Origin of the sequence: Kosakonia sp. YIM B13588, assembly GCF_042788165.1 — a bacterium.
Classification (GTDB): Bacteria; Pseudomonadota; Gammaproteobacteria; order Enterobacterales; family Enterobacteriaceae; genus Kosakonia; species Kosakonia sacchari.
The window spans coordinates 1-57,671 of record NZ_JBHZPO010000005.1; the positions used below are offsets into that span (position 1 = coordinate 1).

Here is a 57,671-nt window from a genome sequence, read left to right on the forward strand (position 1 = left end):
GCGTTGAGCTAACCGGTACTAATGAACCGTGAGGCTTAACCTTACAACGCCGAAGATGTTTTGGCGTGAGAGAAAGATTTTCAGCCTGATACAGATTAATGTTAAGTCCGAAGGATTTTACGCAGCAGCAAGGCGGCAACTGAGACGAGACGACAGGAGCATACTGGAGTATGTGACTGTTGCGAGCGAAGGCAGCCAACGCAGAAGCGGTGTAAAAGACACAGGACAGAGCACAAAGAATTTGCCTGGCGGCAACAGCGCGGTGGTCCCACCTGACCCCATGCCGAACTCAGAAGTGAAACGCCGTAGCGCCGATGGTAGTGTGGGGTCTCCCCATGCGAGAGTAGGGAACTGCCAGGCATCAAATTAGCAGTGAACCGGGGCAACAAACCGGTGGTTGTAAAGAAATTCGGTGGAGCGGTAGTTCAGTCGGTTAGAATACCTGCCTGTCACGCAGGGGGTCGCGGGTTCGAGTCCCGTCCGTTCCGCCACTCATTTAAGAGCCGCATCTCTAACGAGATGCGGTTTTTTTTCGCCTGTTATTTCGATAAAAAGGGCAATCGCGCCCTTTCATCGTATGTCACTCCCAGCGTTTCAGCAGCAGGCTGGCGTTAACGCCACCAAATCCAAAGCCATTTGATAAGGCATAACGCATCTCCAGCGGCTGCGAAGTCAGCGCAACTAAATGCAATCCTTCAGCTTCGGCGTCAGGGTGATGCAAATTAAGCGTTGGCGGTACAACCTGATCACGTAAAGCCAGGATAGTGAAAATAGCTTCTATACCGCCTGCCGCGCCCAACAAGTGTCCCGTTGCGGATTTTGTTGAGGTAATTGCAACCGGAGTTTCACCAAAAAGCCCCTTAATCGCCGCCAGTTCTCCTTTATCTCCGACCTGTGTTGAGGTGGCATGTGCATTAATATGCTGAATGTCCGCGGTGGTAATATCTGCCTGGCGAATGGCTGCTTCCATGGCGCGACGCGCACCGTTACCATCTTCCGGGCCTGCCGTCAGATGGTACGCATCCGCGCTGGTTCCGTATCCCACCAGTTCTGCCAGCGGTGTAGCACCGCGTGCCTGGGCATGTTCCAGCGATTCGATAACCAGCAATCCGGCACCTTCACCCATCACAAAACCATCACGATCGCGATCAAATGGCCGCGATGCTGTCGTTGGATCGTCGTTAAAACTGCTTGATAGTGCTCGTGCAGCCGCAAAACCGGCAAGACTCACCCGGTGTATTGCTGCCTCACTGCCACCACACAGCGCAATATCCGCTTCACCGCTGCGGATCATGCGTGCGGCGTCACCGATTGCCTGTGCTCCTGCGGCACAGGCGGTTACCGGTGCGCCAATCGGTCCGCGAAAACCATGCGCAATTGAAACATGCCCGGCAGCAAGATTGGCGAGGAAAGAAGGGATGGTAAAAGGGGAGAGTCGACGTGGCCCGCGATCGTCCGTTGTGCGCACAGCATTGGCGATTTCGTTAAACCCACCGATCCCGGTCGCAATTACTGTGGCCGTGCGATCTTTTTCTGCTTGATCCTGTGGAAACCAGTTCGCCTGCGTCAGCGCTTCTTTTGCTGCCACCAGCGCAAACTCAATGAAACGATCCATTTTTTTGCGCTCTTTGGCTGGAATAGCCACCAGAGGATCAAAACCGTATTGCGGATCCTCTTCAATAGAAGGAACCTGTCCTGCCACTTTGCAGGGAATATCGTCGACAACCTCATCTGCAAGCTGGCTAATCCCTGATTTACCTTGTAATAGCGATTGCCATACATGCGCGACACCACAACCCAGCGGGCTGACAATTCCCATACCTGTTACCACGATGCGTTTTGTTGAAACGCTCATCATCACTTCTCCTGAAATATCATGCCGTTTGCGGTTTTTTCATTAAGGGAACCAGCAGCGCAGCGATTAAAAAACCTAACATGATCAGATAGAAAGCATCTGAAAACGCTTGTGTCCGGGCCTCACGCAACGTGATGGCCGAAAGATTCTTTAGCGCAGCACTACCGGCGATATCGGGTGAAATTCCCTGACTAACCAATCTGCTGACGTTGCTCTGAACGAATTCCGTGACGGAAAGAGAGGCGTTATTGAGATGATCCGCGAGGCGGCTGTAGTGCAAATTGGTGCGGTCATTAATCACGGTGCCGCACAGGGCGATGCCAATCGCGCCGCCCAGATTGCGCATCAAATTGAACAGACCTGATGCCAGCTTCAGCCGCGTCGGCGGCAGGCTGCCAAGCGTCAACGTGACCGTCGGGGCAACCGCAAATTGTTGCGCCAGGCCGCGAAATGCTTGCGGTAACAGAAGTTCTTGCGCTCCCCACTCATGGGTGAGCGGAATAAAACTGTACATCGACAACGCAAATCCGAGCAGCCCTGCCATCAGCAGCCAGCGTAAATCGACCCGATTCGCAAGCCACGCATAGAACGGGATCGACAGCACCTGGAAAAGCCCAGTGGAAAACACCGCCAGACCAATTTCCAGAGCGCTAAAGCCGCGCACGGTGCCAAGAAATAAGGGCGTTAAATAGATCGTAGCAAAAATGCCAACCCCCGCCATAAACGAGAAGTAGCAGCCCAGCGCGAACGTTCTGTCCTTAAGCGCACGAAGATCCATCACCGGTTGCGTATGGCGTAACGTGCGAACAACAAAAAAGACGCCGCACAGCAACGCCACCCAGCCAGTGAGCGCTAAGGTGTTGTCATCAAACCAGCCCCAACGTGGGCCTTCTTCGAGGGTATATTCCAGACACCCCAGCGATACCGCGAGCAGCAGGATGCTCAGATAGTCCGCGCCGCGTAATAGCGACGGGTTTGGCGTATCAATTTTTACCAGCAGTGGCACGGCGAGGGTGATGTAAATCCCCGGTACGATGTTGATATAAAACAGCCAGTGCCAGCTGAAATTCTCGGTTATCCAGCCACCGACTGTTGGGCCGAGCGTGGGTGCCAGCGATGCCAGCCCGCCAATCGTTGCAGCAGCGATGACGCGTTGTTTTCCCTGGAAAAAAGCAAAGGCGGTAGTGAAAACCAGTGGGATCATCGAGCCGCCCGCCAGCCCTTGTAACGCGCGAAAAGCGATCATACTTTGGATATTCCACGCCCAGCCGCAGAGCAGACTCATCACCGTAAACCCGGCGGCGGAGGCGGCAAACAGCCAGCGCGTGGACATCACCCGCGCCAGCCAGCCGGAGAGAGGAATAATGATGATTTCGGCGATCAAATAGCTGGTTTGTACCCATACTGTTTCATCATCACCGGCAGAAAGCCCCCCACCGATATCACGTAGCGAGGCCGACACAATCTGGATATCAATCAGGGCGATAAACATGCCTACACACATCGTCGCGAAGGCAAACACTTTCTGACTCACCGGCATTGAAACGCCCGGTTGCAGCGGCACAGCATCGGTGCTGCTCATTGCGCGCTCTTTTCGTCAACGGTAACGATGACAGAAAACCCTGGGCGCAATAGGCCGAGTTTTGCCGCTTCGCCCTCCAGCGCGATACGCACGGGCACGCGCTGGACAATCTTGGTGAAATTTCCGGTGGCATTTTCTGCCGGGAGAAGACTAAATCGTGAACCGGTTGCCGGGGAAACGCTGAGAACATGGCCGTAGAACGTTCGACCCGGCATGACATCCGCCACAATAGTCGCGCGTTGCCCTGGGCGCATATGAGCTAGCTGGCTCTCTTTGAAATTAGCGTCGACCCACAAGCCTTCTGCGGGAACCAGTGAAAGCAGCTGTGTGCCGCCGACAACGAAGGAGCCGGACCAGGCCCGACGATTCCCTGTCACGCCATCGAACGGGGCGCGGATCTCGGTATAACTCAGGTTTAATTTCGCGATTTCAAGATTCGCCTGAGCTTGCTGCAGTGCGGCTTGCGTCTGTTTTTCCCGTGCATCAAGTACAGCCAGCTGGCGCATGGCAACAGCGTTATCCGCCTGCGCTTTGCTCTCCTGCGCACGTGCCTGGCGATAATCCGCAGCCGCATTTTCCCGCACCTGCGCAGAAACGGCACTGGACATCACCAGCGCGCCGTAACGGCGGTTGTCATTGGCTGACTTATCACTCACCGCTTTGGCCGCAGCCAGCGATGCTGTTGCGCCTTCAATGGTCGCCAGTTGCAACTGGCGCGTCGCGGCGATATCAGCCAGCGCCGCCTGCTGCGCGGCGACTTCACCGACGGCTTTCGCCAGTGCAGCCTGGTAATCCCGGTCATCAAGGCGGACTAAAAGGTCGCCTTTTTTGACCAGCATATTGTCCTGAACGGCAATCTGTTGGACATAACCGGACACTTTACTGGAGATGGCGCTGATATCGCCACCCACGTAGGCATCGTCGGTCGACTGTATAAATCGCCCGCTTTGCCACCAGTACGCGCCGTAACCCGCAACGGCTAATAGCGCTGCGGCTAACAGCATCAGAGTGAGTGCCTTTTTCTTTTTACTGAGCGTCATCATCGCGGCTCACAGGGTGAAGTGGGGCGAATTTTTGCGTGTTATCGCCCGCGCGTTTACGTTGCAAATAATCGTGGCGGTACTGGATAACCGGTGCAGCCGCAGGGCCGGGCACCAGGGCATATTTCTCCGGAGTGATGGGTTCGCCAGTCGCTTTATCAATGAGGATGGTCTCAACCGGGCGCTGTGTTTCACGCTCGACTAACTCTATTTGCGCGCCTTCTGGCGAGAAGTGACGGTTTCCCCATTCCACCAGGGCGAGGATCACCGGGCGAAAATCACGCCCGAGAGCCGTGAGGTGATATTCATAGCGTGGCGGTGTTGTGCTGTAGCTCACTTTTTCCAGCAGCCCGTCATCAACCAACTCTTTCAGACGACGTGAGAGAATGTTGGGAGCAACATTGGCGCTTTTCTGGAACTCATCAAAACGTGTGAAACCGGCAAAAGCGTCACGCAGGATGATTATGCTCCAGCTGTCACCTATGCGGCCTAAGCTCCGGGCAATAGGGCAGGGGGCGTTGCAAAGCGGTTCATTTTTCATGGTCTGACCCGGTTACTGAGTAGATTCTGCGCTCACGGTGACATAGTGACTTTCAAAATGCAAGTCACTATCTTTGCGCGCTGAATTCCTCACTTTTGCTTCTCTGGCAAAAAACCTCTGCGTTTTCGCCTCTTTTTCCCCTTACTGAAGCGGGGAATAATCAGCGCAACGAAACATTACGAAATCAGAAAGAGGAATTCTTATGGCTATCCCTGCATTCGGTCTTGGTACCTTCCGTTTAACTGACGAAGCGGTTATCGCTTCTGTGAAAAATGCCCTGGAGCTGGGCTACCGCGTGATTGATACCGCGCAGATCTACGGTAACGAAGCTGCCATTGGCGAAGCGCTGGCTCAGAGCGGCGTTGCGCGTGAAGAGCTGTTTATCACCACCAAAATCTGGACCGAAAACCTGGGCGCAGACAAGCTGATCCCTAGCCTTAAAGAGAGCCTGAAAAAATTAGGCACGGATTATGTTGATCTGACCCTGATCCACTGGCCGTCTCCGGGCGCAGCTGTGGCAGTTGATGTCTCTATGCAAGAGCTGATGAAGGCAAAAGCGCAGGGGCTGACCCGCCAGATTGGTGTGTCTAACTTCACCATTCCACTGATGGAGCAGGCCATTGCCGCTGTGGGCGCAGAAAATATCGCCACTAACCAGATTGAATTGTCGCCGTATCTGCAAAACCGCAAAGTCGTTGACTGGGCGAAACAGCACGGTATCCATATCACCTCTTACATGACGCTGGCCTACGGTAAGGCGCTGAAAGACGAAGTGATTGGGCGTATCGCACAGAAACATAACGCCACACCGGCGCAGGTAATCCTGGCATGGGCTATGAGCGAAGGTTATGCGGTTATCCCGTCTTCGACCAAGCGTGAGAACCTGGCAAGCAACCTGCTGGCACAGTCGCTGAAACTGGATGCGGAAGATAAAGCGGAAATCGCGAAGCTTGATTGCAATGACCGTCTGGTCAGCCCGGAAGGCCTGGCGCCGAAGTGGGATTAATCGAGAATTCAACGGGAGCGTAATGCTCCCGTTGTTGCTATTGCGACAGATGTTCGCTGATAAAATCAATAAAGGCGCGAATACGCGTGCTTACCGCCCGGTCGCTGTAATAGACCGCACTAAAAGGCATCTCTACCGGCAGGCGCTTATCCGCCAGCAAATCCACCAGTTCCCCACTTGCCAGCTCTTTATCAATCATATAGTCCGATAAACTGGCGATACCGTTGCCGCTCAGACACAAATGTTTAAGCGTTTCTCCGCTATTTGAGGAGATATCCGGCGTCGCTTCAAACGGTTGACCATCGGCAGAAGCAATCGGCCAGGTGTTAAGGGAGACCGGTTCGGTAAACCCGAGTAACACATGATTACGCAACTCTTCGACGGTTTCAGGCTTGCCATGGCGAGCGATGTAATCCGGTGAGGCGATAATTTTTCGATAGCTCTTGAACAGCGGACGGGCGCGCAGGCTGGAGTCAGTCAGTTTCCCCACGCGGATAGCCACATCCACCTTACGCTCAATCAAATTGATAAATGTTTCGCTTGAGACCAGAGAAAGGTTGATTTCCGGGTAGCGTTCACGAAACGGTTTAATCAGCGGCATCAGGAAATGCAGTACGACCGGCGTTGCCGCATCAATGCGCAGCGTGCCGCGCGGCGTGGATTTCGTTTCCATCACCTCTGTTTCTGCGGCCGCCATCTCCTGCAATACGCTTTGCACGCGGCGGAAATAGCGTTCGCCTTCTTCGGTTAAACTGAGCTGGCGCGTGGTGCGATTAAGCAAATTTACGCCCAGCTTGTTCTCCAGTTTTTTAACTGCACGGCTGATTGCCGAGTTCGCCTGGCCCAGGCGTTCCGCTGCCCGGCTGAAGCTGCCGCTTTCGACAACAGCGACAAAAATCGCGAGTTCTTCTGAGGTGGTTTTCATTATTGCCTCTGTAGCAACACTGCAACGATATTATTCATCCATAAGCTATTTAACCATGTTGAAGCCTGCGATGCCACGCACGTGCGGCGCTGGCGGCATTAATAAGCGCTCACTAACCATAACCGGTGTTTTTTCTGCCGATTGTGCGTTGAAAGTGTGCGCTAAAATCCCTATAACTGAATGACCGCCCGGGAACCGGGTGTGGAAATCAATGAGGTTTGAAGCCGAAAGTGCCAAAGAATACCTACGCCATGCGATATGTTGCCGGACAGCCAGCGGAGCGAATTTTGCCGCCGGGATCCTTCGCGAGCATCGGCAAAGCGTTGCCTGCGGGTGTGCCTTTAAGCAGCGACGAAAAAATCCGTGTGCTGGTATGGAATATCTTTAAGCAGCAGCGCGCCGAATGGTTATCAGTGCTGCAGAGTTTTGGCAAAGACGCGCATCTCGTGCTGTTACAGGAAGCGCAAACCACACCGGAACTGGTCAGGTTTGCGACCACTAACTATCTTGCTGCCGATCAGGTTCCCGCGTTTGTGCTGCCGCAACATCCCTCTGGCGTCATGACGCTTTCGTCCGCTCATCCTGTCTATTGCTGCCCGCTGCGTGAGCGGGAACCGATTTTGCGGCTGGCGAAATCAGCACTGGTCACGGTGTACCCACTGCCTGATTTACGTAACCTGATGGTGGTGAATGTCCATGCGGTGAATTTCAGCCTGGGCGTGGACGTCTACAGCAAGCAGTTGCTGCCGATCGGCGATCAGATTATGCGCCACGCCGGGCCTGTTATTATGGCGGGGGATTTCAACGCCTGGAGCCGACCGCGCATGAATGCGCTCTATCGCTTTACGCGCGATATGTCGTTGCGACAGGTTCGTTTCACCGATGACAATCGCCGCCGCGCCTTTGGTCGTCCGCTGGATTTTGTTTTCTATCGTGGTTTGAATGTGCAGGAAGCGTCGGTGCTGGTGACGCGCGCATCGGATCACAACCCGTTGCTGGTGGAGTTTACCCCAGGCAAACCGGCTTGAGGGGTGACAAACGGGCAAAAAAAAGCACCGCGGGGAAACGGTGCTTTTTTATTGGTTTGTATCAGGAGTCCGGTGTGGCGCTGTTCTTAACAAACAGTGTCAGCTGATCGCCTGGCTGCAGATTATCGGTATCGTTATTCCAGCGCATGACATCCTGGATATTCACGCCGTGACGTTTCGCAATACTCGATAACGAATCACCTTTGCGTACGCGATAGGTAATGCTATCGCTGTTGCTGGCGAGACGCTGCGCGCTGCTACCTGCGCCTACCGTCAGACTCTGGCCTACTTTCAGGTTCGAACCGCGCAGGTTATTCCACTGCTGGATGTCCTTTGCGCTCACGCCGAGACGCGCCGCGATGGCGGAAAGCGTATCGCCTGAGCGAACCTTGTAACTCCGGCCTGGCAGCGGGGTATCATCCGCAAGCTGGGTCGGCTGTACGGCGGCGATTTCGCCGGATGCCAGCGATTCACGCAGTTGATCGGCGTGTTTCTTCGGCACCATCACGTACTGCGGACCCGCTGAACCTAACGTCGAACCTTTAACGCCTGCGTTAAACGTTTTCAGTTTGTTCACCGAAATCCCGGCCATTTCAGCCAACTGATCGACCTCAACCGGGCTGCTCAGTCTGACTCGCGCCAGCGCACGGCTTTCGTCTGGTGTTGGCAGACTCACGCCATAACGCTTACTGTTTTTGAGAATATCGCTCAAAGCCAGCATTTTAGGCACGTAAATTTTGGTTTCCTGCGGCAGTGAAAGCGACCAGAAATCGGTGGGCTTACCCCGCGATTTATTGGCTTTCATCGCCTTCAACACGCGACCTTCACCACTGTTATAAGCAGCGACTGTCAGTAACCAGTCGCCGTCAAACATGCGGTTAAGACGCTGCATCATGTCAAGCGCGGCCGTGGTAGAGGCCACAATGTCACGACGCGCATCGTAGCTGCGAGTCTGCTTTAAACCATAATTTCGCCCGGTGCTCGGTATGATCTGCCAAATGCCTGCGGCATTGGCGCCAGACGTCGCGTGTGGGTCAAAAGCGCTCTCCACTATGGGTAGTAGTACCAGTTCCATGGGCATGTTACGTTTTTTAACTTGCCCTGCTATCCAGTACATATACGGCTCTGCCCGTAAAGTTACATCGTGGAGATAGCTCTTATTGCTTAAATACTTGAGTTTTTGTTCGCGAATCCGGGTATTTTCCGGAATTCCCATCTTTAGCTCGTCGCTAATGGAGGTCCACAAGTCACTGTTATTCTGGGCGGCGAATGTTCCATCGTCCATCCACCGCGCCTGACTAGTAAACTTCCCTGCTTCCCCTTGACCAGCTGCAGAAAGGCTCTGTGCATGCTGTTGTACCGTACCGTCATGGTTAGACGCCTGGCACCCAGCAAGCAAGACAGAGGCGAATAAGATCGCTTTTGCCTTCATGTGTGTGTCAATAGTAGTTGCTTAAAAGACGAGCGATGATAACGGCGTCGTCTTTAAAAGGCAACCCGGAAATATCAGAAGTTATCTTTCTTTGACCTTAACCATGCGAAACGCTCCTCTGGGTGTTGCAATTTTGCCTCTTGGTTAATTACATCAATCAAATCAGCATCTTCCGTGCGTAAAAATAAATTAATTCGCCGTTCATTTTTCAGAATCACGGGGAGTGTTTTTTGATTTTTCGCACGTAACTCATTAACTTTTCGATAATATTCGTTAAGTGCAGGATCCTGCGGTAAGATGCTGATCGCAAACTTCATATTCCCTAAAGTATATTCGTGTGCGCAGCAAATCACCGTATCATCCGGAAGCGCATTAATCTTACAAAAGGATTGATACATCTGGCTTGCCGTCCCTTCAAACAATCTGCCGCAGCCACCAGAAAATAGCGTGTCACCGCAAAATAGATAAGGGGAACTGAAGAAACAGATATGTCCTAAAGTGTGACCTGGCGTGGCAAAGACGGAAAAATCATGTCCCAAAACGGAGATCACATCCCCCTCTTTAACGATCTGTGTGGTTCCCTTATCTTGCGTTTCCTCTGGACCATAAACCACCACATCAGGGAAATGTTGACGCAACGCTTCCACACCGCCAACGTGGTCGTTGTGATGGTGAGTGAGCAAGATAGCTTCCGGTTGCCACTGGTTTTCTTCTAATGCGCGTAATACCGGTGCGGCTTCGCCCGGATCGACAATCAGGCAGCGGCCGTCATCATTGTTCAGCACCCAGATGTAGTTATCCTGGAACGCCGGAATACTGTTAAGATTCATAAATTACCTCTCAAAGCGTAGCGGAAGGTTGTGATGAAACCGGCAAGGACTCCTAAGACATTGGTCGCCCCTGCAAGCTGGAGCGATGTACCTAAAGGCGCGTATTACCGCGAAGCGCTGGAAGGAGAACTTAAGCCGTGGTTTGCAAAAATGTATGGTTTTCATTTGCTTAAAATCGGCAATCTGAGCGCGGAAATCAATGCCGAAAGCTGCGCTATTTCCCACCAGGTCAATGTTTCCCTCAGCGGCGAACCGGCACAGGTCAGAGCCGATCCGCTGCATTTACCGTTTGCAGAGAAATCGGCGGATGCCTGCCTGCTGGCGCATACGCTTCCATGGTGTACCGATCCGCATCGGTTATTGCAGGAAGTGGATCGCGTGTTAATTGACGACGGCTGGCTGGTGATGAGCGGTTTTAACCCGATTAGCCTGCTTGGGCTTTGCAAAACAGTCCCTTTTGTGCGCCGCTCACCTGCAGTCAAAAGCCGGATGTTCACCCTGATGCGCCAGTTTGACTGGCTATCGTTGCTCAATTTCGAGGTGTTACATTATAGTCGCTTTCGCGTGCTTCCCTGGACGAAACAAGGCGGGAAACTGCTTAGCACGCATTTACCGGCGCTGGGGTGTATGCAACTCATCGTCGCACGCAAACGCACCATTCCGTTGACGCTCAATCCGATGAAGCAGAGTCGCAGCAAGCCCCGCGTTCGCCAGACCGTTGGCGCGACCCGCCAGTCTTAACTTTCCAGCTGATAGCCCACATCTTCCTGCGTTGGGTTCATCGCGGCGGCGCGTGCCAGTTCATCGCAGCGTTCGTTTTCCGGATGACCTGCGTGGCCTTTTACCCATTCCCAGCGGATTTGATGTTGGCTCAGCGCCGCATCGAGCCGCTTCCAGAGATCGACATTCTTGACCGGTTTTTTTTCCGCTGTTTTCCAGCCACGTTTTTTCCAGTTGTGGATCCACTGCGTGATCCCCTGGCGCACATACTGGCTGTCGGTACTGAGCACCACTTCGCAATGCTCCTTTAACGCTTCCAGTGCCACAATAGCCGCCATCAGTTCCATACGGTTATTGGTAGTAAGACGGTAGCCTTCGCTAAACAATCTTTCATGCTGGCGATAGCGTAAAATCGCCCCGTAACCGCCCGGACCTGGGTTGCCAAGACAAGATCCGTCGGTGAAAATTTCTACCTGTTTAAGCATCTCTGGTAGACTTCCTGTGTTTAAAACGACAAGTCTGACATAAATGGCCGCTATGAGCACAGCAATTACACGACAGATCGTCCTCGATACCGAAACCACTGGTATGAACCAGATTGGTGCCCACTATGAAGGGCACAAGATTATTGAAATCGGTGCGGTGGAGGTGATCAACCGCCGCCTGACCGGTAATAACTACCATATTTATCTCAAGCCCGACCGGCTGGTGGATCCGGAAGCGTTTGGCGTTCACGGTATCGCCGACGAATTCCTGCTTGATAAGCCGACGTTCGCCGACATCGCCGATGAGTTTATTGAGTATATTCGCGGTGCGGAACTGGTCATTCACAACGCGTCGTTTGATATCGGCTTTATGGATTACGAGTTCAGCAAGCTGAACCGTGGGATTCCAAAAACCGAAACGTTTTGCAAAATCACCGACAGCCTGGCGCTGGCGCGTAAAATGTTCCCCGGCAAGCGCAACAGCCTTGATGCGCTCTGCTCGCGTTATGAAATAGATAACAGCAAACGTACGCTGCACGGCGCATTACTCGACTCCCAAATCCTTGCTGATGTCTATCTGATGATGACCGGCGGCCAGACATCGATGAAATTTTCGATGGAAGGCGAAGGGCAAACGCAAACAGGCGATGCGGAGATCCAGCGTGTTGTTCGCCAGGCAAGCCGCTTGCGCGTGGTTTTAGCCAGTGATGAGGAGCTAATGGCCCATGAATCACGGCTCGATTTAGTGCAGAAGAAGGGCGGAAGCTGCCTGTGGCGTGGGTAAAATCGTTTTGTTAATACGGGAAAATCACCTCGCGGGTGATTTTTGCAGCAAACAATTCAAAACGATGGAAAAAGCGTTGACGGCACCAGGCGCAATCCGTAATATGCGCCTCGTTCCCTAACAGGAACACAACGCGGAGCGGTAGTTCAGTCGGTTAGAATACCTGCCTGTCACGCAGGGGGTCGCGGGTTCGAGTCCCGTCCGTTCCGCCACTATTCAGAAGGCCTGAATCAGCAATGATTCAGGCCTTCGTCGTTTCTACTCCTTTGCCGCCACGCGTTGTGCGGTAAATGATGTGCTGCTCACACCTTCGCGTTCGTTACGCGCCAGAAAGCGGTAGCAACCTGCACCGAGGAACGCGCCAATAAACCAGCTAAAATTGGCCACTTCATGCAGCGCCGGAATAAAGCTAATAATCAGCCCGACCGCCACCGACGGCACCAGCGCAGCAATTGCTTTCGGGTTAAAGCCATTTTTGTACCAGTAACGCCCGTTTGGTGAGTCGGTAAACAGATCGTCGACAAACACGTTTCCGCGTTTAATCAGATAAAAATCGGTCAGTAAAATACCGAACAACGGGCCAATAAACGCGCCGAGCACATCCAGCGTGTAGTGGATCAACTCCGGAGACTGGAACAAATTCCACGGTGTCAGCAGTACCGAGCCGACCGCCGCGATCATCCCACCGGTACGGAAACTGATTTTCTGCGGCGAACAGTTAGAAAAATCGAAGGCCGGGGAGACGAAGTTCGCCACAATATTGATGCCGATGGTGGCGGTGATCATCGTCAGCAGCCCAATTGCCATCGCCAGACTGTTGCCAACATGGCTTACTGTTTCGATAGGATCGGTGATCATCTTGCCAAACAGCGATTGTGTGCCGGAAACAATCACCACTGTGACAATGGAAAACAGCAGGAAGTTAAACGGCAGTCCCCAGCGGTTGCCGCGGCGGATCTCCTGCATGCTTTTACCGTAGCGGGAAAAATCGCCAAAATTGAGCAGCGGGCCGGAGAAGTATGAAACCACTAACGCCGTCGCGGTGATCATTTGCCAGGTTTGCTCACCTGCCGTCAGTTGTTTGCTGGCTAGGGTAAAAGAGATGCCGTCGAAACCCGTTTGCCAGAGGATCCATCCCGCCAGCGCCATCATCACCACGTATACCGCCGGGCCGGCGATATCGATAAAACGTTTAATCGCGCTCATCCCGTGCCAGAACACCAGCGCTTGCAACACCCACATAATGCCGAAACAGAGCCAGCCCAAATGCGACAGGCCCAGAAAGTGACCATTGGTCAGGGGCGTAAGGGCAGGCCAAAATTTCAGGATCACCAGCATCAACGCGTTGGCAGCCAGATAGGTCTGAATGCCGTACCACGCAAACGCAATCAGCCCGCGGATCACCGCCGGGATATTCGCGCCGAATACGCCAAATGCCTGACGGCAGATCACGGCATACGGCACACCGGCCATTTGGCTCGGTTTCGCCACCAGGTTTGCGCACAGCTGCACAATACAGATCCCCAACAGCAGGCAAAGTAGCACCTGCCAGCTGGCAAGCCCTAAAGCGAAGAAGCTGGCGGCAACAACATAGCCGCCCATGCTATGCACATCGGACATCCAGAAAGAGAAAATATTGTACCAGCTCCAGGTCTGATGGCGGGTCGGCGCCAAATCTTCATTGGTCAGGCGTGGGCTGTAGCGAGCATCGTAATTTGGTTCAAGGTTTGGCATGGATTCTGCTCCTCTGAATACAGATAGTGACATGTTGTCTGCTATCCCTCGTTGCATTAACCAGGCCAGGTTTTAATTTTTTGTATACAAAATAAATTAACGGTGTATACAAAAATAGATGAATTGAGTAACAAAGGAACGGCGTTATGAACCAGCAAATAGGGCTGCGAACCCCTGCAGATCTGGAAGATAAAGAGCATCTCATTTGGCAATCTTTAATGACCGCCATCGTTGAACATCAATTGCCGCCGGGGAGTAAATTGCCGGAAGAAGCGCTGGCGGAGGTTTTTGGCGTCAGCCGTACCGGCATCCGCAAGGTATTAACCCGCCTTGCGACGGTGCAAATGATCACCATGACGCCCAGACGTGGTGCATTTGTCGCCAATCCCGGCGTTGAAGAGTCAAAAGCAATCTTCACTACCCGGAAAATGATCGAATGCGCCAATCTGCCGCTGGTGCTGGAACATCTGCAGCCGCCGCACCTTGCGGGGCTGGAAAACATCATCGCGCAGGAAGAAGAGGCGCATCAAAATCATGATGGCGCGGCGGCTATTCGCCATTCTGCGGCGTTTCATATCCAGTTGCAGGCCATTTCCGGTAATGCGGTGGTGACCGACATTATTACCACGTTGGCGCAGCGTTCGTCGCTGGTGATAGCCGCCTGGGGTGCGCCCTGGCAGCGCGGCTGCCGCTGTGACGATCATGACCAACTGATTACGCTGCTGCGTAAAAAGGATCTATCAGGGCTTAGTGAGGCGATGGCTCACCACTTTGATCATATTCTTTCCAGTCTGCGCTTTGAGCGCAGCGGCGAGACATTACCGGATTTTGCCCGCCTGTTTGGTGCGCCAGGAGAACACTGATGAGCCAGTTTTGTATACAAGTTATCAATCCTAATACCAGCCCTGAAATGACCGACACCATCGCCAGAGCGGCGCGCAGTGTGGCGTCGCCCGGCACCACCATTCTCGCCAGTTGCCCCTCGCAGGGAGTTGAATCCATCGAAGGGCATTTTGATGAAGCCATTGCGGCGATTGGCGTGCTGGAGCAAATCAAACAGGGCAAAAACCAGGGTGCACAAGGGCACGTGATTGCCTGTTTTGGTGACCCCGGATTACTGGCGGCGCGCGAGCTGGCGAGCGGGCCGGTGATCGGTATTGCCGAAGCGGCTATGCACGTGGCAACGCTGGTGGCGACGCGGTTTTCAATTGTAACCACGCTGCCGCGTACGGTGATTATCGCCCGTCATTTACTGCGCCAGTATGGCTTCGAACACCACTGCGCCGCGCTGCATGCCATCGATTTACCAGTGCTGGCGCTGGAAGATGGCACGGGTCTTGCTCAGCAAAAGGTACGCGAGCGTTGTATACAAGCCAAACGGGAAGATCACAGCGGTGCCATTGTGCTGGGCTGCGGCGGTATGGCGAACCTTGCCAGCGAGTTGACGCAAGAGCTGGGCATGCCGGTGATCGACGGCGTTACGGCCGCGGTGAAGATGGTGGAATCTCTTCTCGCGCTGGGGCTTGGCACCAGCAAATACGGCGATCTCGCGTATCCCAATAAAAAGCCGCTTTCAGGATGTTTCGAACAGCTTTGCTGAAAGCGGCCCCGTAAAGAGGTCGAATCAGCATGCAATCAGCAACGGACAAACCTTTATGGCATTTCACCGCCGACTACCCCCGCGATATGGCAGGCTATGCGGGAAAACCGCCGCATGCCCGCTGGCCGGGCGACGCGCGCATTGCCGTCCAGTTTGTCCTTAATTTTGAAGAGGGTGGTGAGAACCATGTGCTACATGGTGATGCGGGTTCAGAGCAATTTTTGTCGGATATTATTGGCGCTGCCAGCTATCCCGCGCGGCATATGTCGATGGACTCGTTGTACGAGTATGGATCGCGCGCTGGGTTCTGGCGTATTCATCAGACTTTTCAGCAACGTGGCCTGCCGTTGACTGTTTTTGGCGTAGCAATGGCGCTGGCGCGTAACCCGGAAATCGTCGCGGCGATCAAAGCGGCAGACTACGACGTGGTAAGCCACGGCTGGCGCTGGATCCATTATCAGGATCTTGATATTCAAACAGAACGCCAGCACATGCAGCAGGCGATCGAAATCCTGCAAACGCTGTTTGGTAAAAAGCCCCTTGGCTGGTACACCGGGCGCGACAGCCCCAACACCCGCAAGCTGGTGGTCGAGCAGGGCGATTTTCTCTACGACAGCGATTACTACGGCGATGATTTACCCTTCTGGACTACGGTGGAAGGGAAACCGCACCTGATTGTGCCGTATACGCTTGATGCCAATGATATGCGCTTTGCCACCGCTCAGGGTTTTAACACCGCCGAACAGTTTTATACCTACCTGAAAGACAGCTTCGATGTGCTGTATGAAGAAGGTGAGCATGCGCCAAAGATGATGTCGATTGGCATGCACTGCCGCCTGCTCGGGCGGCCTGGCCGCTTTCGCGCACTGCAGCGTTTTCTTGATTACGTGCAAAGCCACAATGATGTCTGGATCTGCCGTCGCCAGGATATCGCTGAACATTGGCTAAAGCACCATCCGTATAAGGGCTGAAGCAAGGCGAACAGCCCGCCACCGTGTGGGCTTTTCTCAGCGTGTCAGCCGTAGCTGCTGTAAGTTGCCATCCAGTTGCAGATCCGTTTGCAGACGTGCCACATCGCGGCAGGTAAAGGCCATTGCTTTATGCGCTTCCAGTTTTTGCCGCCACTTTTCCGGCACGTCCTCGAGGTTCTCGTACAACGCTTCCAGCGTCGGAAAGGTGTTTAACAACTGGGTGGCGCTTTTCGGGCCAATACCGGCAACGCCTGGCACTTTAGAACTGCTGATCCCCGCCAGCCCCCAGTAATCCGGCAATTGTTGCGGCGTGACACCATATTCCTGCGCGATAAAGGGCGCATCCAGCCAGCGTTTCTGAAAATAGTCGCGGATACGAATGGTCGGGGAAAGCAACTGGCAATAGCCTTTGTCCGTGGAAACAATTGTCGCCTGCTGCCCGGCCTGCGCCATTTTCACCGCCAGCGTCGCGGCGAGATCGTCCGCTTCGTTACCCGGCGTTGCCCAGCAACGAATGCCGCGCTGTTTAAAAGCGCTGCGCAAAGCGGGCATCTCGGCATGCAGCGTCTCCGGCATGGGAGGTCGTCCGGCTTTATAGTCGGGTAATAACTGGTGACGCCAGCCCTGGCTGCGGGCCTCATCATCGAACACCGCCACGGCGTGCGTCGGCTGGCTGTGAACCACAAGCTGTTCCAGCGCGTGAAGACAGGTGTCTACACAGGGCGATCCCTGCACCGCGTGGATCCGGCGGATAAGATTAAGCGCGTCGACAATTAACAGATGAGCCACAGATACCCTCCTTGAAATCGTGCCTAAGGGTAACATCGCGTGCGGCGTGAGGCTATGAAGCGGGGGATAATCAGGAAGATGCCTCGCAAAACGAGGCATCTTCCTGGGCTTAATCGCAGGTTACGATCTTCATCGCCAGCCCGCCGCGTGAGGTTTCGCGGTACTTGGCGTTCATATCTTTCCCGGTTTCGTACATGGTTTCGATGACTTTATCCAGGCAGACGCGCGGCTCGCTGGTACGGCGCAGCGCCATACGCGCGGCGTTCACCGCTTTCACCGACGCAATGGCGTTGCGCTCGATGCACGGCACCTGTACCTGGCCTGCGACCGGATCGCAGGTCAGACCGAGGTTGTGTTCCATACCGATTTCCGCCGCGATGCAGACCTGCGCCGGGCTTGCGCCGAGCAGTTCCGCAAGGCCTGCGGCAGCCATCGAACAGGCAACACCCACTTCGCCCTGGCAGCCCACTTCCGCACCGGAAATGGAGGCGTTCATTTTATAGAGCGAGCCAATCGCGCTGGCGACCAGCAGGTAGCGCGCCAGTGAATTAGTGTTCACCTGACGAATAAACTTATCGTAATAAGCCAGTACTGCCGGAACAATGCCGCACGCGCCGTTGGTTGGCGCAGTCACCACGCGACCACCGGCGGCGTTCTCTTCGTTAACCGCCAGTGCGAACATGTTGATCCAGTCGACGACCTGCATCGGATCTTTACTGGTGTTATCGCTGCTGACCAGCATGCGACGCAGCGCGGCAGCGCGGCGCGGAACGCGTAATTTTCCCGGCAACACGCCTTCGGTGGTAATTCCACGCTCAATACCGCCCTGCATCACTTCCCAGACGCGCGCGAGGTGCTGTTCCAGCTCCTCTTTGCTGTGCAGCGCCAGTTCGTTCTTCATCATCAGACCAGAGAGCGAAAGCCCGCTTTCCTGGCAGTGACGTTGCAGATCTGCCGCATTTTTGTACGGGTAAGGTACGGCGACAGGCGCGTTGTTGGTCTGGCCAAAATGTTCTTCGTCGACAATAAAACCACCGCCGATCGAGTAATAGGTCTGGCTATAGAGAACTTTGTCGCCCGCGAGCGCGGTAATACGCATGCCGTTTTCATGCAGCGAGAGGTTATCGGCATGGAAGTTCATGCATTGATCGACTGGAAACTCAACTTCGTGCTCGCCGTTAGCCAGCAGCAGACGACCGTGCGTGTTTACGTCCTGAATAAATCCCGGAATGGCATCGATATCGACGCTATCCGGCAAGTTACCCGCCAGACCCATAATGATAGCGATATCGGTGTGGTGCCCTTTACCGGTCAGAGAGAGGGAACCGTAAACGTCTACCACCACACGGGTCACGTCGTGCAGCATGCTGCGAGCAATCAGATCGTCAGTGAATTGTTTACCGGCTTTCATTGGGCCAACGGTATGCGAGCTGGAAGGGCCAATGCCGATTTTGAAAATATCGAATACGCTGATCATGACGCATTTTCCATTGCAATGAGAGTCGCGCCGCCCGTGGCGAGCGGCGCGAAAGAGATTAGCTGAACAGAGAGAAGAAGATCGCGGAGATAGCGATAAGGCCCATGATAACAATGAAGATATTGCTGATTTTACCGCTGTATTTGCGCATTGCCGGTACTTTGGCGATAGCGTACATCGGCATCAGGAACAGGATCATCGCGATAATCGGGCCGCCCAGGGTTTCAATCATTCCCAGGATGCTCGGGTTCCAGGTCGCCACAGCCCAGGTGGTCAGCAGCATAAACAGCGCGGTAATGCGGTTCAGCTTGTTGATTTCGATGCTTTTGCCTTTACTACGCAGAGACTTAATAACCATACCGTTGAAACCTTCACGCGCACCCAGATAGTGGCCGAGGAAGGATTTGGTGATGGCGATCATCGCGATGATCGGTGCCATCCAGGCGATGATCGGTGCGTTAAAGTGGTTTGCCAGGTAAGAGAGAATCGAGATGTTCTGCTGTTTCGCCGACGCCAGGTCAGCCGGAGCGAGGCTCAGCACGCAGCTGAATACGAAGAACATTACCGTCAGCACCATCATGATGTGTGCGAACGCCAGAATACGTGAACATTTGCTCTCTGCTTCGTTGCCGTACTCTTCACGTTTTGCAACCGCAAACGAGGAGATGATCGGCGAGTGGTTAAAGGAGAACACCATTACCGGAATGGCCAGCCACAGGGTCATCCACAGGCCGTTGCCGGTCGCAGACGTGCTGCTTAAAGACAGGGTATCGAGTACCGCACCGTTCCACTGCGGGATCAGGTAAACCGCCAGCAGCATCAGCGCGATAACAAACGGGAACACCAGAATACTCATCGCTTTTACGATCATCTGCTCGCCAAAACGCACGATAGTCATCATGCCGACAATCAGGATCAGCGACAGAATGGCGCGCGGCGGCGGCGTCATACCCAGCTGGTGGGTCATAAAACTGTCAACGGTGTTGGTGATCGCCACGCTGTACACCAGCAGGATCGGGTAGATAGCGAAGAAGTAGAGCAGGGTAATCAGCTTACCCGCGCCGATACCAAAGTGCTCTTCAACCACTTCGGTGATGTCTTCGCCAGGGTTTTTACCCGACAGCACAAAGCGAGTCAGGCCGCGGTGTGCAAAATAGGTCATTGGAAAAGCGAGGATGGCCATGATGATCAGCGGAATTAAACCGCCAACACCGGCGTTAATTGGCAGGAACAGTACACCAGCGCCGATGGCAGTACCGTACAGGCCCAGCATCCACATGGTATCCGTTTTGCGCCATGAACTTCGTGTAGCCGATGTGGCCAGCGTACTGGTTTGAGTGGTTTCCATTTATAAATCTCCTGGGAAAAGCAAAATGCTGGCATGACGGGCGAATACAATGCCTGGCAGGCTGGCGGTAATATTAAATTCGGTCAATCACGGTTTTTTTATAATTTCTTTCCGTAATTATTTGCGGCGGAAAGATACATTTATGTTATGACTCTATCAGTGATCGGGATCGCAATTGCAATAAATCACTTTTTATGTGGATATATTTAGACCATATCTCTACTTAATGATCGAGAGATGAAATTTATGGGCGCGAAGGCTATCACCAGCAAGATTTGCGATCAAACGCACACCGTTTAAAGACGATAAATGCCCTGCAAAAAACCGCTATCGCAGTGATTTATCGACGTTTAAGGGCAACTGAAACGTATGAATATGCTGGGGATATGGGGGAGCTGTGCGGGAAAAAAATCCGAGGTATAAGGGCGACTTATAGGTCGCCCTGGGAGATCAGGCGCAGATTTCGTAGCAAGGAATGTACGCGCTGCCTGGCAGTTTCATACGATGCTGGGCGACAAAGCCCTGCAGTAAGTCATCCATCCGGCGCATCATGTCGCTATCGCCATGAATTTTATACGGTCCGAACTCCTCAATCGCCCGAATGCCGTGCTCTTTCACGTTACCCGCCACAATGCCCGAGAACGCCCGGCGCAGATCCGCCGCTAACGTTTCCACCGGCTGATCCGGATAAAGTTTCAGGTTAGCCATATTTTCGTGCGTTGGTTCAAACGGCACCTGCAGATCCGGCGCGATACGGATAGACCAGTTGAAACTATAGGCATCCCCGGTTTCACGACGGTTCTCTTTCACCCGCGGCATCGCTTTTTTCATCTGACGCGCCACTTCAGCGGCATCATTGATGATGATGGTGTAGTGGTTGCGTGCGGCTTCACCCAGCGTGTTGACGATAAATTCGTCCAGCACGCGGAAATAATCGGCACTCTCTTTTGGCCCGGTCAGAATCAGTGGCAATACCTGGTTTTTGTTGGCCGGGTTCATCAAAATCCCCAGCAGATACAACAGCTCTTCTGCCGTGCCTACGCCACCCGGGAAGATAATGATCCCGTGGGCGATACGGACAAACGCTTCCAGACGTTTTTCAATATCCGGCATGATGATCAGTTCGTTGACCAGCGGATTTGGCGGCTCAGCGGCAATGATCGACGGCTCGGTCATGCCGATAAAACGACCCTCTTTATAGCGTTGCTGCGCGTGCCCGACCGCAGCGCCTTTCATGGGCGCTTCCATCGCACCTGGGCCGCAGCCCGTGCAGATGTTCAGCTCACGCAAGCCAAGCTGGGTTCCCACGCGGCGAGCGTAAAGGTACTCAGTTTCGTTAATCGAGTGGCCGCCCCAGCAGACCACCATGCTCGGCGCTTCGCCGACATGCAGCGCGCGGGCGTTACGCAAAATGGAAAAGACCAGGTTGGTGATATGAATGGAGCTTTCCAGATTTAAATGCTGGACGCGTCCGGCGTTATGAATCTGCCCATTAACGAAGAGAATATCGCGCAGAACAGCAAACAGGTTGGCCTGCAGCGAGCGAATAATGCGTCCGTCGACAAAGGCCTCTTCCGGTGGGTTGATCAACTCCAGCTTTACGCCGCGTTCACGGCGTAACACGTTGATATCAAAACTTTCGTTACGGGAGAGCAGCTCTTTGCTGCTGTCGGTCTGGCTCCCTGAGTTCAGTACAGCGAGCGAGCAGTTGCGAAACAGTTGATACAGGTCGCTGCTGGCCGTGCGTTTAAGCATATCGACTTCCAGCTGCGACAGCATATCCATTGAGCCAAGCGGGCTAATATGTGTAATCAAGTGAACTCCTTACGGGACGAAAATTTTATCTTTCCCGTGATTACAATAGCCCTGGCTTATGACGTTTAACAACCTGTCGCGTGGGATCTTCCGCGCAGAGTCGTAAAATGTTGGGTTTTACTGGCGTACTAACCGTCCGGTGGCTGGAACAAAATCGGTGTTGGTGCGCCATGGGTTGATATCCAGCCCGCCGCGTCGGGTATAGCGCGCATAAACGCTCAGTTTTTCCGGCTGGCAGAAACGTTGAATGTCCGTGAAAATGCGCTCCACACATTGTTCATGAAACTCATTGTGATGGCGGAAAGAGACCAGGTAGCGCAGCAATTTTTCACGGTCGATTTGCGCGCCGCGATACTGGATTTGCACCGAGCCCCAATCCGGCTGGTGGGTGATCAGGCAGTTCGATTTTAATAAATGGCTGACCAGCGTCTCTTCTACAACCTTTCCGCTGGCGGCACCGGTTAACAGCGCGGCGTCAAAGTCGTAGCTCTCGATTGCAATATCCTGGTCGTCGATACAGGTGCCATGAAAATGGGCGACAGGCTGACCTTCCAGTTCATCAATACGGTACAGCACCACGCTGACATCACCCTGAGCGCAGGCACTTAAATCGCGTTGCAACGTATCGTGCACCTCTTGCCAGCTGGCAAAACGTGTCTGGTTAAAACTGTTGAGATAGAGCTTAAAGCTTTTCGATTCCACCAGATTGATGCTGGCGTGATCCAGCTCAACGTGGCCAACTGCCACCTGCGGCAAACCTTTCGCGTTGAGCCAGGAGAGTTCATACAACGTCCAGATATCCGCGCCGCGAAAAGGCAGGTTCTCCGCTTTTAAGCCTAACGGATCGCGGTTTAACGAACGGGGAACGCCCTGCAGCAAGCTGGCGTCGTAGGTGTCGCGGTAATCGGTGGTTTTGCCAAGCGTCAGGCCAGCCAGCGCCTGGTGGTTATCATAAGAGGACATGTTTCATCGCCATTTTGCAGGTAAACTATGACGCAGAGTTTATCCTGGCTTATGTGAAGAGAGAAATCGGTGGAAAAAGAGACGGCGCATGCCCTGAAAGCCTTTACGGAACGTTACTGTAATGCGTGGCACGAACAGCGAGACAGCTGGCCGCAAAGCGAAGAACTTTACGGTATTCCCTCACCGTGCATTATTTCTTCCACCGACAAGTACGTTATCTGGCAGCCAAAACCGTTCGTACCGGAACGAAATGTAAACCCAATTGAACAGGCCATGGAAATTGTGGTACAAACGCCGCTCCATACCTTTTACACCACACAATTTGCCGGTGATATGGCCGCGCGTTTTGGCGAACTGACGCTGACGCTGCTGCAAACGTGGAGTGAGGATGACTTCGTGCGTATGCAGGAAAATCTGATTGGTCACCTGGTTACGCAGAAAAGACTGAAGTTATCACCTACACTTTTTATTGCTACGCTCGACAGCGAACTGGATGTGATTTCGCTGAGTAACCTCAGCGGCGAAGTGGTGAAAGAGACACTGGGTACGCGTCAGCGCACTATTCTTGCCCCAAGCCTCGCCGCATTCCTCGACCAGCTCGAACCCGTTGTGTAATCCTCTATACTACTCATCTTGTGAGAGATCTCTTACACGACCTGTAAGAGATCGCCAGGTCTTTTTCCATACTTCTGATGCGCCTTCTCATTCATAATTAATATAAATCATGAGGTTAATCTAAAACCTTTCATATTTTATGGCTTCATTCAAAGGCGAATTTGCGTTAAGTATCCTTGTAAGACGTCACGTAATGGGTAATTCTATTTGAGTCGACACGGAGTCTGACAACGAAGCGTACATCAGGATGATGTTGTTTCGAGGACTCACCAGGACGGTGCTGCAAGGAAAGGCTTCAGGACGAAGTAAGGGGACATCGCTGGAATGCGTTAACGGACACCTCCAGGACGGAGAATGAGAGCCGGTAAGGATACCCGGCAGATCAGGAAGATCCAGGACACGCTTTACGGATGAGGCCATGTCACATCGGGGTGGTGTGAGCAAGATGCGCTGTTTAAGGATGAACGGGTCAGGAGACCGCAGGAAAAGTTTTCATGGATGAGCAGGGAGCACACGAGTAGCGGGACTGCTGCGAAACGAACCGGGAGCACTGTTTTTACAGTGCTCCCTTTTTTTATTTGTTCCGCTCTTTGGTATGCTGCGCGCCAGTCTGATTATTCCGGGGGTTTATATGACTCAACATCAACGCGTGCGCGAGCAACTTCATCTTCTCGAAGCGCAACTGCGCGAACAGAATCTTTGGCAAACCAGCGCACCCGCAGCAAGCGCCTTCGAAAGCACACAGCCTTTTTGCATGGATACCCTTGAGCCGTTCGAATGGCTGCAATGGGTGCTCATTCCTCGCATGCATGCTTTGTTGGATGGTCAGCAGCCATTACCGCAGGCGTTTGCCATCGCGCCGTACTATGAAATCGCCCTGGATGCGACCCATCCGTCCCGTGATGTGATGCTGGTGCATTTACAGCAACTTGATGCGCTGTTCAGCGACGAAAGCGCCTGATGCTGGAGATTATTTACCAGGATGAGTGGCTGGTAGCGGTGAATAAACCGTCCGGCTGGCTTGTACATCGCAGCTGGTTGGATCGCGATGAAAAAGTGGTGGTCATGCAAACTGTGCGCGACCAAATCGGCCAGCACGTTTTTACCGCCCATCGCCTCGACAGACCCACTTCCGGCGTGTTGTTAATGGGCTTATCCAGCGAGGCCGGTCGCCGCTTATCGCAGCAATTTGAGCAACATCAGATTCAAAAACGCTATCACGCGATTGTGCGCGGCTGGCTGATGGAAGAGGCGCTACTTGATTATCCGCTGGTCGAAGAGCTGGATAAAGTGGCCGACAAGTTTGCCCGCGCCGATAAAGAGGCTCAGCCTGCCGTAACGCACTATCGCGGGCTGGCAACGTGCGAAATGCCGGTGGCGACGAGCAAATTTCCCACCACGCGCTATGGTCTGGTCGAACTGGAACCGAAAACGGGCCGCAAGCATCAATTGCGTCGCCATCTGGCGCATTTGCGCCATCCGATCATTGGCGACAGTAAACACGGCGATTTGCGGCAAAATCGTAGCGCGGCGGAACACTTTGGCTGTAACCGCCTGATGCTGCATGCCAGCCAGTTAACGCTCACGCATCCGTTTACCGGCGAGCCGTTAACGATTCGCGCCGGGCTGGATGAAACCTGGATGGGCGCGCTGTCGCACTTTGGCTGGCGCGGGCTTCTCCCTGAAAATGAAAGGGTTGAGTTCTTGCCAGTGAGCCGCCAGGATGAGGGCAATCAGGAATCACGCAAGGAGTGATGAGCATGGCGAAGGTCGGAATTTTTGTTGGCACCATGTACGGCAATTCGCTGCTGGTGGCGGAAGAAGCGCAGGAGATCTTACAGGCGCAGGGCCACAAGGCGACGGTATTTGAAGATCCCGAAGCCAGCGACTGGGAAAACAACAACGGCAATTACGCGCTGATAGTCACCTCCACGACCGGTCAGGGCGATTTGCCGGAAAGCATTGCGCCGCTGTTCCATTATCTGCGCGACACCGTGGGTTATCAGCCCGATCTACACTATGGCGTCATTGCCCTGGGCGATAGCACATATGCCCATTTCTGCGGCGGGGGTAAGCAGTTTGATGCCTTGCTGCAAGAACAAGGTGCGCAGCGTATCGGTGAAATGTTGCTGATTGACGCCAGCGAAGATCCGGAACCGGAAAGCGTTTCTAATCCGTGGGTTGAGCACTGGGCGACCCTGCTGAAATAACCTGTCTTCCTCTCCGTACGCGGGGAGGAAACCTCTCTTTTTGCCGCGTCAAGCGACACATTTCACACTCTTTAACGCTGCCTCTCTTTTGACCGCCTTCGGTCATGCTCCATTTTCATTTCCGTGAAGTACTCCCCATCCGCCTGGGCTAATGCCTTAAAGGGCATAGCCGCGCCCGGCGAATGTTGTGTTGTTGCACGGTGAGAGTTCAAAAGGCGCTCCATATACTTTTTCTTGCCAGTTAAAAAACGCGGCCCGCCAGGTGTGGCAAACCCGGCAGGAGCAGCAAAAACACAATGACATCATCCTGTCTTCCCCTACAGGTTGCGCCGTACAGGATGAATGGACAAAAGAACATTTATGCTTCGGGAGTACAACCATGAGTACATTTAGCCAGGCGGCGAGCGGCGCTGAAAAGCGTACCAACGCCCGCTACTGGATAGTGGTGATGCTGTTTATCGTCACATCCTTCAACTATGGCGATCGCGCCACGTTGTCGATTGCCGGTTCGGAGATGTCCAAAGCGATAGGTTTGGATCCGGTCGGTATGGGTTATGTTTTCTCCGCGTTTTCCTGGGCTTATGTGATTGGCCAGATACCGGGCGGCTGGTTGCTTGACCGCTTCGGATCAAAACGCGTCTATTTCTGGTCTATCTTCACCTGGTCGCTGTTTACCTTGCTGCAAGGCTTCGTCGACATCTTTAGTGGCTTTGGCATCATCGTGGCGCTCTTCACCCTGCGTTTTATGGTCGGTCTGGCCGAATCCCCTTCCTTCCCTGGCAACAGTCGCATCGTTGCGGCCTGGTTCCCGGCGCAGGAGAGGGGCACGGCGGTGGCGATTTTTAACTCCGCACAATACTTCGCGACGGTGATCTTCGCGCCGATCATGGGGTGGCTGACGCACGCTGTGGGCTGGTCACATGTGTTCTTCTTTATGGGCGGTCTCGGCATTTTCATCAGCTTCCTGTGGCAGAAAATGATCCACGAGCCGAACCAGCATCCTGGCGTTAACAAAAAAGAGCTGGAATATATTGCTGAAGGTGGCGCGCTGATCAACATGGATCAGGCGAAAAATGCTGAGCATGTTCCGTTCTCAGAAAAATGGGGGCAGATCAAACAGCTGCTGGGTTCCCGCATGATGATCGGCGTCTATCTGGGCCAGTACTGCATTAACGCCCTGACCTATTTCTTTATCACCTGGTTCCCGGTTTACCTGGTGCAGGCGCGCGGCATGTCGATTTTGAAAGCGGGTTTTGTTGCCTCGATTCCGGCGATCTGCGGCTTTGTGGGGGGCGTACTGGGGGGGATTATTTCCGACTGGTTAATGCGCCGCTACGGCTCGCTGAACGTGGCGCGTAAAACGCCAATCGTATTGGGAATGCTGCTCTCCATGAGCATGGTGTTCTGCAACTACACCGACTCCGAAACGCTGATTATCGCTTTCATGGCGCTGGCTTTCTTCGGTAAAGGTATCGGTGCGCTGGGCTGGGCGGTGATGGCAGATACCGCGCCGAAAGAGATCAGCGGCCTGAGCGGCGGTCTGTTCAATATGTTCGGTAACATCTCCGGCATCGTGACGCCGATTGCCATTGGCTACATCGTCGGTACGACTGGCTCATTTAACGGCGCGCTGATTTATGTCGGTATCCATGCGCTGGTGGCGATACTGAGTTACCTGGTGCTGGTGGGTGATATCAAGCGTATCGTGCTGAAACCTGTGACAGGACGTGAATGATGAACACACAAGCAAGCCCGATTATCACCGAGATGAAAGTCATCCCTGTGGCCGGGCATGACAGCATGCTGATGAATATCGGCGGCGCGCATAACGCTTACTTCACCCGCAACATCGTGGTGCTCACCGACAACGCCGGTAACACCGGCGTTGGTGAAGCGCCGGGCGGTGAAGTGATCTACAAAACGCTGGTAGACGCCACGCCGATGGTGGTGGGGCAGGAAGTGGCGCGGTTGAATAAAGTGGTGCAGCGCGTACACAAAGGCAACCAGGCGGCGGATTTCGACACCTTCGGTAAAGGCGCCTGGACCTTTGAGCTGCGCGTGAATGCGGTCGCGGCACTGGAAGCCGCTCTGCTGGATCTGTTAGGCAAAGCGCTGAACGTCCCGGTGTGCGAACTGCTTGGTCCCGGCAAACAGCGTGATGCGGTGACGGTGCTGGGTTATCTGTTTTATGTTGGCGATCGTACCAAAACCGATCTGCCCTATCTGGAATCGACGCCTGGCAGCCATGAGTGGTATCACCTGCGTCATCAGGAAGCGATGAACAGCGATGCGGTCGTTCGCCTGGCGGAAGTGTCGCAGGATCGCTACGGCTTTAAAGATTTCAAACTCAAGGGCGGCGTACTGCCAGGCGAAAAAGAGATCGACACCGTGCGGGCGCTGAAAAAACGCTTTCCGGATGCACGCATCACTGTCGATCCCAACGGTGCCTGGCTGCTCGACGAAGCCATCAGCCTGTGCAAAGGCCTCAATGATGTGCTGACCTACGCGGAAGATCCGTGCGGCGCGGAACAGGGCTTCTCCGGGCGTGAAGTGATGGCGGAGTTCCGTCGCGCCACCGGCTTGCCGGTTGCCACCAATATGATTGCCACCAACTGGCGTGAAATGGGCCATGCGGTGATGTTAAACGCGGTGGATATCCCGCTGGCAGATCCGCACTTCTGGACGCTTTCCGGCGCGGTACGCGTGGCGCAACTCTGCGACGACTGGGGATTAACCTGGGGTTGCCACTCCAACAACCATTTCGATATCTCGCTGGCGATGTTCACTCACGTTGGCGCGGCAGCACCGGGAACGCCAACCGCCATCGACACCCACTGGATCTGGCAGGAGGGCGACGCGCGCCTGACCAAACAGCCGCTGGAGATCCGCCAGGGAAAAATCGCCGTACCCGATGCGCCAGGCCTTGGCGTAGAGATCGACTGGACGCAAATCGAAAAAGCGCACGCGGCATACAAGAAGCTGCCCGGCGGCGCGCGCAATGACGCAGGCCCGATGCAGTACCTCATCCCTGGCTGGACGTTTGACAAAAAACGCCCCGTTTTTGGACGTCATTGATAGACCAAAAGGATTAAAAAATGAGCACATACAGTTCGACACCCGTTGTCTCCTCCATGCAGGTCATCCCGGTTGCGGGCCACGACAGCATGCTGATGAACCTGAGCGGCGCGCACGCCCCGTTCTTCACCCGCAATATCGTGGTGATTAAAGACAATGCCGGTCACACCGGTGTCGGTGAAATCCCCGGCGGCGAGAAAATCCGTAAAACGCTGGAAGATGCTATTCCGCTGGTGGTTGGTAAGACGCTGGGTGAGTACAAAAATGTCCTCAACACCGTGCGCAGTAACTTTGCCGACCGTGACGCCGGCGGCCGTGGCCTGCAAACTTTCGATCTGCGTACTACGATCCACGTGGTAACCGGTATTGAAGCGGCGATGCTTGATCTGCTCGGCCAGCACCTCGGTGTGAACGTTGCGTCGCTGCTTGGCGAAGGTCAACAGCGCAGCGAAGTGGAGATGCTCGGTTATTTGTTCTTCGTTGGCGACAGCAAAAAAACGCCGCTGCCGTACCAGAGCCAACCGGATGACAAATGCGACTGGTATCGCGTGCGCCACGAAGAGGCGATGACGCCAGATCGCGTGGTGCGCCTGGCGGAAGCTGCGTATGAGAAATACGGTTTTAACGATTTCAAACTGAAAGGCGGCGTGCTGGCGGGAATGGAAGAAGCCGAAGCGATTTCCGCGCTGGCAAAACGCTTCCCGCAGGCGCGCGTGACGCTCGATCCAAACGGTGCCTGGTCGCTGGATGAAGCGATCAAAATCGGTAAGCATCTGAAAGGCGTGCTGGCGTACGCGGAAGATCCGTGCGGCGCGGAACAGGGCTTCTCCGGTCGTGAAGTGATGGCGGAGTTCCGCCGCGCGACCGGCCTGCCGACCGCCACCAATATGATCGCCACCGACTGGCGTCAAATGGGCCATACGCTGTCACTGCAATCAGTGGATATCCCGCTGGCGGACCCGCACTTCTGGACCATGCAGGGTTCGGTACGTGTGGCGCAGATGTGCCACGAGTTCGGTCTGACCTGGGGCTCGCACTCTAATAACCACTTTGATATTTCGCTGGCCATGTTCACCCATGTTGCCGCTGCGGCACCGGGCAATATCACAGCTATCGATACACACTGGATCTGGCAGGAGGGCAACCAGCGCCTGACTAAACAGCCGTTCGAAATCAAAGGCGGGATGGTGCATGTACCAAACAAACCGGGTCTTGGCGTGGAACTGGATATGGACCAGGTGATGAAAGCTAACGAGCTGTATCAAAAACACGGCCTCGGTGCGCGTGACGATGCAATGGGAATGCAATACCTGATCCCGGACTGGAAATTTGATAACAAACGTCCGTGCATGGTGCGTTGATGAAATTGCCAGTCCTTGCGGGGGCTGGCATTTCCTCATCTTTGCTGGGTGTATGCTTAAAGCCGTGAATATGCGTAAGGATGGCTTATGAAAATTGTGATCGCACCAGACTCTTACAAAGAAAGTTTAAGTGCCCTGGATGTGGCGACCGCGATTGAGAGCGGTTTTCGTGAAATTTTCCCCACGGCGGAATACGTCAAAATACCGGTGGCGGACGGTGGCGAAGGGACGGTTGAAGCCATGGTCGCCGCTACCGACGGGCGTATTGTTAAGGTCGCGGTAAAAGGCCCGCTCGGCGAGCAGGCGGAAGGGTTCTACGGGATTTCTGGCGACGAACAATCCGCTTTTATCGAAATGGCCGCCGCCAGCGGGCTGGAAATGGTGCCCCCGGCCAAACGCGATCCGCTCATCACCACGTCCTGGGGCACCGGCGAGTTGATTCGCCATGCGCTGGACGCGGGGGTAAAACATATCATCATTGGCATTGGCGGCAGTGCGACCAATGACGGTGGCGCGGGCATGGTGCAGGCGCTGGGCGCAAAGCTGCTGGATGAGAACGGCCAGCAGATTGCGCTAGGTGGTGCAGCGCTGGAAACGCTGGCGCGAATTGATACCGCGCAACTGGATAAACGCCTTGCCGAGTGCCGTATCGAAGTGGCCTGCGATGTGACCAATCCACTCACCGGAAAAGAGGGGGCGTCGGCGGTATTTGGCCCGCAGAAAGGGGCGACGCCGGAGATGATCGACAGGCTCGATAAAGCGCTCGGACATTATGCGCGGATCATTGCCCGCGACCTGGATTTGGACGTGCTGCACCTGGCGGGCGGCGGTGCGGCAGGGGGAATGGGCGCTGCGCTGTATGCGTTTTGTGGCGCAGAGTTGCGCCAGGGTATAGAGATTGTCACCGATGCGCTGGCGCTGGATGAGTATGTGATTGGCGCTGACCTGGTGATCACTGGCGAAGGGCGTATCGATAGCCAGACGGTGCACGGCAAAGTGCCCGTGGGCGTGGCGAAAGTAGCGAAGCGACATAATATTCCGGTGATCGGCATTGCCGGCAGCCTGACCGCCGATGTCGGCGTGGTGCACCATCACGGTATCGATGCGGTGTTCAGTGTGATCTACAAGGTCTGTTCGCTGGAAGACGCGCTGGAAAATGCCGGAGAAAATGTCCGCATGACCGCGCGCAACGTGGCGGCAGTGCTGAAAGCAGGGCAAAAGCTGTAACCGCAAACCGCCCGGTAGCATGCAGGCTTACCGGGCTTGTTCTAACGCGTTCTCACTGACCTGGTGGTGGCGTGTAGAGTGGATAATCAATGTGTTGTTTATCCACTCGCGGATAAACAATCTGTCTGACCTCAATTCCCGTCAGCGGTTATGCACCTGACTACCCCAGCAATTTGTGTGCTTCGCGGGTGACGTTATCCATCTCATCGAGCAGTTCCAGAAACTCCGGCTCCAGCTCTTCGGCCGCAACGCCACTGCGTAACTGCTGTTCAATCAACTGGCAGAGGTTTTTCAGCCGCGGTACGCCGCTGTAACCGCAACTGCCGTGCAACTTATGGATCCCTTCAGAAAGCCCTTGCGGCGCTTCGCCAACCAGCTGTTCTTCCACCATATTGCGGATCTCCGGCAGGAACTCGACCAGCATATGCAGCATCTCGCGCGCCAGATCCGTTTTCCCTGCCGCCTGGCGCAGCGCCAGTTGCCAGTCGAGCGTGGTATCGGCGTCAACCACGATATCCGCAGGTGCTACTGCCTGTTGCGGTGGCGTCAGCCAACTGCCGATATCCGGGCCGGGCTTATAGCGGCGCAGCAGACTGCGCAGCTTGTCCTCTTCAATGGGCTTCGCCAGATAGTCGTTCATTCCGGCGCTGAGCAGTTTCTCTTTTTGCCCGGCCATCGCATGGGCCGTAACGGCGATGACCGGCGTTTGCTGCTGGTGCGGCAACTGGCGAATTAGCTCGCAGGCGCGAATGCCATCCATGTCCGGCATCTGAATGTCCATCAGGATCAGATCGAACTGTAGCTGCCGGGCGCGCTCAATGGCCTGTATACCGCTTTCGCACAGCTCGACATGCTGTACCTGATCTTCCAGCAACGCGCCGATGAGCTTCAGGTTAGCCGGGTTATCATCCACCGCCATTACCGCCATTGGCAGTTTTGTTTCGTCCACTGGCTGAGCCTGCGTAATGCGGGTCGCCCGGCAATATTCCGTGAGCGCGGGCAGCAGGCGGGTGGTGGTCAGGGGTTTCAGCAGGCAGGCCGCCGCGCCGTCTTGTTTCAGCTCCTCGGCGTTCACCTGCGCATGGCAAGGCAGCGCTAATAACAAGTAGTCAGTCATGGCGGCGGCTCGTGCGAGGCGGTCGTGCTGCATGTTGAGCGGCTCACGCACCGTCACCGGGATCGCCATCAGCAGAATATCGTAATGCGCCTGCGGCAGCGCCGAGAATGACGGACTGTAAATCACCTCCAGCGGCGTTTCGTGCAACACGTCCAGCGTGCTTTGCGCAGCCGTCGCATTGGGCTCGACATAGGCAAGGCGTTTGCCCGCCAGACAGCCGGTGGCTGGCGCTTCGCTGATGGCGTTTGGATTGAGATCGAGATTAATGTGGAACCAGAAGGTGGAGCCGCGATTCGGCTGGCTATGGAAGGATATATCGCCGCCCATTTCATTGACCAGCCTTTGGGTTATCACCAGCCCCAGCCCGGTACCGCCGTGACGGCGAGAGATGCTGGCGTCGGCCTGACGAAACGCCTGGAACAGCCGCGACTGATCGCGCTCGGGGATGCCGATGCCGGTATCGCGGATCTGCATCTCAACCTGCACTTTGTTGTTACTGATGGCGCGCTTCTCAACCACAATGTCGATATTGCCATGTTCGGTGAATTTAATAGCGTTACCGACAAGATTGGTGATCACCTGTTGCAGACGCAGCGGGTCGCCAATCACGTTATCCGGCACATCGTTTTTGATGTTCAGCGTCAGTTCCAGCCCCTTGTCGTGCGCCGAGTGTGCCAGCAGGATAACCACTTCATCGAGCGTATTGCGCAGCGGGAACGGGATGCTTTCCAGAATTAACTTGCCCGCTTCGAGCTTGGAGAAATCCAGCACGTCGTTAATGATCGCCAGCAGGTTGTTCGCCGAACGTTCAATCGTCAGCAGGTGATCGCGCTGCGTAGGGTTAAGCTCAGATTTCAGCGTCAGGCGGGTAAAGCCAATCACGCCGTTCAGCGGCGTGCGCAGCTCATGGGACATATTGGCGAGGAACTCAGACTTGATGCGCGCCGCTTCCTGGGCGCGTTTTTTCGCCAGATCTAATTCGACGTTCTGGATCTCCATCTGCTCCAGCGTTTCGCGCAGATCGGAAGTGGACTGGTCAATGTTGTGCTGCATCTCTTCGTGGTAGGCCGCCAGCGACATCGCCATTGAGTTGATGCCGTTTTTCAGCATATCCAGCTCACCAAGCATAAAACCTTCCACGCGGCTGTCGAGCTGCCCGCGTCGAATGCGGTCAACGGTATTCACCATATTACGAATCGGGCTGGTCACGTCGCGCATTAAGCGCCAGCCGAAAATCAGCGCAATACCAATACAGAACAAAATCATCAGGCTGGAGATAAAAATCTCTTTGTACTGCTGCAAACGGACCGATTTGAGATCCAGCTCCAGCGCCACATAGCCGAGCATGTTGCCGGTAATTTTATCCGCCGGTAGCGCCGTGTTGGTTTGCGTAAACCCTTCGGAAAGGATGGGCGTGCGCAGGATCATCACATCGCCGCGCCGGGAGACGCTGAGCCTGCGCGGAAAAGGTTGCCCTTCCGCCAGCCGGAGATTATCGCCATCAAGCTGGAAATTAGAGGAAACGAATACGTTATTCTGCCCATCGTAAATGGAAATTGCCCGCACAATATCGGAATGACGGCGATGTAAAACGCTCACCAATTGGCCAATCGCGTCTTTGTCCTGCAACGTCATGCTGTATTCGCTGGAGACCGCCAGCGGCTCAATGATGCTGGCACCGGCGTCTTCCAGTTGACGCTGCAAATCGTTATAGCGGTGAACGACAAAGAAGATGCTGAGCAACACACCGATAAGCACGGTGGGCGCCAGAATCAGAATCATCATGCGTGCGCGCAAGCTGTAGTTGGTCATGGAGTTCCGTTATGGGAGAATTAGGCCATTAATCTGTAAATGAGATAAATCCCTGCAATGGCGCAATTCTACTCTGCAAAACGACGTGTGACGACTAGTCAAAAAGTAACCGTAACCGTAACTGATCTTGATCCCTTTGGGCAGGGGGTTGCGCGCCATAGCGGGAAAGCGCTGTTTATCCCTGGGCTGTTACCCGGCGAAACGGCGGACATTGTGCTGAAAGAGGATAAGCGACAGTTTTCACGCGGTGAGGTGAAGCGCCGCCTGAATGATAGCGACGAGCGCGTTACCCCGCAGTGTCCGCATTTTGGCGTCTGCGGTGGTTGCCAGCAGCAGCATGCCAGTATTGCCCTGCAACAGAGCAGCAAAAGGGCGGCGTTGGCGCGTTTGATGAAACGGGACGTTGATGAAGTGATTGCGGGTGAACCCTGGGGGTATCGCCGCCGCGCGCGGCTCAGCCTGAGCTGGCAGCCCAAAAACCAGTGTCTGGAGATGGGGTTTCGTAAAGCGGGCGGCAACGACATTATTAATGTCACCCGCTGCCCGGTGTTGGTGCCCCGTCTTGAGGCATTACTGGCGCCGCTGCGCGAATGCCTGAGCGGGTTGCAGGCAGTGCGTCAGCTTGGCCATGTAGAGCTGGTGGAGGCCGATAATGGCCCATTAATGGTTTTGCGTCACACTGTTGCATTAAGTGCAACAGACAGAGAAAAACTGGAACAGTTTTCGCATTCTCAGGAACTCTCTCTGTATCTCGCGCCACAAAGCGAGATACTAGAACAGGTTAGCGGAGAATCTCCCTGGTACAGCTCTGACGGGCTACGCTTAACGTTCAGCCCGCGGGACTTTATTCAGGTTAACGATGGGGTTAACCAGCAAATGGTGGCGCGAGCGCTGGAGTGGCTCGATGTGCAGCCCGGCGACCGGGTGCTGGACCTGTTCTGCGGCATGGGCAATTTCACGCTACCGCTGGCAAAACGCGCGGCCAGTGTGGTTGGTGTGGAAGGCGTCGCCGATTTGGTGGCGAAAGCGCAGGATAACGCGCAACAGAATGGCTTGCAGAATGTGACATTCTTTCATGAAAATCTGGAGGAAGATGTCACGAAACAGCCCTGGGCAAGCCGTGGTTTTGACAAAGTTTTACTCGATCCGGCACGTGCAGGCGCTGCCGGAGTGATGAAACATATTCTAAAATTGTCGCCGGGCAGAGTGGTGTACGTTTCCTGTAACCCTGCCACCCTTGCCCGCGACAGTGAAGCGCTATTGGATGCGGGTTACCAGATCCAGCGGCTGGCGATGCTGGACATGTTCCCGCACACTGGCCACCTGGAATCGATGGTGTTGTTTGTGAATCACAAATGATTAATTTCGGCTTGTCGAGTTCGACAGGCCCGGTCCCTGAAAGGAGAGGACAATGGTTGCGGTACGCAGTGCGCATTTGAACAAAGCGGGTGAATTCGATCCGGCCAAATGGATCGCGAGTCTGGGGATCACCAGTCAGCCGTCGTGTGAACGCTTAACCGAAACCTGGGCATATTGTCTGCGACAAACACAGGGACACCCGAACGCGGAATTACTGCTGTGGCGCGGTGTGGAGATGGTCGAGATCCTCTCCATGCTGAGCATGGATACCGACACGCTGCGTGCGGCGCTGCTGTTCCCGCTGGCCGATGCGGAAGTGGTCAGCGAAGAGGTGCTGCGCGAAAGCGTCGGCACGTCGGTGGTCAACCTGATCCATGGCGTACGCGATATGGCGGCTATCCGCCAGTTGAAAGCTACCCACACTGATTCCGTCTCCTCCGAACAAGTCGATAACGTCCGTCGTATGCTGCTGGCGATGGTGGACGATTTCCGCTGCGTGGTTATCAAGCTGGCGGAACGTATCGCCCATCTGCGCGAAGTGAAAGATGCGCCGGAAGATGAGCGTGTACTGGCGGCGAAAGAGTGTACTAATATCTACGCGCCGCTGGCGAACCGGCTGGGCATCGGGCAGCTCAAATGGGAGCTGGAGGATTACTGCTTCCGTTACCTGCATCCGGCGGAGTACAAACGCATCGCCAAGCTGCTGCACGAACGCCGTATCGATCGCGAACACTACATTGACGAATTTGTTGGGCATTTGCGTGCCGAAATGAAGACCGAAGGCGTCAAAGCGGAAGTGTATGGCCGCCCGAAACACATCTACAGCATCTGGCGCAAAATGCAGAAAAAACACCTCGCCTTTGATGAGCTGTTTGATGTGCGCGCCGTGCGTATCGTCGCTGAGCGTTTACAGGACTGCTACGCTGCGCTCGGGATCGTACACACCCATTACCGCCATTTACCGGATGAGTTTGACGACTACGTCGCGAACCCAAAGCCGAACGGTTACCAGTCTATCCACACCGTTGTGCTTGGGCCGGGCGGGAAAACCGTTGAAATCCAGATTCGTACCCGCCAGATGCATGAAGATGCAGAGCTTGGCGTCGCTGCACACTGGAAATACAAAGAGGGTACAGCTACCGTTGGCAGCCCGCGTTCGGCGCACGAAGACCGCATTGCATGGCTGCGTAAACTGATCGCCTGGCAGGAAGAGATGGCCGATTCCGGCGAGATGCTCGACGAAGTTCGCAGCCAGGTGTTCGACGACCGCGTGTATGTCTTTACCCCGAAAGGCGATGTGGTGGACTTGCCTGCAGGTTCGACGCCGCTGGATTTTGCGTACCATATTCACAGCGATGTCGGACACCGCTGCATCGGCGCCAAGATCGGCGGGCGCATCGTGCCGTTCACTTATCAGTTGCAAATGGGCGATCAGATCGAAATTATCACCCAGAAGCAACCGAACCCAAGCCGCGACTGGCTGAACCCTAACCTGGGGTACGTGACCACCAGCCGTGGGCGCTCGAAGATCCACGCCTGGTTCCGGAAACAGGATCGCGACAAAAATATTCTTGCGGGGCGTCAGATCCTCGACGATGAGCTGGCGCATCTTGGCATCAGCCTGAAAGAGGCAGAAAAATTCCTGCTGCCGCGCTACAACTTTAACGAGCTGGACGAGTTGCTGGCGGCGATTGGCGGCGGGGATATCCGTCTCAATCAGATGGTGAATTTCCTGCAATCGCAGTTCAATAAACCGAGCGCAGAGGAGCAGGACGCCGCCGCGCTGAAGCAACTGCAACAGAAAACGTACACGCCGCAAAGCCGCAGCAAAGACAACGGCCGCGTCGTTGTCGAAGGGGTTGGTAATCTAATGCACCATATCGCGCGGTGCTGCCAGCCGATCCCGGGTGATGAGATCGTCGGTTTTATCACTCAGGGGCGTGGGATCTCTATTCACCGCGCCGACTGTGATCAGCTGGAAGAGTTGCGTAACGTGGCACCGGAACGTATCGTCGACGCCGTCTGGGGCGAAAGCTACTCGGCGGGTTACTCGTTGGTGGTGCGCGTCACGGCGAACGACCGTAGCGGATTGCTGCGCGACATCACCACTATTCTCGCCAATGAGAAGGTGAACGTGCTCGGCGTCGCCAGCCGCAGCGATACCAAAGAACAACTGGCCACCATCGATATGAATATCGAGATCTACAACCTGCAAGTGCTGGGCCGCGTGCTCGGCAAACTCAACCAGGTGCCGGACGTCATCGACGCTCGTCGCCTGCACGGCGGCTGATTTTCTCTTCATCCGAGCCTCGTCCTGATGGGCGAGGCTCAACACTCATTACCAGGGATTTATCATGACTCAAATCGATCGTCTGCTCGGGATTATGCAACGCCTGCGCGATCCAAAAACCGGCTGCCCGTGGGACAAGGAGCAGACTTACGCCACCATTGCGCCTTACACGCTGGAAGAAACCTACGAAGTGCTGGACGCTATTTCGCGCGAAGATTTTGACGACTTACGCGGCGAACTGGGTGACCTGCTGTTCCAGGTGGTTTTTTATGCGCAGATGGCGCAGGAAGAAGGGCGTTTCGATTTCAACGACATTTGCGCTGCTATCAGCGACAAGCTGGAGCGTCGCCACCCGCACATTTTCGGTGACGCGCATGCGGGAAACAGCACGGAAGTGCTGGCACGTTGGGAGCAAATTAAAAGCGAAGAGCGCGCGGAAAAATCTCAGCACTCGGCGCTGGACGATATTCCCCACAGCCTGCCTGCGCTGATGCGTGCGCACAAAATTCAGAAACGTTGCTCAACCGTCGGCTTTGACTGGACGTCGCTCGGCCCGGTGCTCGACAAAGTGTACGAAGAGATCGACGAAGTCATGGACGAAGCCAAACAAGCGGTGGTAGACGAAGCGAAACTGGAAGAAGAGGTCGGCGATTTGTTGTTCGCGACCGTCAACCTTTCGCGTCATCTTGGCGTCAAAGCGGAAGTGGCATTGCAAAAAGCCAACCTGAAATTTGAGCGGCGTTTCCGCGAAGTTGAGCGCATTGTGCGCGAACGCGGTCTGGAAATGACCGGTGTAGATCTGGAAACAATGGAAAATGTCTGGCAACAAGTAAAACGCCAGGAACATGATCTTTAAAGCATTTGTTCCAGTAAGCGCGATTTGTGTGATTTTTAAAATAACAAGCGCTTGATTTGCGTCAAAAACATTTACCCAAAAGTGGCTATTTTCACACTCCTTAAGTTTGTTGAAATGCCTTGAGAATCGCCTCTTCGAGTAATTCGGGTCGCAGCAAGGCGGCAACCGAGCGAATCTTCAGACGCAGCGAAATGCGCCGCGCCTGGGGTAAGCGAAAGAAGCCAATGCAGATGCGGCCTGAAGAACAGAGGAGAGGGGCAATGAAAGTTTGTGGCGTAGACCATCATCGGGTATACTGCTTTCCCGTCCTGGTTATTCCATCGTCTTTTAAACCTAACTTCTCAGGTTCAGCATGACAACGAACTATATTTTTGTGACCGGCGGGGTCGTATCCTCTCTGGGTAAAGGCATTGCCGCAGCCTCCCTGGCAGCCATTCTTGAAGCCCGTGGCCTCAACGTCACCATGATGAAATTGGATCCGTACATTAACGTCGATCCAGGGACCATGAGTCCAATCCAGCATGGTGAAGTGTTCGTTACCGAAGACGGCGCTGAAACCGATCTGGATTTGGGTCACTACGAGCGTTTTATCCGCACCAAAATGACCCGTCGCAACAACTTCACCACTGGTCGTATCTACTCCGAGGTTCTGCGTAAAGAGCGTCGTGGCGACTATCTGGGCGCAACCGTACAGGTTATTCCGCACATCACCAACGCGATTAAAGAACGCATTATTGCTGGTGGCGAAGGCCATGACGTTGCGCTGGTTGAAATCGGCGGTACGGTGGGTGACATCGAATCCCTGCCGTTCCTTGAAGCTATCCGTCAGATGGCGGTAGAAGTGGGCCGTGAGCGCACTCTCTACATGCACCTGACGCTGGTGCCTTATATGGCGGCTTCCGGTGAAGTGAAAACTAAGCCGACGCAGCACTCTGTTAAAGAGCTGCTCTCTATCGGTATTCAGCCAGATATTCTGATTTGCCGTTCCGATCGCGCGGTTCCTGCTAATGAACGCGCAAAAATTGCTTTGTTCTGTAACGTTCCAGAAAAAGCTGTGATTTCTCTGAAAGACGTCGATTCCATTTATAAAATCCCGGGCCTGTTGAAATCCCAGGGGCTGGACGATTATATTTGTAAACGATTCAGCTTGAACTGTCCGGAAGCAAACCTGGCCGAATGGGAACAGGTTATTTACGAAGAAGCGAATCCGTCAGGCGAAGTCACTATTGGTATGGTCGGTAAGTACATTGAACTTCCGGACGCATACAAATCGGTTATTGAAGCACTGAAACACGGTGGTCTGAAAAACCGCGTCACCGTCAACATCAAGCTGATTGATTCGCAGGATGTTGAGACGCGCGGCGTAGAGATCTTAAAAGGTCTCGATGCGATTCTTATCCCTGGCGGCTTCGGCTACCGTGGTGTGGAAGGCAAGATCGCCACCGCGCGCTATGCGCGTGAAAACAATATTCCTTACCTGGGTATTTGCCTGGGTATGCAGGTTGCGTTGATTGAGTTCGCACGTAACGTGGTCGGAATGGAGCACGCCAACTCCACGGAATTTGTGCCAGACTGTAAATACCCGGTTGTGGCGCTTATTACCGAATGGCGTGACGAAGACGGCAACGTTGAGCAGCGTTCGGAGAAGAGCGATCTCGGTGGCACCATGCGCCTCGGCGCACAGCAGTGCCAGCTTGGTGATGACAGCCTGGTTCGCCAGCTGTATGGCGCGCCAACCATTATCGAACGCCATCGCCATCGTTACGAAGTCAACAATATGCTGTTGAAACAAATCGAAGCTGCGGGTCTGCGTGTTGCGGGCCGTTCCGGGGATGATCAGTTGGTCGAGATCATCGAAGTGCCGAATCATCCGTGGTTCGTCGCTTGTCAGTTCCACCCGGAATTTACTTCTACGCCGCGTGATGGACATCCGCTGTTTGCCGGTTTTGTAAAAGCCGCCAGCGAGTATCAGAAGCGCCAGGCGAAGTAAAAAAGTTACAACAGCAACGCGTACCATCGGTACGCGTTGTTTGTCTGGAGTTTTAGTTTAACTTGTACTGAGGAAAACCTAATGTCCAAAATCGTTAAAGTCATCGGTCGTGAAATCATCGACTCCCGTGGTAACCCGACTGTTGAAGCCGAAGTACACCTGGAAGGTGGTTTCGTAGGTCTGGCTGCTGCGCCGTCAGGTGCTTCCACGGGTTCCCGCGAAGCGCTGGAACTGCGCGATGGCGACAAATCCCGCTTCATGGGTAAAGGCGTACTGAAAGCGGTTGGCGCGGTTAACGGCCCGATCGCTCAGGCAATCCTGGGCAAAGACGCGAAAGACCAGGCCGGCATCGACAAAATCATGATCGATCTGGATGGTACCGAAAACAAATCCAACTTCGGTGCGAACGCAATCCTGGCTGTTTCTCTGGCTACCGCTAAAGCTGCTGCCGCTTCTAAAGGCCTGCCGCTGTACGCACACATCGCTGAACTGAACGGCACCCCGGGTAAATACTCTATGCCGGTTCCGATGATGAACATCATCAACGGTGGTGAGCACGCTGATAACAACGTCGACATTCAGGAATTCATGATTCAGCCGGTTGGCGCGAAAACCCTGAAAGAAGCTGTACGTATGGGTTCAGAAGTGTTCCATAACCTGGCGAAAGTCCTGAAATCCAAAGGCATGAACACCGCTGTGGGTGACGAAGGTGGCTACGCGCCGAACCTGGGTTCCAACGCAGAAGCACTGGCTGTTATCGCTGAAGCGGTTAAAGCTGCGGGCTACGAGCTGGGCAAAGACATCACTCTGGCGATGGACTGTGCAGCATCTGAGTTCTACAAAGACGGTAAATACGTTCTGGCTGGCGAAGGCAACAAAGCGTTCACCTCTGAAGAGTTCACTCACTTCCTGGAAGATCTGACCAAACAGTATCCGATCGTTTCCATCGAAGATGGTCTGGACGAATCTGACTGGGCTGGCTTTGCTTACCAGACCAAAGTGCTGGGCGACAAAATCCAGCTGGTGGGCGACGACCTGTTCGTAACCAACACCAAGATCCTGAAAGAAGGCATCGAAAAAGGCATCGTTAACTCCATCCTGATCAAATTCAACCAGATCGGTTCTCTGACCGAAACGCTGGCTGCGATCAAAATGGCGAAAGACGCTGGCTACACCGCTGTCATCTCTCACCGTTCTGGCGAAACTGAAGACGCTACCATCGCTGACCTGGCTGTTGGTACCGCTGCAGGCCAGATCAAAACTGGTTCTATGAGCCGTTCTGACCGCGTTGCTAAATACAACCAGCTGATTCGTATCGAAGAAGCGCTGGGTGAACAAGCACCGTTCAACGGTCGTAAAGAGATCAAAGGCCAGGCGTAATCGCTAAGCGTTGATCAAATAAAAATGCCAGTCAGTTGACTGGCATTTTTTTTGGCCTTTTGACTATTTAAAATCGACTTCCATCTGCTGCGGTATCGTCAGGCCGCGCGTTGTCTGCACGCAGCGAGCGATATAGTCGGTAAATCGCGGCGGCTTCGGCATGCCCATGCTGAGCAGCTTATCATTGCTGAAACGCACGTTAAGCGTGGCAAACGCTCCGTAAAGACGCATCGCTTTCAGCATCAGGCGCTCGTTGCACGGCCCGAAGATATCCTTCAGCTCGCGGCGCATTTTCACCAGTGTTTCATAGCTAACCTGTGCGTATTTATCGCCAACTGGCGCTTTTTCCAGCGCCTTCGCCATTGCCCTGTCGATATCGGCAAAGCGGACGCTATTCTCTTCGCCAGCCGAGATATGCACCACTTCACCCTGTGCAATCTCTCCGCTAAGCAGCATCAGCAGCGCATCGGCGCAGTAATCCACCGGGATCACATCCACGCGATCTTCCAGCGAACACATAAATTTTTGCAGCATCAGCCCCATGCTGAACACCCAGAAGATGCTGGTAGACGGAGTGCAACCGTGGCTGGTGTGGCCGACGACAATCGATGGACGTGCGATCACCAGCGGCAGCTGCGGGCACTCTTTGCGCATCAGTTGTTCGATGGTGGATTTGGAGTGCGTATAGGTCACCAGGTGCTCGGCATTCTCGCGAAACTCGCTGCTTTCCGGTACCAGTGAATCCGGCTCCGGGGTACACGACATCGCGGTGCCAACGTGCAGAAAACGCTGTAACCCGGCAACTTGCGACATCCGGCGTGCAAACGTCAGCGTGCCTTCCACGTTGACTTTCCACACCAGCGGATTGTTACCAAAAGAGGCCACGGCTGCGCAGTTCAGCACGTGGGTGACATTTTCCAGACGCGGATCGGCAGTAAAACCTTCTGGTTCGCCCAAATCGCCGAGCAGGATCTGCGAAGTCGAAAGTGAGTTCAGCACCTCATCACTGAGGTTGAATTTGCGCATATTGCTTTTAACGCGCGCAAGCCCGGCTTCGCTATCTTCGGCGCGAACCAGCAGCAATAAATTCATCGGTAGATTGTCGTGAAGAATTTTTTCTAATACCGCCCCGCCAAGAAACCCAGTGACACCCGTAATCAATAATGTATTCATCAACGCTTTCTCATCATGGTTGTTGTGGCGGATTGTAGGCACAGAAAGCTAAACGCTATATCAATAAAATGACGTACAAAACGGGGTTTCTTAAGCTGGTTTTAAGGGAGAAAACGCGGGGGATTTGTCTACGACAACCAATAAAATAAAAAGATTCCGCCACGTTTCGGAAAATATTTATATCGATGATATTTAATAGATTATTTTTAGTTTATTAGCCTGCGTATTATTCATGGATATAATTCAAAACGTAAAACAAATAACATCTTGTTACATTTTTGTTTGCGCTTTACGGCTCACCAGTTCCCCGAAGATCCGCCGCCGTCACTTGAACCGCCACCACCGCTGGAACTGTCGCTATTGCTATGACCGGAACTTTCGCTGCTGGTGTAATGAGTTGTGTCGGTACTGGCCTCGCCTCCACGTGAATAATTGAGCTGCCTGCTCTCACGATATTTTTGCCGGCCTGCGGCGGTAAGCCGCTGCGGATAAATCAGCCATACGCTCAAAATTATCAGCAAAATAAAAGCGGGCACGGCAGCGCAGAATATCGTAAAAGGCAGCAGCAAAGGGTTTTGTTCACTGTACGCGAACAAAATCACGGCCAGAGGACAGGCGATAAGAAACAGTCCTGCCAGCGTGCGGATTTTGCCTTTGATCGTCAGGGTAATGATGACCACCGCCAACACAATCAAACTCTTCCACAGGGAAAACCAGTCGGCCATTTGCTGGAAAAATGACGGGGGTTGAGCTTTAGGTAGCGGCTGGCTGGCAAGCACGGTGCTGATCCCCTCAACGCCGCGCACAATACCGGTATTCAGGTCATTCTGCCGGAAGGACGGAAGCATATATTCATCAATAATTTGCTTTGCCAGCGCGTTGGTTAACATGTCCTCAAGGCCGCTTCCCACCTCAATACGAACTTTTCGGTCCTGCCACGCGATCAGCACCAACACGCCGTCATTACGCCGGGCATCGCCAAGCTGCCAGCGGTTAAAAACCTCGTTGGCAAAGTGTTCGATGGTTTCGCCATTTGTCGTGTCTATCAGCAGTACGGCGGTTTGTGTCCCTGTACGGGCATTCAGATCGCTTACCTGCAGGATAAGCGCTTTACGCTGCCAGAGGCTTAACTGATTTTCAGGATCGTTAACCACGCCATTCATCGGTGGAACAGGCACAGCCAGCGCCGGAAGGGTAAAAGTCAGCACCAGCAGCAGTGCCAATATGCGCGCCATTTGCATCATCCTTGCGAGGCAAATCAGGGAAGAACCGTCACAGGATAGCGGCTGAAAGCCGGTAATGGCAATTTGCCATAACTGATAGTTTTCATTATCAGGAAGTTAAATCGCCCGCCGTGCGCGGCGCAAATGGCACATGATCCCCTGCGGGTTATCTGCAATAATGGCGTTTTTCCCTGGTAATAAGAGCGACGATGCAGTACCCGATTAACGAAATGTTCCAGACCCTGCAAGGCGAGGGTTACTTCACCGGCGTTCCCGCCATTTTTATTCGTTTACAGGGATGCCCGGTTGGTTGCGCCTGGTGCGATACCAAACACACCTGGGATAAGCTCGCGGATCGGGAGGTGTCGCTGTATAGCATTCTCGCGAAGACCAAAGAGAGCGACAAATGGGGCGCGGCAAGCAGTGAAGATCTGCTCGCCATTATCCAGCGCCAGGGCTGGACAGCACGCCATGTGGTCATTACCGGCGGTGAGCCCTGCATACACGATCTCTCGGCGTTGACCACGCTGCTTGAGCACAACGGCTTTAGCTGTCAGATTGAAACCAGCGGCACGCACGAGGTTCGTACCTCGCACACCACCTGGGTCACCGTATCGCCGAAAGTGAATATGCGTGGCGGTTATGATGTCCTCCAGCAGGCGCTGGAGCGCGCCGATGAGATTAAGCACCCTGTTGGCCGCCTGCGCGATATTGAAGCGCTGGACGAGCTTTTGGCACAACTGCACGATGATAAACAGCGGGTCATCGCCTTGCAGCCGATAAGCCAGAAAGAAGATGCGACGCGCTTGTGTATTGACACCTGTATCGCCCGCAACTGGCGACTGTCGATGCAGACACACAAATATCTCAATATTGCTTAATAGAAACCCGCCACTGGCGGGTTTTTTAATACAGAAAGGGAAAATAAAGTGATTATTCCGAAGTGAATTCTCGTGATAATTTAACTTTGACCTTTATCAAGTGCCAGTTTATTTATCTGTGTTAGAAAACGTCCGGTCACGATATTTAAATATTGCAAAAATTCGCTTCGTTATTGCGGAGCGTTGCTTTTTTTCTAAAAGGATTTTGGAACAAGCAATGTCAATGAGATCAATTAATAATTTTTCGCTGGACTTTTTTTCCTTACAGGGGAAAACCGCTATTGTCACCGGCGGTAATAGTGGGTTAGGACAGGCATTTTCCGTTGCGCTGGCAAAAGCCGGGGCAAATGTTTTTATTCCGGCGATTACTTCAGACGGTGGGGAAACAGAAGACGCCATTAAACAGCAGGGCGTAGATGTTGAATTTATGGAAATTGATATTACCGCCGAAGGCGCACCGCAAAAGATAATCAGCGCCTGCTGTGAACGCTTCGGTACGGTTGATATTTTGGTGAATAACGCGGGTATCTGCAAAATGAATAATGTCTGGCAGTTCAATCGCGCTGATTGGGACCCGATGATTAATGTGAATCTGACGGCCGCCTTTGAATTATGTCATGAAGCTGCAAAAGTGATGGCGAAAAACCTTCGCGGAAAAATTATCAATATTTGCTCGGTGCGTTCATTTTTAGGTCAACAGGGATCGCCGGCCTATTCCGCGACAAAACATGCGCTGGCCGGTTTAACAAAAGCCTATTGTGACGAATTGGCGCAATTTAATATTCAGGTAAACGGTATTGCGCCGGGGTATTTCTCCACGGATATCACGCAAATAATTCGTAGCGATCGCAAGCAATATAAATGGGGAATTGATCACACACCGGCTATGCGCTGGGGAGATACGCAGGATTTAATGGGGGCGGTAATTTTTCTCGCCAGCCGCGCCTCGGATTTTGTCAATGGTCATTTATTAGTCGTCGATGGTGGTTATCTGGTGCGTTAAACACTGGTTTGTGAGCGGAGCCGATAAAGCGTGGGCAAATGTGCTGTCAACCCGCAGACCAGCGAGAACGGCTCGCAGGTTGACGGCACGAAAGTCTGTTATTCGCCGCGATAAACGCAGCCCGCCGTACAGGTCTCTTTTACCATTACCGCGCTCAGCAGCGGCACCACCGGTTTCATCTGATCCCAAATCCATTTCGCCAGCACTTCGCTGGTGGGGTTTTCCAGCCCAGGGATCTCATTCAAATAGTAGTGATCCAGGCGCTCGTAAAGCGGCTTAAACGCGGCTTTCAGTTCGGCGAAGTCCATTATCCAGCCGGTATAAGGATCCACCTCGCCGGTGATCTCCAGGCGCACCATAAACGAGTGGCCATGCAGACGACCGCATTTGTGCCCCTGCGGGACATGCGGCAAGTGATGAGCGGCTTCGAAAGTGAAATCTTTAAACAACGTGGTCGACATAATGAACTCTCAGGCTTACAAAAAACCGCCGCATGGTAGCGGAAATGACCTTTTTTAGCATTAACTAAAATCACTAAAAGCGGTTACGACAGAAGCCAAACCGCGACACATTCGTTTTATCAATGTAATTCAATAAGTTATTCAACCGGTTTTAGTGTTAACAACTATAACTAAAACAGGTTAGTTCTTTTGGTTATTTATTATTTCCAACCTTTCTTTAATTGTTATTATCCCCACCGTTAACCTTAGTTTCACTTCACTTTTTTCAAAATTATATCCCCATGGATTTCGCGGCGTTGGCGCGTTCACAGGCTGCGCGAAAGACGAAAGGGAATTGCTACTGGAACAATACGACGCATGACGACCCAGGTCCCACCTTCCGCGTTGCTTCCGCTTAATCCGGAGCAACTGGCGCGCCTCCAGGCGGCCACCACTGATTTAACACCCACCCAGCTTGCCTGGGTTTCCGGCTATTTCTGGGGCGTGCTGAATCAGCAGCCAACTGGCGCAACGGTCGCTGCGACGCCGGTAGCAGAAGCCTCCTCGATTACGCTGATTTCCGCCTCGCAGACCGGTAACGCCCGCCGTGTAGCCGAAGCGCTGCGCGATGATTTATTGGCGGCGAAACTCAATGTTACGCTGGTCAACGCGGGCGACTATAAATTCAAACAGATCGCGAATGAGAAACTGCTGATCGTCGTTGCCTCAACGCAGGGTGAAGGGGAAGCACCGGAAGAAGCCGTTGCGCTGCATAAATTCCTGTTCTCGAAAAAAGCGCCAAAACTGGATGGCACCGCCTTTGCGGTCTTCGGTCTGGGCGACACCTCGTATGAATTTTTCTGCCAGGCCGGGAAAGATTTCGACAGCAAGCTGGCGGAACTGGGTGCTGAACGTCTGCTGGATCGCGTCGATGCGGATGTTGAATACCAGGCCGCAGCAGCAGAATGGCGCGCCCGTGTAGTTGAGGTGCTGAAAGCCCGTGCGCCAGCCTCTTCGCCTGCGCAAACCGCTGTCGCCGCCAGTGGTGCGGTGAATGAAATTTTCTCCAGCCCGTACACCAAAGAAGCACCGCTTAGCGCAAGCCTGTCGGTTAACCAGAAAATCACCGGGCGTGATTCAGAAAAAGATGTGCGCCATATCGAAATCGATTTGGGCGACTCCGGTCTGCGTTATCAGCCGGGCGATGCGCTCGGCGTCTGGTATCAGAACGATCCTGCGTTAGTCAAAGAGCTGGTTGAGCTGCTGTGGCTGAAAGGTGATGAGCCCGTCACGGTTGATGGTAAAACCCTGCCGCTCGCCGAAGCGTTGCAGTGGCATTTCGAATTGACGGTCAATACCGCCAATATCGTGGAAAACTACGCCACCCTGACGCGCAGCGAATCACTCCTGCCGCTGGTCGGCGATAAAGCGCAGTTGCAGCACTACGCCGCGACCACGCCAATTGTCGATATGGTGCGTTTCTCTCCGGCTCAACTGGATGCGGACGCGCTGATTGGCCTGCTGCGCCCGCTGACGCCGCGTCTTTACTCAATTGCCTCTTCGCAGGCAGAAGTGGAGAGTGAAGTACATATCACCGTTGGCGTGGTGCGTTATGACGTCGAAGGCCGCGCCCGCGCGGGAGGTGCCTCCAGCTTCCTCGCCGATCGCGTAGAAGAAGAGGGTGAAGTTCGCGTATTTATCGAGCATAACGATAACTTCCGTCTGCCGGCGAACCCGCAAACGCCGGTGATCATGATTGGGCCGGGCACCGGTATTGCGCCGTTCCGTGCTTTCATGCAACAGCGCGCCGCCGATGAAGCGCCAGGCAAAAACTGGCTGTTCTTTGGCAATCCGCACTTTACCGAAGATTTCCTCTACCAGGTTGAGTGGCAGCGCTATGTGAAAGAGGGCGTGCTGAGCCGCATCGATTTAGCCTGGTCCAGAGATCAAAAAGAAAAAGTTTACGTACAAGACAAGCTGCGCGAACAAGGCGCAGAACTGTGGCGCTGGATCAACGACGGTGCGCACATTTATGTCTGCGGCGACGCCAATCGCATGGCGAAAGACGTTGAGCAGGCTTTACTGGATGTGATTGCCGAATTTGGTGGCATGGACACCGAAGCGGCGGATGAATTTTTAAGTGAGCTGCGCGTTGAGCGCCGTTATCAGCGAGATGTCTACTAATGAGCGAAAAACACCCAGGTCCACTGGTGGTCGAAGGCAAACTGACCGACGCCGAACGTATGAAACGCGAAAGCAACTACCTGCGCGGTACGATTGCGGAAGATTTGCATGACGGTCTGACCGGCGGCTTCAACGGCGACAACTTTCTGCTGATCCGTTTTCACGGCATGTATCAGCAAGACGATCGCGATATCCGCGCCGAACGTGCTGAGCAAAAGCTGGAGCCGCGCCACGCGATGCTGCTGCGTTGCCGTTTGCCGGGCGGAATTATCACCACCAAACAGTGGCAGGCAATTGATAAATTCGCCCACGACAACACGATTTACGGCAGCATCCGCCTGACCAACCGTCAGACGTTCCAGTTTCACGGCATTTTGAAGAAAAATGTGAAACCGGCGCACCAGATGCTGCACTCCGTTGGGCTGGACGCGCTGGCGACCGCCAATGACATGAACCGTAACGTGCTTTGTACTTCGAACCCGTACGAATCTGAACTGCACGCTGAAGCCTACGAATGGGCGAAAAAGATCTCCGAACATCTGCTGCCGCGCACCCGTGCTTACGCGGAGATCTGGCTCGATCAGGAAAAAGTGGCGACCACGGATGAAGAGCCGATCTTAGGCCAGACTTACTTGCCGCGTAAGTTTAAAACCACGGTGGTTATCCCGCCGCAGAACGACATCGATCTGCACGCCAACGACATGAACTTCGTGGCGATTGCGGAAAACGGCAAGCTGGTGGGCTTTAACCTGCTGGTTGGCGGCGGTCTGTCTATCGAGCATGGCAACAAGAAAACGTACGCCCGCACGGCGAGCGAATTCGGTTATCTGCCGCTGGAACACACGCTGGCGGTCGCGGAAGCGGTGGTCACCACCCAGCGTGACTGGGGCAACCGTACCGATCGTAAAAACGCCAAAACTAAATACACGCTGGAGCGCGTTGGCGTTGAGACCTTCAAAGCGGAAGTTGAACGCCGCGCCGGGATCAAATTTGAACCGATCCGCCCGTACGAATTTACCGGTCGTGGCGATCGCATTGGCTGGGTGAAAGGCATCGACAATAAATGGCACCTGACGCTGTTTATTGAAAACGGCCGTATTCTGGATTATCCGGGCCGTCCGCTGAAAACCGGCCTGCTGGAAATTGCTAAGATCCATAAAGGTGAATTCCGCATCACCGCCAACCAGAACCTGATCATTGCCGGTGTGCCGGAAAGCCAGAAAGCGAAGATCGAAAAACTGGCGCGCAGCCACGGGCTGATGGACGCGGTAAAACCGCAGCGCGAAAACTCCATGGCCTGCGTGTCGTTCCCGACCTGCCCGCTGGCGATGGCGGAAGCCGAGCGTTTCCTGCCTTCGTTTGTCGATAAAGTCGAAGCGGTGATGGAAAAACACGGCGTGGGCGATGACCACATTGTGCTGCGTGTGACTGGTTGCCCGAACGGCTGCGGTCGCGCAATGCTGGCGGAGATCGGCCTGGTCGGCAAAGCGCCGGGACGCTATAACTTGCATATCGGCGGTAATCGCAGTGGCACACGCATTCCGCGCATGTACCGCGAAAACATTACTGAACCCGAAATTCTGGGCGCTATCGACGAGCTGGTCGCCCGCTGGGCGCACGAGCGTGAAGAGGGCGAAGGTTTTGGCGACTTCACCATCCGCGCTGGAATTATCCGCCCGGTGCTCGATCCGGCGCGGGATTTCTGGGAATAACGCCTGATTCCTTCCTCCCCGGTCGGGGAGGAAGAGGTGATAAGAGAGGTCAATATGTCCGTACTCGATCTGAACGCGCTAAACGAGCTGCCCAAAGTAGAACGCATACTGCAGCTTTCTGAAACCAACGCGCAGCTTGAGAAACTCAGCGCTGAAGAGCGCGTCGCCTGGGCGCTGGAAAACCTTCCGGGTGAATATGTGCTCTCCTCAAGCTTTGGCATTCAGGCGGCGGTAAGCCTGCATCTGGTAAACCTGGTGCGCCCGGATATCCCGGTGATCCTCACCGATACCGGTTATCTGTTCCCGGAAACCTACCAGTTTATCGACGAGCTCACGGACAAGCTCAAGCTGAACCTGAAAATCTACCGCGCCGAGCAAAGCCCGGCCTGGCAAGAAGCGCGCTACGGAAAACTGTGGGAGCAGGGCGTTGAAGGGATTGAAAAATATAACCACATCAACAAAGTCGAGCCGATGAACCGCGCGCTGGCCGAACTGAACGCAAAAACCTGGTTTGCCGGGCTGCGCCGCGAGCAATCCGGCAGCCGCGCCACGTTGCCGGTGCTGGCTATCCAGCGCGGGGTGTTCAAAGTGTTGCCGATCATCGACTGGGATAACCGCACGGTTTACCAGTACCTGCAAAAACACGGGCTGAATTACCACCCGCTGTGGGATCAGGGCTACCTTTCGGTGGGCGACACGCACACCACCCGCAAATGGGAGCCGGGCATGGCAGAAGAAGAGACCCGCTTCTTTGGCCTCAAACGCGAATGCGGGCTGCACGAAGGCTAATGTTCTCCCTCTCCTTTGCCGGAGAGGGCTGTTGTTACCCCATCACACTCACATGCGCCGCCACAATGCGCCAGCCCCACGGGAACTTCACCCAGGTCTGCATCTGGCGACCAATTTTTTCGCTGTTTTCCCGCGTAAACTCGGTGCTCGCCACCGCCATATCATCGCCAAAAGTGGTGATGGTGGTATTGCGTAGCACGCGCTCAAGCCCGCTGGAGGGGCGAGCGTTGCGAAAATCGCGGATCGCGGCAATGCCGTACAGGTTTTCGGTTGCGCCGTAACGCACAGTGCGTGCGTCATCCCAGAACAGCTCGTCCAGCACATCAATGTCATTGCTGATAAGCGCCTGCTCATAACGGTAAAACGCAGTGGTCACTTCATTGAGGATCGCCGGGCGATCAACATTATCTCGGTTCATGCTGCATCCTGTGGAAAAAGAAGACCGGCCTGCTCCAGCCGCCATGCCGCCTGTAAACAGCGCGCTTCCTGCCAGGGCGCGCCAATAATTTGTACGCCTATCGGTAAACCGCTGGCGGTTTTCAGCGCCACGGTCACCACCGGCAAGCCAAGAAATGAGATCGGCTGCGTTAACATGCCCATGCTCGCTTTTATGGGTAAATCGACGCCGTTAATGTGCATGGTCTGCGCGCCAATCAGCGTTGCACAGCAGGGCGTTGCCGGGGCTAACAGCAGATCGACATCCTTAAACAACGGCAACGTTTTATCGCGAAACCAGGCGCGAAACCGCTGTGCCTGCGTGTACCACGCCGAGGGTGTCATCGCGCCCGCCAGCAGGCGTTCGCGTGAGTTGGGTTCGAACGCGTCAGCGTCGGTGCGCAGGGCGGGTAAATAATGGTTACCGCCTTCCGCCGCCGACAGCAAAAAGGCCGCCGTTCGCGCCAGCTCCGCTTCCGGCAGCGTTATCGCATTGTCAGCATTCAGCGCTCGCGCGATACGGGCAACGGCCTTGCGCGCATCATCATCACACCAGCTTGTGAAATACCCCTCCAGCACGGCGCAGCGCAGCCTGCTTTCCCCATGCAACTGCGGCAAGGCGGTATCACTGGTGCGATCGGATTGCCAGCGATCATCAGGATCGTGCCCCTGCAAAGCGTCATACACCTGCGTTAAATCCTCAACGCTACGCGCCAGCGGGCCGATATGATCGAGGCTGGCGACAAACGGATGGCTACCGCTGCGCGACAGGCGGCCAAATGTCGGTTTCAGTCCGTTAATACCGCACAGGGAGGCGGGTACGCGGATTGATCCGTTGGTGTCACTACCGAGCGAAAAATTGACCATCCCCGCCGCGACAGCCGCCGCCGAACCGCCGGATGAGCCGCCTGCGATACGCTGCGGATCGCGTGGGTTGCGCGTTGCGCCGTAGTGGCTGTTTTCGGTGGTAAAACCATAGGCGTAGGCATCCATATTCAGCGCCCCGGCGAGCATCGCGCCCGCGCGCGTCAACTGGCGAAGCGCAAAAGCATCTGCCGTTGCGGGCGGTTGCTGGCTGAAGAGTTTCGCTCCGGCAAGCGTGGTAACGCCTTCGATATCAAACAGGTTTTTCACCCCATAGGGTACGCCCGCCAGCGCGGGCAATGCTTCGCCATTGGCGATTTGTTGGTCGATTTGCGCGGCCTCAGCCAGCATGCGCATAGCTGTGATGTCAGTAAAGGCGTTGAGGCGCGGATTGTCGCGCTCAATGCGCGCCAGCGTCTGCTGCGCCAGTTCGCTGGCGCTAAAGGTTTTTTCCCGCAGGCCACGCTGAATATCAGCAATCGATAAATTCATAGCCGGTGCTCTCCTGCGTCTTGCTGACGGTGCGCCAGTTCGCTGGCGCTAAAGGTTTTTTCCCGCAGGCCACGCTGAATATCAGCAATTGATAAATTCATAGCCGGTGCTCTCCTGCGTCTTGCTGCCGCTAACGTTTCTTCCCCGCAGACCGCGCTGGATATCAGCAATCGATAAATTCATAACCGGTACTCTCCTGCGCCTTCCTGGCGATGCGGCAGCGTAAAAGCCATTAACGGTTGCGCCATCGCGGCGATTCTGGCGAGCTGGATTTCCAGCTCGGCGCGGCGTGTGTCATCCAGCGGGACATCAAGCAGTTGTTCCATCAGCCGGATATAGGTCGGCCAGTCAAATGTTGTATTCATCATTGCTCCTTAAAATCCCGCTGCGCTGCCGTTACTGCGCGGATCGTAAGCCCCTTCCAGCATGCCGCTGGTGTGGCGCACAATCGCCCCTGCGTGCCCGGTGGCTTCACTCATTCCCGGCAACCACTCAACCTCATGCCCCAGCGCGCGCAGCGCCTGGTATGTCTCTTCGCTAAAGCGACCTTCCAGTTTCAGGCTATCGGATAGCTGCCCCCATGTGCGACCCAGCAACCAGCGTGGGGCGCAAACCGCCTCCTGCAACGGCATGCCCTGCATGACATGGCGGGTAAAAATGGCGGCCTGCGTTTGAGGTTGTCCGTCGCCGCCCATGGTGCCGTAAACCAGCGTGCGCCCATCTTTCAGCCGCGCGGCGGCGGGGTTTAAGGTGTGGAACGGCTGTTTACCTGGCATCAGCGCCAGCAGATGCGCCGGATCGAGACTAAAGGCCGCGCCGCGGTTTTGCAGCAGCACGCCACTTTCCGGCAGCACCACGCCGCTGCCAAATTCGTGGTAAATGCTCTGGATAAACGACACCGCCAGCCCATTTTTATCGATAACCCCCATCCACACGGTATCGCCCGGCCCTTTCCCCTGGCCCCAGGGCGCGGCGCGCTGCTCATCAATGCTGGCCGCCAGCTGCTCCAGCGGCGCTTGTTCCAGCAGGCTCTGTACCGGCAGCGTGACGTGGCGCGGATCGGTGATGTAGCGATCGCGCAGGCCGAAAGCCTTCTTGGTCGCTTCCACAATACGTGAATGGTTTGTACTTCACTTGCCTGCGCCATCTCCAGATGATCGGTAATACCGAGAATGGCCAGCGATACCAGCCCCTGTGTCGGCGGCGTCATATTGAAAATTTCACCCTGGCTATGGCTGAGCTTCAACGGCACGCGGCGCTGGGCGCGATGGTTCGCCAGATCCTGGGCGGTTACGGGTAAACCCAACGCCTGCATTTCGCCGGCGATCAACTGCGCCAGCGGGCCACGGTAAAAACTGTCCAGCCCTTCGGTGGCAAGCTGGGTCAGCGTGCGGGCGAGTTTAGGCTGGCAAAAGCGGCTGCCTGCCTGCGGGGCGTGACCTTGCGGTAAAAAGGTGTCTGCAAAACCGGGGATATCCACCAGTTCCGCATATTTACTTTGCGTGGCGCTGGCTTGTGACTGCGTGACCGGTATGCCGTCGGCGGCGTAGCGAATCGCATCGGCCAGTAACCGTGAGAGTGGAAGCTGCCCGCCGCCGAGCGCGGCGGAGACCTTCAGCGCCTCATCCCAGCCGCTGAGCGTGCCGGGTACGGTCAGCGCGGCAAGCGTCCCGCGATGGGGAATATGCGCGTGACCTGCGTAAAACTCGCGCGTTGCGTGTTGCCCGGCCGCACCGCTGGCGTCGATGGCGAGCGGTTCGCCGTCAGGCGGCACAATCAACCAGAAGCCATCGCCGCCGATGCCGTTCATGTGCGGGTAGGCCACCGCAATGGTTGCCGCTGCCGCCACCATCGCTTCAATCGCGTCGCCACCGTGGCGCAGCACCGACAACGCCGATTCGCTGGCGAGATGGTGCGGTGTCACCGCCATACCGGAGGGGGCCATATTACTTTGCATCGTCACGCTTCCTGTTTTTGCGGGTAAGTGCAGAACACTAAGCAAGAGCTGTTCCAGATTGACGACGGGCGTTTCACTGTGTCAGCTTAACCTGAAACAAAAGTTGCAGGAGAAGCTATGCAGCAGCTGGATGAGCGTTTACGGGCGAGCTTTGACGAGCTATCCCCACAGGAACAACGGGTTGCCTCGTTTATCATTGATCATTTCGACGATCTGGTGAGCTACAACAGCGCCGAACTGGCGCGTTTGAGCGGGGTATCGAAAGCGACCGTCAGCCGTTTGTTTAAGCGGCTGGGCTACGATCGTTTCAAAGAGATGCGCGATGAACTGCGCACGCTGCGCCAGAGCGGTATGCCGCTGACCGAGAACCGCGACGCGGTGCAGGGCAACACACTACTGGCGCGCCATTACAAGCAGGAGATGGCGAACCTGACGCTGTGGGTTAATACGCTGGATGCCGGGCAATTCGCCGAGATTGTCACCGCACTCAACACGGCGAAGCGGGTGTTTATTTTGGGTCTGCGTAACAGCGCCCCCGTGGCGCTACATCTGCGCCAGCAACTGCTGCAAAGCCGTGGCCAGGTGCTATTGATGCCGCAGCCAGGGCAGACGCTGGCGGAAGAAGTGGTCGACATCACCCCGAACGATATGGTGGTGGTGGTGGCTTTTCGCCGCCGCCCGCGCGTAGTGCGCCCGCTGCTGGACGTGCTGCATCAGCAGGGCATTCCGCTGCTGGCAATCAGTGAGCCGCAGGCCGCCAGCATTAAGCCGCTGTGCCGCTGGCACATCGGTTTGCCGCTGGAGAGCGTCTCCGCGTTCGACAGCTACAGCAGCGCCATGAGCCTGGTTAATTTGCTGTCCAATGCCGTGCTGCACACCGCGCTGAGCGAAGGGCGTCAGCGAATTCACCACATCGCTTCGCTGTACGATGAACTGGATGAGCTTGAACACCGGTAGTGCACTATAATGGTGCTTTTGCACCATATTAATGTGTTATGACGGGGCGTTCAGCGCCCCGTTTTTTTTGGATTTGCCTATGAAATAGCGGTTACTCTGCGCTGGTGTCGTTTTTTTGTCTGTGGCACATTAGTTGCAGAATTTAATTAAAAGAATCTTTTGTTTCACATATCCCGCTGTTGCAGACTAAAGGACGCGCCCATGTTTGATTTCCAGCAGTTCCCGCAAATTAATCCGCCTTCGCGCCTGTTGATGGGGCCAGGGCCAATCAACGCCGACCCGCGTGTTCTGCGGGCGATGGCGAGCCAGTTGATAGGGCAATACGATCCGGTGATGACCGGCTACATGAACGAAGTGATGGCGCTTTACCGCGAGGTGTTTCGCACTGAAAACCGCTGGACGATGCTGGTGGATGGCACCTCGCGCGCGGGTATTGAGGCGATCTTTGTTTCCGCCATTCGGCCTGGCAATAAGGTGCTGGTGCCGGTGTTTGGCCGTTTTGGTCATCTGCTGTGTGAAATTGCCCGCCGCTGCCGCGCTGAAGTCCACACCATTGAGGTGCCGTGGGGCGAGGTGTTTAGCCCGGATCAGATTGAAGATGCCATCGTTCGCATCAAGCCGCGCCTGCTGCTAACGGTACACGGCGATACCTCGACCACCATGCTGCAACCGCTGAATGAATTAGGAGAGATTTGCCGCCGCCACGATGTGTTGTTTTATACCGACGCCACTGCTTCACTCGGCGGCAACCGGTTAGAAAGCGATGCGTGGGGATTAGATGCCGTTTCCGCCGGGTTGCAGAAGTGCCTTGGCGGCCCGTCCGGGAGTTCGCCCATTACTCTTAGCGCACGAATGGAAGCCGCAGTACGCGCGCGCAAATGCGTAGAACAAGGCATTCGCACCGAGGCGCATCAGGACGGCGCAGAGGAGATGATCTACTCCAACTATTTCGATCTCGGCATGGTGATGGATTACTGGGGGCCGGAACGTCTGAATCACCACACGGAAGCGACCAGCATGCTGTTCGCCGCCCGCGAATGCGCGCGCATTATGCTTGAAGAGGGCATGGAAAAGCTGGTTGCGCGCCATGAACTACACGGTCGCGCAATGCTGGCGGGCATCCAGGGCATGGGGCTGGAGGTGTTTGGCGATATCCGGCACAAGATGAACAACGTTCTCGGCGTGCACATCCCGCGTGAAGTGCATGGCGAAGAGGTGCGTAAATGTCTGCTGGATGATTTCCATATTGAGATTGGCACCTCGTTTGGCCCGCTGCAGGGCAAGATCTGGCGCATCGGCACCATGGGCTATAACGCGCGCAAAGATTGCGTACTGCAAACGCTG

Annotated in this window: 48 protein-coding genes, 2 tRNA genes, 1 rRNA gene and 1 pseudogene (1 of these 52 running past the window's edge); 30 read left to right on the forward strand and 22 right to left on the reverse strand. The window is 54.7% G+C overall.

What is annotated here, in order from left to right; all coding sequences use genetic code 11:
- Positions 1–244: 244 nt before the first annotated feature.
- A 5S ribosomal RNA gene (gene rrf, locus ACFX4U_RS10575) occupies positions 245–360 on the forward strand.
- A gap of 54 nt (positions 361–414) precedes the next feature.
- Positions 415–491: transfer RNA gene (locus ACFX4U_RS10580), tRNA-Asp, on the forward strand.
- Between the two features lie 89 nt (positions 492–580).
- Here the strand turns inward: ACFX4U_RS10580 and fabF are convergent.
- The 4 genes from fabF to ACFX4U_RS10600 are packed head-to-tail and all read right to left on the reverse strand — an operon-like array spanning position 581 to position 5,018.
- The gene (gene fabF / locus ACFX4U_RS10585; protein ID WP_313510600.1) at positions 581–1,855 is read right to left on the reverse strand and encodes a beta-ketoacyl-ACP synthase II; all 1,275 of its coding nucleotides are present in this window, start codon (positions 1,853–1,855) and stop codon (positions 581–583) included.
- A 19-nt stretch (positions 1,856–1,874) separates the two neighbouring features.
- Positions 1,875–3,437 carry a DHA2 family efflux MFS transporter permease subunit gene (locus ACFX4U_RS10590; RefSeq protein ID WP_305737056.1) on the reverse strand — a complete coding sequence of 521 codons (1,563 nt, stop codon included), beginning with the start codon at positions 3,435–3,437 and terminating at the stop codon, positions 1,875–1,877.
- The gene (locus tag ACFX4U_RS10595) at positions 3,434–4,477 is read right to left on the reverse strand and encodes an HlyD family secretion protein (protein ID WP_305737646.1); all 1,044 of its coding nucleotides are present in this window, start codon (positions 4,475–4,477) and stop codon (positions 3,434–3,436) included. The genes ACFX4U_RS10590 and ACFX4U_RS10595 overlap by 4 nt, the downstream gene beginning before the upstream one ends.
- Positions 4,464–5,018, reverse strand: a complete 555-nt coding sequence (locus ACFX4U_RS10600) for a helix-turn-helix domain-containing protein (protein WP_305737055.1) — start codon at positions 5,016–5,018, stop codon at positions 4,464–4,466. Before ACFX4U_RS10600 ends, ACFX4U_RS10595 begins: the two co-directional genes overlap by 14 nt.
- A gap of 202 nt (positions 5,019–5,220) precedes the next feature.
- On the opposite strand from ACFX4U_RS10600, the gene dkgB reads away from it, so the two are divergent.
- Positions 5,221–6,024 (forward strand): 2,5-didehydrogluconate reductase DkgB, encoded by an 804-nt coding sequence (gene dkgB, locus ACFX4U_RS10605; protein WP_305737054.1) that lies wholly within the window; start codon positions 5,221–5,223, stop codon positions 6,022–6,024.
- A 37-nt stretch (positions 6,025–6,061) separates the two neighbouring features.
- Here dkgB and yafC read toward each other — a convergent pair whose 3' ends face one another.
- On the reverse strand, positions 6,062–6,949 hold the full coding sequence (yafC, locus tag ACFX4U_RS10610; protein ID WP_313510589.1) for a DNA-binding transcriptional regulator YafC: 888 nt from the start codon (positions 6,947–6,949) through the stop codon (positions 6,062–6,064).
- Between the two features lie 230 nt (positions 6,950–7,179).
- Here yafC and ACFX4U_RS10615 point away from each other — a divergent pair, with 230 nt between their 5' ends.
- The gene (locus ACFX4U_RS10615) at positions 7,180–7,977 is read left to right on the forward strand and encodes an endonuclease/exonuclease/phosphatase family protein (protein WP_045513363.1); all 798 of its coding nucleotides are present in this window, start codon (positions 7,180–7,182) and stop codon (positions 7,975–7,977) included.
- Between the two features lie 61 nt (positions 7,978–8,038).
- Here the strand turns inward: ACFX4U_RS10615 and mltD are convergent, their stop codons facing one another.
- Both mltD and gloB read right to left on the reverse strand, forming a co-directional pair.
- Positions 8,039–9,409 (reverse strand): murein transglycosylase D, encoded by a 1,371-nt coding sequence (mltD, locus tag ACFX4U_RS10620; protein ID WP_313510591.1) that lies wholly within the window; start codon positions 9,407–9,409, stop codon positions 8,039–8,041.
- A gap of 74 nt (positions 9,410–9,483) precedes the next feature.
- Entirely contained in the window at positions 9,484–10,239 is a 756-nt protein-coding gene (gloB, locus tag ACFX4U_RS10625) for a hydroxyacylglutathione hydrolase (RefSeq protein ID WP_305737051.1), read from the reverse strand.
- Positions 10,240–10,272: 33 nt separating this feature from the next.
- Here gloB and ACFX4U_RS10630 point away from each other — a divergent pair, with 33 nt between their 5' ends.
- A complete protein-coding gene (locus ACFX4U_RS10630; RefSeq protein ID WP_313510593.1) occupies positions 10,273–10,980 on the forward strand; it encodes a class I SAM-dependent methyltransferase in 708 nt (235 codons plus the stop codon).
- Here the strand turns inward: ACFX4U_RS10630 and rnhA are convergent.
- A complete protein-coding gene (gene rnhA, locus ACFX4U_RS10635; protein WP_305737049.1) occupies positions 10,977–11,543 on the reverse strand; it encodes a ribonuclease HI in 567 nt (188 codons plus the stop codon). The genes ACFX4U_RS10630 and rnhA overlap by 4 nt on opposite strands.
- Between rnhA and dnaQ the strand changes: the two genes are divergently transcribed.
- Both dnaQ and ACFX4U_RS10645 read left to right on the forward strand, forming a co-directional pair.
- Positions 11,497–12,228, forward strand: a complete 732-nt coding sequence (dnaQ, locus tag ACFX4U_RS10640; RefSeq protein ID WP_249880808.1) for a DNA polymerase III subunit epsilon — start codon at positions 11,497–11,499, stop codon at positions 12,226–12,228. The two genes, rnhA and dnaQ, sit on opposite strands and share 47 nt — an antisense overlap.
- Before the next feature lie 135 nt (positions 12,229–12,363).
- Positions 12,364–12,440, forward strand: a tRNA-Asp gene (locus ACFX4U_RS10645).
- 46 nt (positions 12,441–12,486) lie between these two features.
- On the opposite strand, the gene ACFX4U_RS10650 is transcribed toward ACFX4U_RS10645, so the two are convergent.
- On the reverse strand, positions 12,487–13,962 hold the full coding sequence (locus ACFX4U_RS10650; RefSeq protein ID WP_313510596.1) for an NCS1 family nucleobase:cation symporter-1: 1,476 nt from the start codon (positions 13,960–13,962) through the stop codon (positions 12,487–12,489).
- Between the two features lie 146 nt (positions 13,963–14,108).
- On the opposite strand from ACFX4U_RS10650, the gene ACFX4U_RS10655 reads away from it, so the two are divergent.
- The 3 genes from ACFX4U_RS10655 to puuE are packed head-to-tail and all read left to right on the forward strand — an operon-like array spanning position 14,109 to position 16,533.
- The gene (locus tag ACFX4U_RS10655; protein WP_305737047.1) at positions 14,109–14,825 is read left to right on the forward strand and encodes a GntR family transcriptional regulator; all 717 of its coding nucleotides are present in this window, start codon (positions 14,109–14,111) and stop codon (positions 14,823–14,825) included.
- Positions 14,825–15,562, forward strand: a complete 738-nt coding sequence (locus ACFX4U_RS10660) for an aspartate/glutamate racemase family protein (protein WP_349350623.1) — start codon at positions 14,825–14,827, stop codon at positions 15,560–15,562. Before ACFX4U_RS10655 ends, ACFX4U_RS10660 begins: the two co-directional genes overlap by 1 nt.
- 29 nt (positions 15,563–15,591) lie before the next feature.
- Positions 15,592–16,533 (forward strand): allantoinase PuuE, encoded by a 942-nt coding sequence (puuE, locus tag ACFX4U_RS10665; protein WP_313511248.1) that lies wholly within the window; start codon positions 15,592–15,594, stop codon positions 16,531–16,533.
- A 36-nt stretch (positions 16,534–16,569) separates the two neighbouring features.
- Here the strand turns inward: puuE and xni are convergent, their stop codons facing one another.
- The 5 genes from xni to queF all read right to left on the reverse strand — a co-directional run bounded on the left by xni (position 16,570) and on the right by queF (position 22,925).
- The gene (gene xni, locus ACFX4U_RS10670) at positions 16,570–17,322 is read right to left on the reverse strand and encodes a flap endonuclease Xni (protein WP_380220953.1); all 753 of its coding nucleotides are present in this window, start codon (positions 17,320–17,322) and stop codon (positions 16,570–16,572) included.
- Between the two features lie 109 nt (positions 17,323–17,431).
- Positions 17,432–18,799 carry an L-serine ammonia-lyase gene (locus ACFX4U_RS10675; RefSeq protein WP_313511246.1) on the reverse strand — a complete coding sequence of 456 codons (1,368 nt, stop codon included), beginning with the start codon at positions 18,797–18,799 and terminating at the stop codon, positions 17,432–17,434.
- Positions 18,800–18,857: 58 nt separating this feature from the next.
- Positions 18,858–20,147, reverse strand: a complete 1,290-nt coding sequence (locus ACFX4U_RS10680; RefSeq protein WP_305737042.1) for an HAAAP family serine/threonine permease — start codon at positions 20,145–20,147, stop codon at positions 18,858–18,860.
- Positions 20,148–20,597: 450 nt separating this feature from the next.
- The gene (gene ppnN, locus ACFX4U_RS10685) at positions 20,598–21,962 is read right to left on the reverse strand and encodes a nucleotide 5'-monophosphate nucleosidase PpnN (protein ID WP_305737041.1); all 1,365 of its coding nucleotides are present in this window, start codon (positions 21,960–21,962) and stop codon (positions 20,598–20,600) included.
- Between the two features lie 117 nt (positions 21,963–22,079).
- Entirely contained in the window at positions 22,080–22,925 is an 846-nt protein-coding gene (gene queF / locus ACFX4U_RS10690) for an NADPH-dependent 7-cyano-7-deazaguanine reductase QueF (protein ID WP_313506347.1), read from the reverse strand.
- A 69-nt stretch (positions 22,926–22,994) separates the two neighbouring features.
- On the opposite strand from queF, the gene syd reads away from it, so the two are divergent.
- From syd to ACFX4U_RS10730, 8 genes are all read left to right on the forward strand, one after another.
- Positions 22,995–23,540, forward strand: coding sequence for a SecY-interacting protein (gene syd / locus ACFX4U_RS10695; RefSeq protein WP_313506348.1), 546 nt, complete (start codon positions 22,995–22,997; stop codon positions 23,538–23,540).
- 631 nt (positions 23,541–24,171) lie between these two features.
- The gene (locus ACFX4U_RS10700) at positions 24,172–24,501 is read left to right on the forward strand and encodes a YqcC family protein (RefSeq protein ID WP_313506349.1); all 330 of its coding nucleotides are present in this window, start codon (positions 24,172–24,174) and stop codon (positions 24,499–24,501) included.
- Positions 24,501–25,295 carry a tRNA pseudouridine(65) synthase TruC gene (gene truC, locus ACFX4U_RS10705; protein WP_017458737.1) on the forward strand — a complete coding sequence of 265 codons (795 nt, stop codon included), beginning with the start codon at positions 24,501–24,503 and terminating at the stop codon, positions 25,293–25,295. Before ACFX4U_RS10700 ends, truC begins: the two co-directional genes overlap by 1 nt.
- Before the next feature lie 5 nt (positions 25,296–25,300).
- Complete coding sequence (locus ACFX4U_RS10710) at positions 25,301–25,750, forward strand: flavodoxin (RefSeq protein WP_313506350.1); 450 nt, start codon at positions 25,301–25,303, stop codon at positions 25,748–25,750.
- Positions 25,751–26,129: 379 nt separating this feature from the next.
- Entirely contained in the window at positions 26,130–27,485 is a 1,356-nt protein-coding gene (locus ACFX4U_RS10715) for an MFS transporter (RefSeq protein WP_305737037.1), read from the forward strand.
- Positions 27,485–28,825 (forward strand): enolase C-terminal domain-like protein, encoded by a 1,341-nt coding sequence (locus ACFX4U_RS10720; protein WP_313506601.1) that lies wholly within the window; start codon positions 27,485–27,487, stop codon positions 28,823–28,825. The genes ACFX4U_RS10715 and ACFX4U_RS10720 overlap by 1 nt, the downstream gene beginning before the upstream one ends.
- Positions 28,826–28,845: 20 nt before the next feature.
- Entirely contained in the window at positions 28,846–30,186 is a 1,341-nt protein-coding gene (gudD, locus tag ACFX4U_RS10725) for a glucarate dehydratase (RefSeq protein ID WP_313506351.1), read from the forward strand.
- Between the two features lie 87 nt (positions 30,187–30,273).
- Positions 30,274–31,413: a glycerate kinase gene (locus ACFX4U_RS10730; RefSeq protein WP_313506352.1), complete on the forward strand. Its 1,140-nt coding sequence runs from the start codon at positions 30,274–30,276 to the stop codon at positions 31,411–31,413.
- Between the two features lie 160 nt (positions 31,414–31,573).
- Here ACFX4U_RS10730 and barA read toward each other — a convergent pair whose 3' ends face one another.
- The gene (gene barA / locus ACFX4U_RS10735; protein WP_305737034.1) at positions 31,574–34,342 is read right to left on the reverse strand and encodes a two-component sensor histidine kinase BarA; all 2,769 of its coding nucleotides are present in this window, start codon (positions 34,340–34,342) and stop codon (positions 31,574–31,576) included.
- A 57-nt stretch (positions 34,343–34,399) separates the two neighbouring features.
- On the opposite strand from barA, the gene rlmD reads away from it, so the two are divergent.
- The 5 genes from rlmD to eno all read left to right on the forward strand — a co-directional run bounded on the left by rlmD (position 34,400) and on the right by eno (position 42,217).
- Complete coding sequence (gene rlmD / locus ACFX4U_RS10740; RefSeq protein WP_313506353.1) at positions 34,400–35,701, forward strand: 23S rRNA (uracil(1939)-C(5))-methyltransferase RlmD; 1,302 nt, start codon at positions 34,400–34,402, stop codon at positions 35,699–35,701.
- 52 nt (positions 35,702–35,753) lie between these two features.
- Positions 35,754–37,991 carry a GTP diphosphokinase gene (gene relA / locus ACFX4U_RS10745; RefSeq protein ID WP_305737032.1) on the forward strand — a complete coding sequence of 746 codons (2,238 nt, stop codon included), beginning with the start codon at positions 35,754–35,756 and terminating at the stop codon, positions 37,989–37,991.
- Positions 37,992–38,055: 64 nt separating this feature from the next.
- Positions 38,056–38,847 (forward strand): nucleoside triphosphate pyrophosphohydrolase, encoded by a 792-nt coding sequence (gene mazG, locus ACFX4U_RS10750; protein ID WP_313506354.1) that lies wholly within the window; start codon positions 38,056–38,058, stop codon positions 38,845–38,847.
- Positions 38,848–39,199: 352 nt separating this feature from the next.
- On the forward strand, positions 39,200–40,837 hold the full coding sequence (gene pyrG, locus ACFX4U_RS10755; RefSeq protein ID WP_313506355.1) for a glutamine hydrolyzing CTP synthase: 1,638 nt from the start codon (positions 39,200–39,202) through the stop codon (positions 40,835–40,837).
- Positions 40,838–40,918: 81 nt separating this feature from the next.
- Positions 40,919–42,217 (forward strand): phosphopyruvate hydratase, encoded by a 1,299-nt coding sequence (gene eno / locus ACFX4U_RS10760; protein ID WP_065369248.1) that lies wholly within the window; start codon positions 40,919–40,921, stop codon positions 42,215–42,217.
- Positions 42,218–42,280: 63 nt separating this feature from the next.
- Here the strand turns inward: eno and ACFX4U_RS10765 are convergent, their stop codons facing one another.
- Positions 42,281–43,390, reverse strand: coding sequence for an SDR family oxidoreductase (locus ACFX4U_RS10765; protein WP_305737030.1), 1,110 nt, complete (start codon positions 43,388–43,390; stop codon positions 42,281–42,283).
- Positions 43,391–43,686: 296 nt separating this feature from the next.
- The gene (locus ACFX4U_RS10770) at positions 43,687–44,625 is read right to left on the reverse strand and encodes a TPM domain-containing protein (RefSeq protein WP_313506356.1); all 939 of its coding nucleotides are present in this window, start codon (positions 44,623–44,625) and stop codon (positions 43,687–43,689) included.
- Between the two features lie 197 nt (positions 44,626–44,822).
- Between ACFX4U_RS10770 and queE the strand changes: the two genes are divergently transcribed.
- A complete protein-coding gene (queE, locus tag ACFX4U_RS10775; RefSeq protein ID WP_313506357.1) occupies positions 44,823–45,494 on the forward strand; it encodes a 7-carboxy-7-deazaguanine synthase QueE in 672 nt (223 codons plus the stop codon).
- Positions 45,495–45,711: 217 nt separating this feature from the next.
- Entirely contained in the window at positions 45,712–46,497 is a 786-nt protein-coding gene (locus tag ACFX4U_RS10780) for an SDR family oxidoreductase (RefSeq protein ID WP_313506602.1), read from the forward strand.
- Positions 46,498–46,595: 98 nt separating this feature from the next.
- Here ACFX4U_RS10780 and queD read toward each other — a convergent pair whose 3' ends face one another.
- Positions 46,596–46,958, reverse strand: coding sequence for a 6-carboxytetrahydropterin synthase QueD (gene queD, locus ACFX4U_RS10785; RefSeq protein WP_017458754.1), 363 nt, complete (start codon positions 46,956–46,958; stop codon positions 46,596–46,598).
- A gap of 357 nt (positions 46,959–47,315) precedes the next feature.
- Between queD and cysJ the strand changes: the two genes are divergently transcribed.
- Genes cysJ through cysH form a run of 3 tightly spaced genes read left to right on the forward strand, consistent with a single transcriptional unit; the run spans position 47,316 to position 51,622 of the window.
- Positions 47,316–49,121, forward strand: coding sequence for an NADPH-dependent assimilatory sulfite reductase flavoprotein subunit (gene cysJ / locus ACFX4U_RS10790; RefSeq protein WP_349350622.1), 1,806 nt, complete (start codon positions 47,316–47,318; stop codon positions 49,119–49,121).
- On the forward strand, positions 49,121–50,833 hold the full coding sequence (cysI, locus tag ACFX4U_RS10795) for an assimilatory sulfite reductase (NADPH) hemoprotein subunit (RefSeq protein WP_313506359.1): 1,713 nt from the start codon (positions 49,121–49,123) through the stop codon (positions 50,831–50,833). Before cysJ ends, cysI begins: the two co-directional genes overlap by 1 nt.
- Before the next feature lie 54 nt (positions 50,834–50,887).
- Positions 50,888–51,622 carry a phosphoadenosine phosphosulfate reductase gene (cysH, locus tag ACFX4U_RS10800; protein WP_313506360.1) on the forward strand — a complete coding sequence of 245 codons (735 nt, stop codon included), beginning with the start codon at positions 50,888–50,890 and terminating at the stop codon, positions 51,620–51,622.
- Positions 51,623–51,656: 34 nt separating this feature from the next.
- On the opposite strand, the gene hpxZ is transcribed toward cysH, so the two are convergent.
- From hpxZ to ggt, 4 genes and pseudogenes are all read right to left on the reverse strand, one after another.
- Complete coding sequence (gene hpxZ, locus ACFX4U_RS10805; protein WP_045513280.1) at positions 51,657–52,040, reverse strand: oxalurate catabolism protein HpxZ; 384 nt, start codon at positions 52,038–52,040, stop codon at positions 51,657–51,659.
- Positions 52,037–53,413 (reverse strand): AtzE family amidohydrolase, encoded by a 1,377-nt coding sequence (locus ACFX4U_RS10810; protein ID WP_313506361.1) that lies wholly within the window; start codon positions 53,411–53,413, stop codon positions 52,037–52,039. Before ACFX4U_RS10810 ends, hpxZ begins: the two co-directional genes overlap by 4 nt.
- Before the next feature lie 179 nt (positions 53,414–53,592).
- On the reverse strand, positions 53,593–53,778 hold the full coding sequence (hpxX, locus tag ACFX4U_RS10815) for an oxalurate catabolism protein HpxX (protein WP_313506362.1): 186 nt from the start codon (positions 53,776–53,778) through the stop codon (positions 53,593–53,595).
- Positions 53,779–53,787: 9 nt separating this feature from the next.
- A pseudogene (gene ggt / locus ACFX4U_RS10820) lies at positions 53,788–55,370 on the reverse strand (gamma-glutamyltransferase).
- Positions 55,371–55,487: 117 nt separating this feature from the next.
- Between ggt and ACFX4U_RS10825 the strand changes: the two are divergent.
- Both ACFX4U_RS10825 and ACFX4U_RS10830 read left to right on the forward strand, forming a co-directional pair.
- The gene (locus ACFX4U_RS10825; RefSeq protein ID WP_065369241.1) at positions 55,488–56,327 is read left to right on the forward strand and encodes a MurR/RpiR family transcriptional regulator; all 840 of its coding nucleotides are present in this window, start codon (positions 55,488–55,490) and stop codon (positions 56,325–56,327) included.
- 201 nt (positions 56,328–56,528) lie between these two features.
- Positions 56,529–57,671 carry the 5' portion of an alanine--glyoxylate aminotransferase family protein gene (locus ACFX4U_RS10830; RefSeq protein ID WP_313506363.1) on the forward strand. The gene runs 96 nt beyond the window's last position, so 1,143 of the gene's 1,239 nt are visible here — the first part of the coding sequence; the start codon lies at positions 56,529–56,531; its stop codon lies off the right edge, out of view.

Bases quoted from the DNA above. Each gene is read 5' to 3' on its own strand.
- gloB (WP_305737051.1), bottom strand. From the start codon at position 10,239: ATGAATCTTAACAGTATTCCGGCGTTCCAGGATAACTACATCTGGGTG.
- pyrG (WP_313506355.1), top strand. From the start codon at position 39,200: ATGACAACGAACTATATTTTTGTGACCGGCGGGGTCGTATCCTCTCTG.
- hpxZ (WP_045513280.1), bottom strand. From the start codon at position 52,040: ATGAACCGAGATAATGTTGATCGCCCGGCGATCCTCAATGAAGTGACC.
- ACFX4U_RS10770 (WP_313506356.1), bottom strand. From the start codon at position 44,625: ATGGCGCGCATATTGGCACTGCTGCTGGTGCTGACTTTTACCCTTCCG.
- ACFX4U_RS10825 (WP_065369241.1), top strand. From the start codon at position 55,488: ATGCAGCAGCTGGATGAGCGTTTACGGGCGAGCTTTGACGAGCTATCC.
- ACFX4U_RS10590 (WP_305737056.1), bottom strand. From the start codon at position 3,437: ATGAGCAGCACCGATGCTGTGCCGCTGCAACCGGGCGTTTCAATGCCG.
- rlmD (WP_313506353.1), top strand. From the start codon at position 34,400: ATGGCGCAATTCTACTCTGCAAAACGACGTGTGACGACTAGTCAAAAA.
- ACFX4U_RS10680 (WP_305737042.1), bottom strand. From the start codon at position 20,147: ATGGAAACCACTCAAACCAGTACGCTGGCCACATCGGCTACACGAAGT.
- mltD (WP_313510591.1), bottom strand. From the start codon at position 9,409: ATGAAGGCAAAAGCGATCTTATTCGCCTCTGTCTTGCTTGCTGGGTGC.
- ACFX4U_RS10595 (WP_305737646.1), bottom strand. From the start codon at position 4,477: ATGACGCTCAGTAAAAAGAAAAAGGCACTCACTCTGATGCTGTTAGCC.
- ACFX4U_RS10700 (WP_313506349.1), top strand. From the start codon at position 24,172: ATGACTCAACATCAACGCGTGCGCGAGCAACTTCATCTTCTCGAAGCG.
- ACFX4U_RS10650 (WP_313510596.1), bottom strand. From the start codon at position 13,962: ATGCCAAACCTTGAACCAAATTACGATGCTCGCTACAGCCCACGCCTG.
- dkgB (WP_305737054.1), top strand. From the start codon at position 5,221: ATGGCTATCCCTGCATTCGGTCTTGGTACCTTCCGTTTAACTGACGAA.
- ACFX4U_RS10780 (WP_313506602.1), top strand. From the start codon at position 45,712: ATGTCAATGAGATCAATTAATAATTTTTCGCTGGACTTTTTTTCCTTA.
- fabF (WP_313510600.1), bottom strand. From the start codon at position 1,855: ATGAGCGTTTCAACAAAACGCATCGTGGTAACAGGTATGGGAATTGTC.
- gudD (WP_313506351.1), top strand. From the start codon at position 28,846: ATGAGCACATACAGTTCGACACCCGTTGTCTCCTCCATGCAGGTCATC.
- hpxX (WP_313506362.1), bottom strand. From the start codon at position 53,778: ATGAATACAACATTTGACTGGCCGACCTATATCCGGCTGATGGAACAA.
- ACFX4U_RS10600 (WP_305737055.1), bottom strand. From the start codon at position 5,018: ATGAAAAATGAACCGCTTTGCAACGCCCCCTGCCCTATTGCCCGGAGC.
- ACFX4U_RS10710 (WP_313506350.1), top strand. From the start codon at position 25,301: ATGGCGAAGGTCGGAATTTTTGTTGGCACCATGTACGGCAATTCGCTG.
- mazG (WP_313506354.1), top strand. From the start codon at position 38,056: ATGACTCAAATCGATCGTCTGCTCGGGATTATGCAACGCCTGCGCGAT.
- ACFX4U_RS10720 (WP_313506601.1), top strand. From the start codon at position 27,485: ATGAACACACAAGCAAGCCCGATTATCACCGAGATGAAAGTCATCCCT.
- puuE (WP_313511248.1), top strand. From the start codon at position 15,592: ATGCAATCAGCAACGGACAAACCTTTATGGCATTTCACCGCCGACTAC.
- cysI (WP_313506359.1), top strand. From the start codon at position 49,121: ATGAGCGAAAAACACCCAGGTCCACTGGTGGTCGAAGGCAAACTGACC.
- ACFX4U_RS10675 (WP_313511246.1), bottom strand. From the start codon at position 18,799: ATGATCAGCGTATTCGATATTTTCAAAATCGGCATTGGCCCTTCCAGC.
- queE (WP_313506357.1), top strand. From the start codon at position 44,823: ATGCAGTACCCGATTAACGAAATGTTCCAGACCCTGCAAGGCGAGGGT.
- relA (WP_305737032.1), top strand. From the start codon at position 35,754: ATGGTTGCGGTACGCAGTGCGCATTTGAACAAAGCGGGTGAATTCGAT.
- ACFX4U_RS10810 (WP_313506361.1), bottom strand. From the start codon at position 53,413: ATGAATTTATCGATTGCTGATATTCAGCGTGGCCTGCGGGAAAAAACC.
- eno (WP_065369248.1), top strand. From the start codon at position 40,919: ATGTCCAAAATCGTTAAAGTCATCGGTCGTGAAATCATCGACTCCCGT.
- barA (WP_305737034.1), bottom strand. From the start codon at position 34,342: ATGACCAACTACAGCTTGCGCGCACGCATGATGATTCTGATTCTGGCG.
- yafC (WP_313510589.1), bottom strand. From the start codon at position 6,949: ATGAAAACCACCTCAGAAGAACTCGCGATTTTTGTCGCTGTTGTCGAA.
- queD (WP_017458754.1), bottom strand. From the start codon at position 46,958: ATGTCGACCACGTTGTTTAAAGATTTCACTTTCGAAGCCGCTCATCAC.
- ACFX4U_RS10765 (WP_305737030.1), bottom strand. From the start codon at position 43,390: ATGAATACATTATTGATTACGGGTGTCACTGGGTTTCTTGGCGGGGCG.
- ACFX4U_RS10730 (WP_313506352.1), top strand. From the start codon at position 30,274: ATGAAAATTGTGATCGCACCAGACTCTTACAAAGAAAGTTTAAGTGCC.
- cysH (WP_313506360.1), top strand. From the start codon at position 50,888: ATGTCCGTACTCGATCTGAACGCGCTAAACGAGCTGCCCAAAGTAGAA.
- queF (WP_313506347.1), bottom strand. From the start codon at position 22,925: ATGTCCTCTTATGATAACCACCAGGCGCTGGCTGGCCTGACGCTTGGC.
- ACFX4U_RS10630 (WP_313510593.1), top strand. From the start codon at position 10,273: ATGAAACCGGCAAGGACTCCTAAGACATTGGTCGCCCCTGCAAGCTGG.
- truC (WP_017458737.1), top strand. From the start codon at position 24,501: ATGCTGGAGATTATTTACCAGGATGAGTGGCTGGTAGCGGTGAATAAA.
- ACFX4U_RS10715 (WP_305737037.1), top strand. From the start codon at position 26,130: ATGAGTACATTTAGCCAGGCGGCGAGCGGCGCTGAAAAGCGTACCAAC.
- ACFX4U_RS10660 (WP_349350623.1), top strand. From the start codon at position 14,825: ATGAGCCAGTTTTGTATACAAGTTATCAATCCTAATACCAGCCCTGAA.
- cysJ (WP_349350622.1), top strand. From the start codon at position 47,316: ATGACGACCCAGGTCCCACCTTCCGCGTTGCTTCCGCTTAATCCGGAG.
- dnaQ (WP_249880808.1), top strand. From the start codon at position 11,497: ATGAGCACAGCAATTACACGACAGATCGTCCTCGATACCGAAACCACT.
- ACFX4U_RS10655 (WP_305737047.1), top strand. From the start codon at position 14,109: ATGAACCAGCAAATAGGGCTGCGAACCCCTGCAGATCTGGAAGATAAA.